The organism is Rhizobium tropici CIAT 899 (genome assembly GCF_000330885.1).
Classification (GTDB): Bacteria; Pseudomonadota; Alphaproteobacteria; order Rhizobiales; family Rhizobiaceae; genus Rhizobium; species Rhizobium tropici.
Window position 1 is genome coordinate 1,904,105 of record NC_020059.1, and the last position, 55,878, is coordinate 1,959,982.

The 55,878-nt window shown below is 59.5% G+C and carries 58 protein-coding genes, 1 tRNA gene, 1 pseudogene and 1 riboswitch (2 of these 61 only partly in view); of the genes and pseudogenes, 27 read left to right on the forward strand and 33 right to left on the reverse strand.

Annotation, left to right across the window (positions count from 1 at the left end; translation table 11 throughout):
- On the forward strand, positions 1-72 hold the final stretch of the coding sequence (locus tag RTCIAT899_RS09330) for a hypothetical protein (RefSeq protein ID WP_041677451.1). The gene continues 204 nt to the left of window position 1, outside the view; the window shows 72 of its 276 coding nt (coding positions 205-276); its start codon lies off the left edge, out of view; the stop codon is at positions 70-72.
- On the opposite strand, the gene RTCIAT899_RS09335 is transcribed toward RTCIAT899_RS09330, so the two are convergent.
- Both RTCIAT899_RS09335 and RTCIAT899_RS09340 read right to left on the reverse strand, forming a co-directional pair.
- A complete protein-coding gene (locus RTCIAT899_RS09335; protein WP_015339975.1) occupies positions 69-503 on the reverse strand; it encodes a DUF1489 family protein in 435 nt (144 codons plus the stop codon). The genes RTCIAT899_RS09330 and RTCIAT899_RS09335 overlap by 4 nt on opposite strands.
- 58 nt (positions 504-561) lie before the next feature.
- Entirely contained in the window at positions 562-1,971 is a 1,410-nt protein-coding gene (locus RTCIAT899_RS09340) for an L-serine ammonia-lyase (RefSeq protein ID WP_015339976.1), read from the reverse strand.
- 197 nt (positions 1,972-2,168) lie between these two features.
- Here RTCIAT899_RS09340 and RTCIAT899_RS09345 point away from each other — a divergent pair, with 197 nt between their 5' ends.
- The 3 genes from RTCIAT899_RS09345 (at position 2,169) to RTCIAT899_RS09355 (ending at position 4,398) form a co-directional block, all read left to right on the forward strand.
- On the forward strand, positions 2,169-2,861 hold the full coding sequence (locus tag RTCIAT899_RS09345) for a DUF599 domain-containing protein (protein WP_015339977.1): 693 nt from the start codon (positions 2,169-2,171) through the stop codon (positions 2,859-2,861).
- 61 nt (positions 2,862-2,922) lie between these two features.
- A complete protein-coding gene (locus tag RTCIAT899_RS09350) occupies positions 2,923-3,912 on the forward strand; it encodes a heparan-alpha-glucosaminide N-acetyltransferase (RefSeq protein WP_015339978.1) in 990 nt (329 codons plus the stop codon).
- Between the two features lie 12 nt (positions 3,913-3,924).
- Positions 3,925-4,398: a methyltransferase family protein gene (locus RTCIAT899_RS09355; protein ID WP_015339979.1), complete on the forward strand. Its 474-nt coding sequence runs from the start codon at positions 3,925-3,927 to the stop codon at positions 4,396-4,398.
- 46 nt (positions 4,399-4,444) lie between these two features.
- Here RTCIAT899_RS09355 and RTCIAT899_RS09360 read toward each other — a convergent pair whose 3' ends face one another.
- Together RTCIAT899_RS09360 and RTCIAT899_RS09365 are read right to left on the reverse strand one after the other, a co-directional pair.
- Complete coding sequence (locus tag RTCIAT899_RS09360) at positions 4,445-4,894, reverse strand: hypothetical protein (RefSeq protein WP_041677452.1); 450 nt, start codon at positions 4,892-4,894, stop codon at positions 4,445-4,447.
- 92 nt (positions 4,895-4,986) lie between these two features.
- Complete coding sequence (locus RTCIAT899_RS09365; protein ID WP_015339981.1) at positions 4,987-5,376, reverse strand: MerR family transcriptional regulator; 390 nt, start codon at positions 5,374-5,376, stop codon at positions 4,987-4,989.
- 452 nt (positions 5,377-5,828) lie between these two features.
- On the opposite strand from RTCIAT899_RS09365, the gene RTCIAT899_RS09370 reads away from it, so the two are divergent.
- Positions 5,829-6,323 carry a peptide deformylase gene (locus RTCIAT899_RS09370; protein WP_041677454.1) on the forward strand — a complete coding sequence of 165 codons (495 nt, stop codon included), beginning with the start codon at positions 5,829-5,831 and terminating at the stop codon, positions 6,321-6,323.
- Between the two features lie 60 nt (positions 6,324-6,383).
- Here the strand turns inward: RTCIAT899_RS09370 and RTCIAT899_RS09375 are convergent, their stop codons facing one another.
- Positions 6,384-6,920, reverse strand: coding sequence for a hypothetical protein (locus tag RTCIAT899_RS09375; protein ID WP_041677455.1), 537 nt, complete (start codon positions 6,918-6,920; stop codon positions 6,384-6,386).
- A gap of 584 nt (positions 6,921-7,504) precedes the next feature.
- Here RTCIAT899_RS09375 and RTCIAT899_RS33485 point away from each other — a divergent pair.
- Positions 7,505-7,672 carry a hypothetical protein gene (locus RTCIAT899_RS33485; protein WP_015339984.1) on the forward strand — a complete coding sequence of 56 codons (168 nt, stop codon included), beginning with the start codon at positions 7,505-7,507 and terminating at the stop codon, positions 7,670-7,672.
- Between the two features lie 102 nt (positions 7,673-7,774).
- On the opposite strand, the gene lipB is transcribed toward RTCIAT899_RS33485, so the two are convergent.
- The gene (gene lipB / locus RTCIAT899_RS09380; protein ID WP_015339985.1) at positions 7,775-8,491 is read right to left on the reverse strand and encodes a lipoyl(octanoyl) transferase LipB; all 717 of its coding nucleotides are present in this window, start codon (positions 8,489-8,491) and stop codon (positions 7,775-7,777) included.
- 237 nt (positions 8,492-8,728) lie between these two features.
- On the opposite strand from lipB, the gene RTCIAT899_RS09385 reads away from it, so the two are divergent.
- The 3 genes from RTCIAT899_RS09385 to RTCIAT899_RS09395 all read left to right on the forward strand — a co-directional run bounded on the left by RTCIAT899_RS09385 (position 8,729) and on the right by RTCIAT899_RS09395 (position 9,597).
- A tRNA-Leu gene (locus RTCIAT899_RS09385) sits at positions 8,729-8,813 on the forward strand.
- Between the two features lie 293 nt (positions 8,814-9,106).
- The gene (locus RTCIAT899_RS09390) at positions 9,107-9,322 is read left to right on the forward strand and encodes a hypothetical protein (protein WP_015339986.1); all 216 of its coding nucleotides are present in this window, start codon (positions 9,107-9,109) and stop codon (positions 9,320-9,322) included.
- 2 nt (positions 9,323-9,324) lie between these two features.
- Positions 9,325-9,597, forward strand: coding sequence for a hypothetical protein (locus RTCIAT899_RS09395; protein ID WP_135488155.1), 273 nt, complete (start codon positions 9,325-9,327; stop codon positions 9,595-9,597).
- 38 nt (positions 9,598-9,635) lie between these two features.
- Here RTCIAT899_RS09395 and RTCIAT899_RS09400 read toward each other — a convergent pair whose 3' ends face one another.
- On the reverse strand, positions 9,636-10,058 hold the full coding sequence (locus tag RTCIAT899_RS09400; RefSeq protein ID WP_041677456.1) for a helix-turn-helix domain-containing protein: 423 nt from the start codon (positions 10,056-10,058) through the stop codon (positions 9,636-9,638).
- 218 nt (positions 10,059-10,276) lie between these two features.
- Between RTCIAT899_RS09400 and RTCIAT899_RS09405 the strand changes: the two genes are divergently transcribed.
- The 6 genes from RTCIAT899_RS09405 to sugE all read left to right on the forward strand — a co-directional run bounded on the left by RTCIAT899_RS09405 (position 10,277) and on the right by sugE (position 16,515).
- Positions 10,277-11,212: a DMT family transporter gene (locus RTCIAT899_RS09405; RefSeq protein WP_015339989.1), complete on the forward strand. Its 936-nt coding sequence runs from the start codon at positions 10,277-10,279 to the stop codon at positions 11,210-11,212.
- Positions 11,213-11,293: 81 nt separating this feature from the next.
- On the forward strand, positions 11,294-13,303 hold the full coding sequence (locus RTCIAT899_RS09410; protein WP_015339990.1) for an acetyl-CoA carboxylase biotin carboxylase subunit: 2,010 nt from the start codon (positions 11,294-11,296) through the stop codon (positions 13,301-13,303).
- 162 nt (positions 13,304-13,465) lie between these two features.
- Entirely contained in the window at positions 13,466-14,593 is a 1,128-nt protein-coding gene (locus tag RTCIAT899_RS09415; protein ID WP_015339991.1) for an S-(hydroxymethyl)glutathione dehydrogenase/class III alcohol dehydrogenase, read from the forward strand.
- Positions 14,594-14,667: 74 nt separating this feature from the next.
- Entirely contained in the window at positions 14,668-15,108 is a 441-nt protein-coding gene (locus RTCIAT899_RS09420; RefSeq protein ID WP_015339992.1) for a YaiI/YqxD family protein, read from the forward strand.
- A gap of 121 nt (positions 15,109-15,229) precedes the next feature.
- Entirely contained in the window at positions 15,230-16,066 is an 837-nt protein-coding gene (gene fghA, locus RTCIAT899_RS09425) for an S-formylglutathione hydrolase (protein ID WP_015339993.1), read from the forward strand.
- 134 nt (positions 16,067-16,200) lie between these two features.
- Positions 16,201-16,515 carry a quaternary ammonium compound efflux SMR transporter SugE gene (gene sugE, locus RTCIAT899_RS09430; RefSeq protein WP_015339994.1) on the forward strand — a complete coding sequence of 105 codons (315 nt, stop codon included), beginning with the start codon at positions 16,201-16,203 and terminating at the stop codon, positions 16,513-16,515.
- Between the two features lie 10 nt (positions 16,516-16,525).
- Here sugE and RTCIAT899_RS09435 read toward each other — a convergent pair whose 3' ends face one another.
- The 8 genes from RTCIAT899_RS09435 to RTCIAT899_RS09470 form a co-directional block, all read right to left on the reverse strand.
- The gene (locus RTCIAT899_RS09435; protein ID WP_015339995.1) at positions 16,526-16,912 is read right to left on the reverse strand and encodes a DoxX family protein; all 387 of its coding nucleotides are present in this window, start codon (positions 16,910-16,912) and stop codon (positions 16,526-16,528) included.
- Positions 16,913-17,054: 142 nt separating this feature from the next.
- Positions 17,055-17,447: a DoxX family protein gene (locus RTCIAT899_RS09440; protein WP_015339996.1), complete on the reverse strand. Its 393-nt coding sequence runs from the start codon at positions 17,445-17,447 to the stop codon at positions 17,055-17,057.
- Between the two features lie 123 nt (positions 17,448-17,570).
- Positions 17,571-19,103 carry an acyl-CoA carboxylase subunit beta gene (locus RTCIAT899_RS09445; RefSeq protein WP_015339997.1) on the reverse strand — a complete coding sequence of 511 codons (1,533 nt, stop codon included), beginning with the start codon at positions 19,101-19,103 and terminating at the stop codon, positions 17,571-17,573.
- Positions 19,104-19,166: 63 nt separating this feature from the next.
- The gene (locus RTCIAT899_RS09450; RefSeq protein WP_015339998.1) at positions 19,167-19,562 is read right to left on the reverse strand and encodes a hypothetical protein; all 396 of its coding nucleotides are present in this window, start codon (positions 19,560-19,562) and stop codon (positions 19,167-19,169) included.
- Positions 19,563-19,706: 144 nt separating this feature from the next.
- Complete coding sequence (locus tag RTCIAT899_RS09455) at positions 19,707-20,492, reverse strand: ATP12 family chaperone protein (RefSeq protein ID WP_015339999.1); 786 nt, start codon at positions 20,490-20,492, stop codon at positions 19,707-19,709.
- Between the two features lie 9 nt (positions 20,493-20,501).
- Positions 20,502-21,155, reverse strand: coding sequence for an HAD-IA family hydrolase (locus tag RTCIAT899_RS09460; protein ID WP_015340000.1), 654 nt, complete (start codon positions 21,153-21,155; stop codon positions 20,502-20,504).
- A complete protein-coding gene (locus RTCIAT899_RS09465) occupies positions 21,152-22,150 on the reverse strand; it encodes an RluA family pseudouridine synthase (protein WP_015340001.1) in 999 nt (332 codons plus the stop codon). The genes RTCIAT899_RS09460 and RTCIAT899_RS09465 overlap by 4 nt, the downstream gene beginning before the upstream one ends.
- 185 nt (positions 22,151-22,335) lie before the next feature.
- The gene (locus RTCIAT899_RS09470) at positions 22,336-22,869 is read right to left on the reverse strand and encodes a copper chaperone PCu(A)C (protein WP_015340002.1); all 534 of its coding nucleotides are present in this window, start codon (positions 22,867-22,869) and stop codon (positions 22,336-22,338) included.
- 168 nt (positions 22,870-23,037) lie between these two features.
- A riboswitch (glycine riboswitch) is annotated at positions 23,038-23,125 on the forward strand.
- Positions 23,126-23,273: 148 nt separating this feature from the next.
- Between RTCIAT899_RS09470 and gcvT the strand changes: the two genes are divergently transcribed.
- The 4 genes from gcvT (at position 23,274) to RTCIAT899_RS09490 (ending at position 28,072) form a co-directional block, all read left to right on the forward strand.
- Entirely contained in the window at positions 23,274-24,410 is a 1,137-nt protein-coding gene (gene gcvT, locus RTCIAT899_RS09475) for a glycine cleavage system aminomethyltransferase GcvT (protein WP_015340004.1), read from the forward strand.
- A gap of 25 nt (positions 24,411-24,435) precedes the next feature.
- Positions 24,436-24,798, forward strand: a complete 363-nt coding sequence (gcvH, locus tag RTCIAT899_RS09480) for a glycine cleavage system protein GcvH (RefSeq protein ID WP_015340005.1) — start codon at positions 24,436-24,438, stop codon at positions 24,796-24,798.
- The gene (gcvP, locus tag RTCIAT899_RS09485; RefSeq protein WP_015340006.1) at positions 24,798-27,662 is read left to right on the forward strand and encodes an aminomethyl-transferring glycine dehydrogenase; all 2,865 of its coding nucleotides are present in this window, start codon (positions 24,798-24,800) and stop codon (positions 27,660-27,662) included. The genes gcvH and gcvP overlap by 1 nt, the downstream gene beginning before the upstream one ends.
- A 149-nt stretch (positions 27,663-27,811) precedes the next feature.
- Positions 27,812-28,072: an addiction module antidote protein gene (locus RTCIAT899_RS09490; protein WP_015340007.1), complete on the forward strand. Its 261-nt coding sequence runs from the start codon at positions 27,812-27,814 to the stop codon at positions 28,070-28,072.
- Between the two features lie 12 nt (positions 28,073-28,084).
- Here RTCIAT899_RS09490 and RTCIAT899_RS09495 read toward each other — a convergent pair whose 3' ends face one another.
- The 9 genes from RTCIAT899_RS09495 to RTCIAT899_RS09535 all read right to left on the reverse strand — a co-directional run bounded on the left by RTCIAT899_RS09495 (position 28,085) and on the right by RTCIAT899_RS09535 (position 36,188).
- A complete protein-coding gene (locus RTCIAT899_RS09495; protein ID WP_041677892.1) occupies positions 28,085-28,777 on the reverse strand; it encodes a ZIP family metal transporter in 693 nt (230 codons plus the stop codon).
- Between the two features lie 127 nt (positions 28,778-28,904).
- The gene (sufA, locus tag RTCIAT899_RS09500) at positions 28,905-29,294 is read right to left on the reverse strand and encodes a Fe-S cluster assembly scaffold SufA (protein WP_015340009.1); all 390 of its coding nucleotides are present in this window, start codon (positions 29,292-29,294) and stop codon (positions 28,905-28,907) included.
- 131 nt (positions 29,295-29,425) lie between these two features.
- Complete coding sequence (locus RTCIAT899_RS09505; protein WP_015340010.1) at positions 29,426-29,806, reverse strand: SUF system Fe-S cluster assembly protein; 381 nt, start codon at positions 29,804-29,806, stop codon at positions 29,426-29,428.
- An 11-nt stretch (positions 29,807-29,817) separates the two neighbouring features.
- Entirely contained in the window at positions 29,818-31,059 is a 1,242-nt protein-coding gene (locus RTCIAT899_RS09510) for a cysteine desulfurase (protein ID WP_015340011.1), read from the reverse strand.
- A gap of 15 nt (positions 31,060-31,074) precedes the next feature.
- The gene (gene sufD / locus RTCIAT899_RS09515) at positions 31,075-32,349 is read right to left on the reverse strand and encodes a Fe-S cluster assembly protein SufD (protein ID WP_015340012.1); all 1,275 of its coding nucleotides are present in this window, start codon (positions 32,347-32,349) and stop codon (positions 31,075-31,077) included.
- Between the two features lie 22 nt (positions 32,350-32,371).
- The gene (gene sufC / locus RTCIAT899_RS09520) at positions 32,372-33,127 is read right to left on the reverse strand and encodes a Fe-S cluster assembly ATPase SufC (protein ID WP_015340013.1); all 756 of its coding nucleotides are present in this window, start codon (positions 33,125-33,127) and stop codon (positions 32,372-32,374) included.
- Positions 33,128-33,139: 12 nt separating this feature from the next.
- On the reverse strand, positions 33,140-33,406 hold the full coding sequence (locus RTCIAT899_RS09525) for a hypothetical protein (RefSeq protein ID WP_041677459.1): 267 nt from the start codon (positions 33,404-33,406) through the stop codon (positions 33,140-33,142).
- Entirely contained in the window at positions 33,406-34,875 is a 1,470-nt protein-coding gene (gene sufB, locus RTCIAT899_RS09530) for a Fe-S cluster assembly protein SufB (RefSeq protein WP_015340014.1), read from the reverse strand. Before sufB ends, RTCIAT899_RS09525 begins: the two co-directional genes overlap by 1 nt.
- Before the next feature lie 146 nt (positions 34,876-35,021).
- Positions 35,022-36,188, reverse strand: a complete 1,167-nt coding sequence (locus tag RTCIAT899_RS09535; protein WP_015340015.1) for a cysteine desulfurase family protein — start codon at positions 36,186-36,188, stop codon at positions 35,022-35,024.
- A 233-nt stretch (positions 36,189-36,421) separates the two neighbouring features.
- On the opposite strand from RTCIAT899_RS09535, the gene RTCIAT899_RS09540 reads away from it, so the two are divergent.
- A complete protein-coding gene (locus RTCIAT899_RS09540; protein ID WP_004108794.1) occupies positions 36,422-37,099 on the forward strand; it encodes an alpha/beta hydrolase in 678 nt (225 codons plus the stop codon).
- Positions 37,100-37,215: 116 nt separating this feature from the next.
- Here RTCIAT899_RS09540 and RTCIAT899_RS09545 read toward each other — a convergent pair whose 3' ends face one another.
- A complete protein-coding gene (locus RTCIAT899_RS09545; protein WP_015340016.1) occupies positions 37,216-37,731 on the reverse strand; it encodes a GNAT family N-acetyltransferase in 516 nt (171 codons plus the stop codon).
- Between the two features lie 179 nt (positions 37,732-37,910).
- Complete coding sequence (locus RTCIAT899_RS09550) at positions 37,911-40,397, reverse strand: caspase family protein (RefSeq protein WP_015340017.1); 2,487 nt, start codon at positions 40,395-40,397, stop codon at positions 37,911-37,913.
- Between the two features lie 284 nt (positions 40,398-40,681).
- Here RTCIAT899_RS09550 and tyrS point away from each other — a divergent pair, with 284 nt between their 5' ends.
- Positions 40,682-41,938, forward strand: coding sequence for a tyrosine--tRNA ligase (gene tyrS, locus RTCIAT899_RS09555; RefSeq protein WP_015340018.1), 1,257 nt, complete (start codon positions 40,682-40,684; stop codon positions 41,936-41,938).
- A 174-nt stretch (positions 41,939-42,112) separates the two neighbouring features.
- On the forward strand, positions 42,113-42,439 hold the full coding sequence (locus RTCIAT899_RS09560) for a hypothetical protein (protein WP_015340019.1): 327 nt from the start codon (positions 42,113-42,115) through the stop codon (positions 42,437-42,439).
- 56 nt (positions 42,440-42,495) lie between these two features.
- On the opposite strand, the gene RTCIAT899_RS09565 is transcribed toward RTCIAT899_RS09560, so the two are convergent.
- The gene (locus RTCIAT899_RS09565; protein ID WP_015340020.1) at positions 42,496-45,915 is read right to left on the reverse strand and encodes a YhdP family protein; all 3,420 of its coding nucleotides are present in this window, start codon (positions 45,913-45,915) and stop codon (positions 42,496-42,498) included.
- Positions 45,916-46,044: 129 nt separating this feature from the next.
- Between RTCIAT899_RS09565 and RTCIAT899_RS09570 the strand changes: the two genes are divergently transcribed.
- From RTCIAT899_RS09570 to RTCIAT899_RS09590, 5 genes and pseudogenes are all read left to right on the forward strand, one after another.
- Complete coding sequence (locus RTCIAT899_RS09570) at positions 46,045-46,527, forward strand: peroxiredoxin (RefSeq protein ID WP_015340021.1); 483 nt, start codon at positions 46,045-46,047, stop codon at positions 46,525-46,527.
- A gap of 4 nt (positions 46,528-46,531) precedes the next feature.
- The gene (locus tag RTCIAT899_RS09575; protein ID WP_015340022.1) at positions 46,532-47,362 is read left to right on the forward strand and encodes a ferritin-like domain-containing protein; all 831 of its coding nucleotides are present in this window, start codon (positions 46,532-46,534) and stop codon (positions 47,360-47,362) included.
- A 115-nt stretch (positions 47,363-47,477) separates the two neighbouring features.
- Positions 47,478-48,795 (forward strand): annotated as a pseudogene (locus RTCIAT899_RS09580) (peptidoglycan DD-metalloendopeptidase family protein).
- Between the two features lie 197 nt (positions 48,796-48,992).
- Positions 48,993-50,510: a DEAD/DEAH box helicase gene (locus RTCIAT899_RS09585; RefSeq protein ID WP_015340023.1), complete on the forward strand. Its 1,518-nt coding sequence runs from the start codon at positions 48,993-48,995 to the stop codon at positions 50,508-50,510.
- Between the two features lie 67 nt (positions 50,511-50,577).
- Complete coding sequence (locus RTCIAT899_RS09590) at positions 50,578-51,000, forward strand: NUDIX domain-containing protein (RefSeq protein ID WP_015340024.1); 423 nt, start codon at positions 50,578-50,580, stop codon at positions 50,998-51,000.
- A gap of 3 nt (positions 51,001-51,003) precedes the next feature.
- On the opposite strand, the gene RTCIAT899_RS09595 is transcribed toward RTCIAT899_RS09590, so the two are convergent.
- The 6 genes in view from RTCIAT899_RS09595 to RTCIAT899_RS09620 are tightly spaced (at most 7 nt apart) and all read right to left on the reverse strand, a layout consistent with a single transcriptional unit that may run on beyond the window.
- The gene (locus RTCIAT899_RS09595) at positions 51,004-51,324 is read right to left on the reverse strand and encodes a TfoX/Sxy family protein (protein ID WP_015340025.1); all 321 of its coding nucleotides are present in this window, start codon (positions 51,322-51,324) and stop codon (positions 51,004-51,006) included.
- A 3-nt stretch (positions 51,325-51,327) separates the two neighbouring features.
- Entirely contained in the window at positions 51,328-52,962 is a 1,635-nt protein-coding gene (locus tag RTCIAT899_RS09600) for an NTP transferase domain-containing protein (protein ID WP_015340026.1), read from the reverse strand.
- Positions 52,959-53,666, reverse strand: coding sequence for an XdhC family protein (locus RTCIAT899_RS09605; protein ID WP_015340027.1), 708 nt, complete (start codon positions 53,664-53,666; stop codon positions 52,959-52,961). Before RTCIAT899_RS09605 ends, RTCIAT899_RS09600 begins: the two co-directional genes overlap by 4 nt.
- Positions 53,666-53,995 carry an XdhC family protein gene (locus tag RTCIAT899_RS09610; protein WP_015340028.1) on the reverse strand — a complete coding sequence of 110 codons (330 nt, stop codon included), beginning with the start codon at positions 53,993-53,995 and terminating at the stop codon, positions 53,666-53,668. The genes RTCIAT899_RS09605 and RTCIAT899_RS09610 overlap by 1 nt, the downstream gene beginning before the upstream one ends.
- A gap of 7 nt (positions 53,996-54,002) precedes the next feature.
- A complete protein-coding gene (locus tag RTCIAT899_RS09615) occupies positions 54,003-55,250 on the reverse strand; it encodes a vWA domain-containing protein (RefSeq protein WP_015340029.1) in 1,248 nt (415 codons plus the stop codon).
- Positions 55,251-55,253: 3 nt separating this feature from the next.
- Positions 55,254-55,878 carry the 3' portion of an AAA family ATPase gene (locus RTCIAT899_RS09620; RefSeq protein WP_015340030.1) on the reverse strand. The gene runs 305 nt beyond the window's last position, so only the last 625 of its 930 coding nucleotides appear in the window; its start codon lies off the right edge, out of view; its stop codon occupies positions 55,254-55,256.

Below are 55,878 nucleotides of genomic sequence, written 5' to 3' on the forward strand. Positions count from 1 at the left end.
CCGGACGCGCATATTCATCTGCATATCACCGCCCCGACCGGCCGTGCGCCGATCATGATGCGGCTGCGCTAAAGCAAACCAAGTTCGGAAAGTTCCCGCCGCAGATCGGCGGGCAATTCGGCTGCCGCGCCAAGACTGTCGAGATCGCGCGGCACGTCGTCCTGCGGCAGATACCTCCAGCCCTGAAATGGACGCTTTGGCTGCCCTGTCGTCTCGACGACGCTCGGGTCGAGAACAAGCCGGCAACGCTGAATACCATCAGCGTCGGTAAAGGTCTCGACACCTAGCAATTTCTGCCGTGCCTGCACCTGCCCCTTGATCACCCAATAGAGCGAGCCGCCGTCCAGCAGTTCCTCGATCCGCTTGGGCACCATGCGTGTCGTGTGGGTCGTGTGCGGCTCGAGCCCGGCAGCGATGGCGTTCATCGCCCGCTCGGAGACCCATTCGCGCAGATCATCAAGCGAATCCGCGCCGACGCACAATTTGATGAGATGCAAAGCCATAGTGCCGTTGAAATCCTTTTGACCGGCAGCGTCAAGCTTTTAGATCAAGCGTCCACATTCAGCATTCCACGACGTTGACCGCGAGGCCACCGGTAGAGGTTTCCTTGTATTTCTCGCTCATGTCGTGACCGGTCTGACGCATTGTTTCGATACAGGCGTCGAGCGGTACGAAATGTTGGCCGTCACCCTTTATGGCGAGCGAGGCAGCCGTGACCGCCTTGACCGCGCCGAGTGCGTTTCGTTCGATGCACGGCACCTGCACCAATCCGGCCACTGGATCGCAGGTCATGCCAAGATGATGTTCCAGCGCGATTTCCGCCGCATTTTCGATCTGTTCCGGCGTCGCGCCCATCACGGCGGCAAGTCCCGCCGCCGCCATCGCAGCCGCCGAACCCACCTCGCCCTGACAGCCGACTTCGGCGCCGGAAATCGAGGCATTATGCTTGATGATGCCGCCGACGGCGGCAGCCGTCAGAAGATAGTTGCGAATGCCGTCCTGATCCCAATCCTCATGGAAATGCTGATAGTAGCGGATCGTTGCGGGGATGACCCCCGCCGCGCCATTGGTCGGTGCGGTGACGACGCGGCCGCCGGCAGCATTCTCTTCATTGACGGCCATGGCGTAAACACTCAGCCAGTCATTGGCGAGGAGCGGATTGATGCGGTTGCTGCGCCATTCCTGCTGCAGCTTGTCGTGAATGGCGCGTGCACGCCGGCGGACCTTCAGGCCCCCCGGCATGATGCCGTCGACCTTGAGGCCGCGATCGATACAGCTGCTCATGGCCGCCCAGATGCGGTCAAGCCCGGCATCCAGCTCCTCGGCGCTCATGCGCGTCTCTTCGTTGGCGCGCTTCATCTGCGCGATGGAAAGGCCGGAGCGCTCGGACATTTCAAGCATCTGCTTCGCGGTGGCAAAGGGGAAAGGAACGCGTTCGCCCGCTGCAGCCGGCTTCTTCCGATCGGCCTTCATCTGCTCCAATTCGGTATCGGTGACAACGAATCCGCCGCCGACGGAATAATAGATGCGCTTCAGGAGCAGGCGGTCATCCCGATCGAAAGCAGAAAAACTCATACCGTTGGCATGGCCTGGGAGAGGCACCTTCTTGTCGAAGATCAGATCGGTCTTGGGCTGGAATTGATAGGTCGGATGACCTGGCGGCGCAATGCGCCCGCTGCGCTCGACCTCGTCGATAATGGCATCCATATGGTCGGGATCGACGCTGTCAGGCTTTTCGCCCATCAGGCCGAGGATGACGGCTCTGCCCGTGCCGTGGCCGATACCCGTATGCGCCAGCGAACCATGCAGGCTAACCTTGATCGACTCGACATGTACATTCGAAGACGGCCGAGGCCACTCGTTCGACAGCAAGAGGTCGAGGAAGCGATTCGCGGCCGACATCGGCCCCATCGTATGCGAACTGGACGGTCCCACACCGATCTTGAACACATCAAAAACTGAGAGAAACATGGACCTTTGGTGCCTCCAGGCAAATCGATTTCCGGCAAGGCTACGCTATCGCGGCAAGCTTGCACGGTGATTGGCCGACATCGGATTTCATGGCAGCGACATTACATATAGGCATTCGAGAAGCAAACAGAAGGCCATTGCACGCGGCTCGCGCTGAGCTACAGTCCACATGGTATTGATCTGGAGAACCTGCCTTTATGACGACTGCCGACTATGTCGCCCTCGCCCTTTTCATCTTTCTCTGGGTCGCACTGAACTGGATCACCAGCAGCGCCAGCTTCTTCAATCGCACCAGCCTGACTCGGGCAATGAACGAGCGCCGCCGCGAATGGATATACAACTCGCTGCGCCGCGACCTGAAGATGATCGACACGCAGATCCTCTCCGGCCTGCAGAACGGCACCGGCTTCTTTGCCTCCACATCGATTTTCGCCATCGGCAGCTGTTTTGCGCTTCTCGGCGCCACCGACAAGATCAACGCCTTCTTCTCGGACATGCCCTTCATTCTCAACGGTGGTCGCACGGCCTTCGAAATCAAGGTGGCCGGGCTTGCCTGCCTTTTCGGCTATGCCTTCTTCAAATTCGGCTGGGCTTACCGCCTGTTCAACTATTGCACCATTCTCTTCGGCTCCCTGCCGATGCGCGAGGATGCCATTCTCGATCCGTTGGCCGCGGAAAGAGCCGCCGAGCGCGTGGTGCGCATGAACATCATTGCAGCGCGCAATTTCAATGCCGGCCTCAGGGCAATCTTCCTGTCCATCGGTTATCTCGGCTGGTTCCTGAGCCCCTATGTCTTCATGGCGACGACGATTTTCATCATCGTGGTGCTGATCCGCCGTCAGTTTTTTTCCGACGCCCGTCTGGCCATCATGGATGGCGATATGCCATGACAAGGCCGCGTTGGCCGATGCCGACGCAAATACTTGAATTCATGCCTGGAAGGACTCCGTAATGGCCGCCATCGCCGCGAGCGCCGACGTTCCGCAAAAGACGCCTCGCATCGGCATTCTGGATACGGCGCGCGGTGCTGCCCTGCTCGCCATGGCGAGCTATCATGGCACCTGGGATTTCGAATTCTTCGGCTATCTTGATTCTGGTACGGCGGAAACCGGCTGGCTGAAGCTCTATGCCCGCGCCATTGCCAGCACCTTCCTGTTCCTGGCTGGCTTCAGTCTCGTGCTTGCCAATACGCCGGAAATTCGCTGGCGGTCCTACTGGCGACGGCTGGGCATGATTGTTGCTGCAGCTGCCGCAATCTCACTCGTCACCTTCATTGGTATGCAAGACGAATGGATCTTCTTCGGCATCCTCCACAGCATCGCGGCGGCGAGCCTTATCGGCCTCTTGTTCCTGCGCCTGCCCGCATTCCTCACGCTTCTGGTCGCGGCATTGCTCACCATCGGTATCGTGATCGACAACGTCATCGCGCCGTTGTCGCTGCATTCAACGTTCTTCGACACGCCGTGGCTATGGTGGGTAGGGCTTTCGGAAAATATCCAGCGCTCGAACGACTATGTGCCGCTCTTCCCGTGGCTAACGCCATTTCTGTTCGGTCTCGGCATCGCGCAATTGGCAATTTCTCTCGGCTGGCTGAAACATCTCGCAAAATTCGGGCCTGGCCGCAATCTCGTCGCGCGCGCCGGACGTCATAGCCTGATCTTCTATCTAGTCCATCAGCCCGTGCTATTCGGCCTGGTCTATCTGCTGTCCCTTGTCGCTCCTGCCCCGCCGCAGGACCCGACGGTCGGCTATATCAGGCAATGCGTGGCCTCCTGCACGCGATCGGGCAGCGAAGCCATGTGCCGCAGCTTCTGCCAATGCACGCTCGACAAGTTGCAGGCTCAGAATCTCTTCAAACCACTGCAATCCGGAGCGATCAAAGCAGATAGCGATGAACGCGTAAGCCGAATCGCGATACAATGCACGGATGAAGCGCAATGACAGGGTTATTCTATGAATGCCTATCGTTCGAAGTCGCTGAGTTTTCCGTGGCCGCCGCTGCTCTATAGCCTCGCCGTCATAGCAGCGCTGTCCCTGCAGCGATGGTATCCCTTGCCTTTGCCCTTCATCTGGGCGCTGGTTGCATGGGTGGTTGGAGCGCTCCTGACCGCCATCGCGGTGACATTGAATGTCTGGGCCGTCAAGACGCTCCTTGACCGCCGCACAACCGTTCTGACGCAGCGTTGCACAGCGCATTTGGTGACGTCAGGCCCCTTTCGTTTCACCCGCAACCCAACCTATCTCGGCTATACCTTGCTGACCGCAAGCTTCGGCCTTCTGATCGGCAATCTCTGGTTCCTGGTCATGGCAGCAGTGGCGGCCGCCTTGACGACCTTGCTCGTCATCCGCTGCGAGGAGATGCATCTCCTCTCGCGATTCGGCTGCGAATTCGAGTTTTATTGCAAACGGACACGCCGCTGGTTTTGAAAACGAAGGGAGGCGAAAGATAGCCCAACAAAATGGCTAGTTATTTTTACTGGTTTCCGAAACCAAAAAGAATCTGACCGATCTTCATCCTCTTGCGGTAAACCAGATGCGTCTCGACTGAGTCACCCTCGCCAGCATAGAGATCGAATTGGCGAAGTGATCTCGTGCCAGATGCTGCTTCCAGTCGAGCGAATTTTTTCGAGGTTGAGAAAGAGCAGCCGGTATTACCGCAATCCACGCGGACCTCGCCTGCCAAATATTGCTTTGATTCAATGGTTGCGCTCAGTCGAACGCTAGTTTCCGGGTTATCGATGAGCTGACAACGAATCCCAATTTCGCAAGTCGCCTGGCCATAGACTGGATCCTCGCCATCCAGTAAAAGCGCGTAAGCTATTGAAATACCCGGTTGTGTGACCTCGGTTGCAGTGCTGCTACCCACGCTCGGAAAAATGGCTGCGACGAACACAGCAAGAGCTGCCCCGATTCCCGCAATCATGCTACATCTCCTTGCGAACGCCTTCCGTTTAGAAAGCATTCTCGCCGGAACTATGGCAGCGAAATTGTTTGCTTAAATGACAACGAGCGCGATCACGTCCCAACGCCGATTTCGGCCAGGCGCCCGAGGCACGCTTCTTCGACATTGTCGAGTTCGCTCAGCGTGTCATCGATATCCTTACGCTTCTGACGCAGCTCGTCACGCTTCTCATCGACGCGCTTCATCAGCAGCTTCAGCTGGCCGATCTCGCCCGGAGGCTCCTTGTAGACCTGTATGATCTCGCGAATTTCGGCAATAGTGAAACCGATGCGGCGGCCGCGCAGAATTTCCATGATCAGACGCCGGTCGGCCGGGCGAAATAGGCGCGTGCGGCCTCTCCGCTCAGGTTGAATGAGGCCCTCGTCCTCATAGAACCTCAACGTTCGGGTCGAAACCCCGAATTCCCGAGTGAGCTCCGTTATGCTATAGTATCCGTCGACCAAGAATCCGCCCCTAATCTGCTGGCCATCATAATATTGACTTTTACGTAATAGTCAATTTTGACGGGTTGCGGTCAGCTCTTAATCCGCCAGTGCGGCACCAAATCATAGGCCCACAGGGTCTGAGAGGGCGAAATTTCCCGTAAATTCGATGGGAATAGTCATAGAGACAGCGGACACCTCGGCGATTCGAACGCCCGAATCAATGCGATGGGAAGTACGAAACGGTGGAATGCGGCGATTGTATCTTGAACAATGGCAGACGTCATTTAGCTGGAAGGCCTCCGGCTCGTCCGACGCCTCTAATTGGGTTCGCTTGAAATCTATATAAAAACAATTGGATGATGGAAAAGAGCTCATAGGGAAGCGCAGCCACCGAGGCGGTAGCATTGCCATCATCTTCCCCTTATCCTGACGGCCTCCTACCCATCTCCTCATTTCCGCTAGAGAGTGCCGTGTCTGTCCGCCCCATCATCCGCTTTCCCGATCCGCTATTGCGAACCCCCTCCGCTGCCGTGGCCGCTTTCGGCGACGATCTGCGGATGCTCGTCGATGATCTGCTGGACACCATGCGGGCCGCGCCTGGCGTCGGCATCACCGGCCCGCATATCGGCGTCCTCAAGCGGGTCGTCGTGATCGAACTCAGCCGCGAGGATGGCGTGCGCATCTATATCAATCCGGAAGTTCTGTGGTCATCGGCGGAAACCGTGCGGCATACGGAGGGTAGCGTTTCCATGCCCGGAGCGACAGAGGAGATCGTCAGACCGAAATCGATCCGCTTTCGTTATCGGGATATCGCCGGCGAAACCCATGAAGCGGAGGCGCATGACTTTCTGGCCATCTGCATTCAGCACGAGATCGACCAGCTTGACGGCATTTTCTGGCTGCAGCGGCTTTCCAAGCTCAAGCGCGACCGACTGGTGAAGAAATGGGAGAAGATGCAGGATTGATATAAGCAAACGGAAACGGGCGCCCGAGGGCGCCCGCTCTGCAAGAGGTTGGATCCGCGATCAGCCCTTGAGCTTGGTATTGCAGAGGCTGTAATAGCCGCCGCCCTTCTGGATCCACTTCAGGCCGCCGAGCGAATTGCTGGCCTTGGCGGCGTTGTAGGCGTCGACACAGGTGTGGAAGCGGCCCTTGCCGGGCGTCTCGGTAGCATATTTCGGGTCGACCTTTGCGGGGAAGGTTACGCCGGCCGGGGCAGCCGTGGTCGGCTTTGCCGGTTCTGCTGCCGGCGGCTTGGTAGCGTCGGGCTCATTGGCGTCGACCTTGGCTGCCGCGGTGGTCTTCGCCGGCTTGGCAGGCGTCGTAGCCGCCGGTGCAGTGGTTGCGGGAGCGGTGGTGGTGGTGGCGCTGGCGTCCGCGCTGCACTGCGTTGTGCGGAAGTCATTCCACTTCTGGCCGTTCAAGGTACCAGCAGTTTTGGCAGCCTGATATTTGGCGCTGCACTCTTTCATGGTTAGCGCAGAAGCCGAAGAAGCGAGGCCCATCGAGCCTACAACTGTGAGAGACGCAAAAGACATCAACAGAATGGCACGACTTGTCATTGGCATTTCCTCCGCTCTATGACGAATGTCGAAACTATTAATCGTATCGTCCCCATCGATTGTCAATCGACACGCGATCTGGAGGCGACGGAAGACACCATATGCGGACGAACATGAACGCAAACTGTACAAAAATAGCTATCGAAAAGAGTGACTTGACTGAAGCAGCAATCCTGGATGGCGGTTCATCCCTGTGCTGAGTTCAGCCGGAAACGGAAGAATCGATGGGCCGATTCACATTGCAATTTTACTTCCGTCATTCGCGGCCAGCGATACGCCTGGGCAAGGGCGATCCCAGATCAAATACAACCTATCATGAGCTTCGGTCTTGAAGTGCGGGCACCTCGCCCTAGTTTCCGTTATGCAGTTCCCCTCTCTATGCCCTGGATGCTCTCCCTTCCAGGGCATTTTTCTTTCAGACGTTTTTTCTGGAAGATAAGGCTGTCGAGAGACAATGCGCCAAAAGATTCGCCACAGCACTCAAATGAGTATAGGCTTATATCACCGTTGGCTACCGAACCCGTAGGCGCTAGCGGCTGAGAGAGGTGATTACTCTCGCCTGCGGAGGTCAAGGAGTTACCCGCATGACCTCGCATGATACTAGCGACAATATCCTAAGCGATCAGAAACTGCATGATCTTCTCAAGGCAGAAGACAGGATCGATCTTTTGGAGAAATCAAAACGCTTCGTTCCGAATGAATCGGAAGTACCGTTGGCAGAGGACGCTGAAGAGCGCTCCTGCGAGCTATAGCAGTTTTCGCCATCAAATCGGACAGGTCGTTTGACCTGTCCTGCCTAGCACTAAAATTCATCGCAACATCCAGCATCGTCTTCGGACGATCGCCGATCACCTTCACGCGTCATTGACAGTTTCGCCGAAGACCTGTTCAAACGCCTCACGCAGGCGGATATCGACATCCGCCATCATGACCGGCAAGCCGAGATCGACGAGGCTGGTGACACCATAGGCCGAAATTCCGCAAGGAATGATGCCGGTGAAATGCCCGAGATCGGGGTCGACGTTCAGCGAAAGGCCGTGAAACGTCACCCATTTGCGCACGCGGATGCCGAGCGCCGCAATCTTGTCTTCAGACACGGTGCCGTCAGCTAGAGTGGGCTTCTCCGGGCGCCTGACCCAAACGCCAACTCGATCCTCTCGCCGCTCGCCACGCACATTCATCGAATCAAGCGTGCGAATGATGACCTCCTCGAGCGCGCCGACGAAGGCGCGGATATCCTGCCGGCGACACTTGAGGTCCAGCATGACATAGGCGACGCGCTGACCTGGCCCGTGATAGGTATATTCGCCGCCGCGTCCGGTCGCAAAGACCGGGAATCGATCCGGCTCGATCAGATCGGCGGCATCGGCGCTGGTGCCCGCCGTATAGAGCGGAGGATGTTCGACCAGCCAGACGAGCTCCGGCGCTTGCCCTTCGGCAATCGCGGCCACCTCTGCCTCCATGGTGGCAACCGCCTCCTCATAAGGCACGAGACCGTCGCTGATCCGCCAGCGGACGGGCGGCGTACCTTGAACGGGAAACATCTGGTGAGAAAGTTCGGTGCGAAGCATATGGCAGTCCTTTGCGCGCCGCAGGCCGCATGTGTGGAAATCCTGCGCGCCGACGGGTTGTCCACATATGGCGCCATTCGGGCGGGAATTCAAACATGTAAGGCGTTTCGGCAGTATTCGCACATGTCAGATCGGAGGAGCTGTGAAGGAATTTAAAAAAACTGACATATCGCTCTTGTGCCCCCCGAATGCTTTTGCTACATGCAGCCGCGCCGGAGCAATCCGGCCTACCACGATGCGGTCGTGGCGGAATTGGTAGACGCGCAGCGTTGAGGTCGCTGTGGGGCAACCCGTGGAAGTTCGAGTCTTCTCGACCGCACCAAGAACCCGGCTTTGGCCGGGTTTTTTGTTTTTAAATCAATGCGTACCTAACGCTTTCTTCAGCACCACATTATCCCGCACGCCATCCCCCGCCCGCTGACGACACGCGAACCGATCAAAGCGTCGGGAATATTGCGATGCGGCCCCCGTTACCCACACAAGTTCCTCGCGAAATTCATGCCGAGAGATAGTTCGCCTACCCTGATGGCCCGGAACAGCCGTCGTATTTCCCTGGTCACTTGACTTCGCGCCCCTCTCTGGCACCGTGAACTTCTTCAGACAGGGGGAAGATGCATGACGCCGGAACGCTTTTCAGAATGCCTTTTGCATATACGCTGGACGCCCATCAATCTGGCGAGCGCTCTGCAATGTGACCTGTCATGGGTGGAGGCGCTGGAAGCTGGAAATGCCAAAGTCCCGGAAGGGTTGGCGGAATGGCTGGAAACCCTCGCGCAATGTCATGAGAAAGCCGGCGTTCCTACCACCTATCGCGGCCGTGGACACGACTGAGATTGAAGGAGACGAGCAGAGCTGGGGAACGATGGCAGTCCGGAAATGGCGACACTTCATTCCAAACGGAGGGATTGGAAATGAATGATGATTTTCGCTTGAAGCTTATCAAAATCAGAGGCGAAAAGATCGCCCATCGCAACGAACTGCTGGCGATGAAGATGCAGGGCATTGACGCGAAACAGATCGGAGAGGTCATCGATCTTGACGACATGATCGCCCGTGAACAACTCGCGATCGACACCCTCGACGATACGATTGCCCGATTAAGCTAGAAGTACTTAGGCCCGCGCCACGTCGAGGGAAGCCGCGCTCAATGCGCCACATCCTTGCTCAGATTGCGCAGCCTGATCTGATGGTCGAGGCGTTCGAGCTGCTTTGTTGTCGTCTCTATCAGCCGACCGACCTCCTGATAGGCGGTGCGCAGCCGCGATAGCTCGTTCCTGACGGCTTCCAGGGCGCGCTCATCGCTATCCTCTCCGGGTCCGTCACCCGATCCGGTCATCAACCATGCCGGTGAAACATCGAAAAGAGCCGACATCTTGGCCAGCGCGGAGGGATTGGGTTCGGCGCGATCTGATTCCCACGCAAGCATTGTCTCCTCGCTGACGCCAAGCTGTCCGGCCAGCGTTTCGAGGCTGATTCCCGCGGCATCGCGAGCCATGGACAGGCGTCCGCCAAGCGTGTCGCCGCCTTCATCCGAAAAAACGGTCGTCTCTTGTTCTGGTTTGAACATCGGTGCGATCCCTTTCCTGGTCGCGCCGGCAATTTTGTGCCGCGCAGTCATGTTTTAACCGGTTCCAAAGCTCCAGATAGGTCTAAGGGCGTCATCTCACCATGGCGATCTGTCCCATTTGGAAAAGTACGGCATTTGCGGATGGCTGCCACCGCATCTTGCAACCTGCCTTCAAGCGCGCCTTGATTGCATGTTTGCACTGTGTTTGAAGTTGACGCATGCTCGTCTCTTCCGCCGTTTCCACGCAGCAGAACCCACATCGAGGTATGACGATCATGGCAAGCGCCATGATCCTGCTGCCGACGATGGATGCAATCGCCAAATACATGGCGAGCTTCGAAGGCATGTCGCCGGGCCAGGTGACATTCTATCGCTTCTTCTTCCAGCTTGTGTGCATGCTGCCGCTTCTTACGACCGCAACCGGGAGGTCGGCCTTTTCGGCGAAGCGCCCATGGATGAACCTCTTACGTGGTGCACTGCATGGCGCTGCGAGCCTACTCTTTTTCGCCGCGGTCAAATACATGCCGCTTGCCGATGTCTTCGCGATCCATTTTGTCGAACCCTTCATGCTGACGGCCCTTTCTGCCCTGTTTCTCGGCGATAAGGTCGGCTGGAGACGGTGGCTGGCAATCGCCGTCGGCTTCGTTGGCGCGATGATCGTCATCCAGCCGAGTTTCGAGATTTTCGGATTGAAGGCACTGCTGCCCGTTGCCTGCGCCTTCCTCTTTGCTCTCTATCTGTTCATGAACCGAGCCGTCGGCGAAGCGGATTCGCCGATTACGATGCAGATCATGGCCGGTGTTGGTGGCACGCTGTTCATGTCAGTCACCCTGTTGGTCGGAGCATCCGCTGGCATCGCTGACTTCGAGCCATCTCTACCCGCATCGACGTTTGGACTGGTGCTTCTGCTGATTCTCGGTTCGATTTCAGGCTACGCCCATATGCTCGTCGTCAGAGCCTTCCGACTGGCGCCACTGTCGCTGCTTGCTCCATTCCAGTATTTCGAGATCATTTCCGCCACCGTTCTCGGCTATGCGATCTTCGGCGATTTTCCTAATCTTTCCAAATGGATCGGCATTGCCATCATCGTCGGCTCCGGCCTCTTCATCATCTGGCGGGAGCGTATGCAGTCGAGTTTGGAAAAAACGACGTAAGCGCGGATATGTTGCGCATGGACCAGGCAAGCAATTTATGGCTAAAACACTGACTGAATAGAGTATTTGGGCGGAGATTGCATGTTCAAGAAAATCCTCATCGCAAATCGCGGCGAGATTGCCTGCCGCGTGATCAAGACTGCGCGCCGCATGGGCATTCTCACGGTCGCCGTCTATTCCGATGCTGATCGGGATGCTCTTCATGTCGAAATGGCGGATGAATCAGTCCATATCGGCCCCGCTCCCGCTGCCGAAAGCTATCTCGTCGCCGACAAGATCATCGCTGCCTGCAAGGAGACGGGCGCCGAGGCGGTTCATCCGGGCTACGGCTTTCTGTCCGAGCGCGCCTCCTTTTGTGCGGCGCTAGAAAAGGAAGGCATCGTCTTCATCGGCCCGAAGCCGAAGGCGATCGAAGCCATGGGCGACAAGATCGAATCGAAGAAATTCGCCAATGCGGCCAAGGTTTCCACCGTTCCGGGCCATCTCGGCATCATCGATGATGCCGATCATGCCGAAAGAATCGCCGCCGAGATCGGCTATCCTGTCATGATCAAGGCGTCCGCCGGCGGCGGCGGCAAGGGCATGCGCATCGCCTGGAGCAAGGACGAAGTGCGCGACGGTTTCGAGCGCGCCCGTTCGGAGGCGAAAAGCTCGTTCGGCGACGACCGCGTCTTCATCGAAAAATTCGTGGTCGACCCCCGACATATTGAAATCCAGGTATTGGCCGACGCTCACGGAAATGTCGTCTATCTCGGCGAGCGTGAATGCTCCATCCAGCGCCGGAACCAGAAGGTCGTCGAAGAAGCGCCCTCGCCTTTCCTGGACGAAGCGACGCGCAAGGCCATGGGCGAGCAGTCCGTGGCGCTCGCCAAGGCCGTCGATTACCAAAGTGCCGGCACGGTCGAATTCATCGTCGATCGCGACCGGAATTTCTATTTCCTCGAAATGAACACCCGCCTGCAGGTCGAGCATCCGGTCACGGAGCTTGTCACCGGCATCGATCTCGTCGAGCAGATGATCCGTGTTGCAGCCGGCGAGAAACTGCCGTTCAAGCAGGCGGACATCGGGCTCCATGGCTGGGCCATCGAAAGCCGCCTTTATGCGGAAGATCCCTATCGCAACTTCCTGCCCTCGATCGGCCGCTTGACGCGCTATCGTCCGCCGCGTGAAGGCAAGACCGAGACATCGGTCGTGCGCAACGACACTGGCGTCTTCGAAGGCGCCGAAATCTCCATGTATTACGATCCGATGATCGCCAAGCTCTGCACCTGGGCTCCGACGAGGTTGGAGGCAATCGAAGCGATGGGCGAAGCCCTGGATGGTTTTGTGGTCGATGGCATCGAGCATAATATGCCGTTCCTCTCGGCTCTGATGAAGCATCCGCGCTGGCGCGAAGGCCGCCTCTCCACGGGCTTCATTGCCGAGGAATATCCTGATGGCTTCGCGCCGGTGACGCCGGACGAAGACCAAACCGCTCTGCTGTCGACAATCGCCCTTTCCTGCAGCCTGATCGAATCCAACCGCCGCGAGCGCTATGCCGACCGGCTGCGTCCAGCCGCCGCGCCGCTGCGGGAGAGCTGGATCGTCAAGCTTGGTGCCGACTATCTGCCTGTGACGTTGCTTGAAGGCGTGGTGACCATTCCCTTCGAGATGGACATACAGATCGGCACCCAAACCGTAACTGTCGCGACCGACTGGCGTCCCGGCGATTCGGTATGGGCCGGCACCGTCGGCGACCGCAAGCTGACAGCCCAGATCCGTACCGTGCTCAATGGTCTGCGCATCGATTGGCAGGGCATTTCCGTCCGGACGAGGGTGTTTACGCCGCGTCAGGCCGAACTCGACAAGCTGATGCCGGTCAAATTGCCGCCGGATACGTCGAAGCTCCTGCTCTGCCCCATGCCGGGCTTGGTCGTCGCGATTGCCGTCGCGGAGGGACAGGAGGTCAAGGCAGGCGAAACGCTGGCCATTGTTGAGGCAATGAAGATGGAAAATGTCCTGCGAGCCGAACGCGATCTGGTCATCGGCAAGATCAACGCCAAGCCGGGCGAAAGCCTCGCCGTTGACGCCGTGATCATGGAATTCACCTGATCGAGAAGCTTCGCCATCGCAGCCATGTGGAAAAAGCCGCGCGGCGATTGCTCGGCTAAAACATGATAATTGCGACGCTAAGTGTCTGATTTTGGCTTGAGCCGCCCCATATGCCCATGCCAATGTCGCGCGGACCAAATCATAGCAGGAAGGGACGAGATCATGGACGTAAGAGCAGCGGTTGCGGTTGCGGCTGGCAAGCCGCTTGAGGTGATGACGGTTCAGCTGGAGGGGCCGAGAGCCGGCGAAGTGCTGATCGAGGTCAAGGCGACCGGCATCTGCCACACCGATGATTTCACACTCTCGGGCGCCGATCCGGAAGGCCTGTTTCCGGCCATCCTCGGCCATGAGGGTGCCGGCATCGTCGTCGATGTCGGTCCGGGGGTGACTTCGGTGAAGAAGGGCGATCACGTCATTCCGCTCTACACCCCCGAATGCCGCGAATGCCCCTCCTGCCTCTCGCGCAAGACCAATCTCTGCACGGCGATCCGCTCGACGCAAGGGCAAGGCCTGATGCCGGACGGCACCTCGCGCTTCTCGATCGGCAAGGACAAGATCCATCACTATATGGGCTGCTCGACCTTCGCCAATTACACCGTGCTGCCGGAGATTGCCGTTGCCAAGGTCAACCCGGACGCCCCCTTCGACAAGATCTGCTACATCGGCTGCGGCGTGACGACAGGCATCGGTGCGGTCATCAACACCGCCAAGGTGGAGATGGGCGCAACCGCCATCGTCTTCGGCCTCGGCGGCATCGGCCTCAATGTCATCCAGGGCCTGAAGCTTGCCGGTGCCGACATGATCATCGGTGTCGATCTCAACAATGACAAGAAGGCCTGGGGTGAGCGCTTCGGCATGACGCATTTCGTCAATCCGAAGGAAGTCGGTGACGACATCGTGCCTTATCTCGTCAACATGACGAAGCGCGGGGCCGACCAGATCGGCGGCGCCGACTATACCTTCGACTGCACCGGCAACACCAAGGTGATGCGCCAGGCGCTGGAAGCAAGCCATCGCGGCTGGGGCAAGTCGGTGGTCATCGGCGTTGCCGGCGCCGGCCAGGAGATCTCGACGCGCCCGTTCCAGCTGGTGACGGGCCGCTCGTGGATGGGAACGGCCTTCGGCGGCGCGCGTGGCCGCACCGATGTGCCGAAGATCGTCGACTGGTACATGGAGGGCAAGATCCAGATCGATCCGATGATCACCCACACCATGCCGCTTGAGGACATCAACAAGGGCTTCGAGCTCATGCACTCCGGCGAAAGCATCCGAAGCGTCGTGCTGTATTGAGGTTCAAAGTCACGGAAAGAAACGTATGCGGCGCGTGAGGAATGCGCCGCATATAGCTGAAAAGATTTGATATCATGATTTATGTCGACGCCGACGCCTGCCCGGTTAAGCCGGAAATCCTGAAGGTTGCCGAACGCCACGGCATCGAGGTGACCTTCGTCGCCAATTCGGGACTACGGCCGTCGCGAGACCCGATGGTGCACAACGTCATCGTCTCCAACGCCTTCGACGCTGCCGACAACTGGATCGCCGAGCATGCCGGCGCCGGCGACATCGTCGTCACCGCCGATGTGCCGCTTGCCGGCCGTTGCGTCGCGACCGGAGCGTTGGTGACGGGGCCGACCGGCCGGATCTTCGACAAGACGAATATCGGCATGGCAACGGCCATGCGCGATCTCGGCGCGCACCTTCGCGAAACCGGCGAGAGCAAGGGCTACAATGCCGCCTTCTCGCCGCGCGACCGCTCCGCCTTTCTCGAAACCTTCGACCGGCTCTGCCGGCGTGCCAAAGCATGATCCCAAAAAGTGCGCAGCGGTTTTTGGATAAGATCATGCAAAATCAAAATCCCAGGGCTTGATGGCGTTTCGAAGAAAAGCAATCAAGCTCTGAAACCAACCAAACGCCTGGAGACCAGCCGTGAACATTATTTCCCAGAACACCGCCTTCGGCGGCATGCAGGGCGTCTTCTCGCATGAATCCGAAGCCTGCAAATGCGAGATGACCTTTGCGGTCTTCGTACCGCCGCAGGCGATCAAGGAGCCCCGCCCGGTCCTCTGGTATCTTTCCGGCCTCACCTGCACGCACGCCAATGTCATGGAAAAGGGCGAGTATCGCCGCATGGCCGCCGAGCTTGGCCTGATCATCGTCTGCCCCGATACCAGCCCGCGCGGCAATGACGTGCCGGATGAGCTGACCAACTGGCAGATGGGCAAGGGCGCCGGCTTCTATCTCGACGCCACCGAGACGCCCTGGGCCGAAAACTATCAGATGTACACCTACATCACCGAGGAACTGCCCGCGCTCATATCAAAGCAATTCCGCGCCGACATGAGCCGTCAGAGCATCTTCGGCCATTCCATGGGCGGCCATGGCGCCATGACGATTGCGTTGAAGAACCCGGACCGCTTCAAGAGCTGCTCCGCTTTTGCTCCCATCGTGCAGCCGTCGACAGCCGATTGGTCCGCCCCTGCGCTGGAGAAATATTTGGGCAGCGACAAGACCGCTTGGCGCCGCTACGACGCCTGTGCGCTTGTCGAAGACGGCGCCCGATTCCCCGAATTCCTGATCGACCAGGGCAAGGCCGACAGCTTCCTCGAAAACGGCCTGCGTCCCTGGCTCTTCGAAGACGCGATCAAGGGCACGGATATCAGCCTGACGCTGCGTATGCACGAGCGCTACGACCACTCCTACTATTTCATCTCCAGCTTTATGGAGGATCACCTGAAGTGGCATGCCGAACGGCTGGAAAAGTAAAGGTAGTGCGATCGCCTTGAAATAGGCAGTCGGCAAAGGCATATAGAAAGCACGCAGACGACTGCGGCGGCCAACATCCAAAATTGGCCGTAGACATCGCGGGGACGGCCTCGCTCTTACCAAAGGAGCGTAAAATGGCTTGGTTTCTGCTTTTCCTCGCAGGCTTGTTTGAAATCGGCTGGGCCGTCGGCCTGAAATATACCGACGGGTTCACCCGGCTGGTGCCGACTGTTCTCACCGTCATTTCCATGGTCATCAGTGTCGTGCTTCTCGGTCTGGCCGTAAAGACCCTCCCCATGGGCACGGCCTATGCGGTCTGGACCGGCATCGGCACCGTCGGCACGGTTCTGCTTGGCATATGGTTGCTCGGCGATCCCGCGACCTTTGTGCGGCTGCTCTGCATTGGCCTCATCGTGGCCGGCATAGCCGGCCTGAAGCTTGCTGCTTAAGATGCGGCGGTCATCGGCGCTGGCGATTATCCAGCGCCCAGCTTCCCGGCCCGGCAAACACCAGAAACAGGAAGATGAAGCAGAACAGGATCGCCCCGTCTCCCTGATTGTTGGCCGGGAAGAAGTCGATCTGCATATGCACCATGAAATAGGCTATCGCCATTTCACCGCCCAGGAGAAAGGCGATCGGCCGGGTGAAAAGCCCAAGCAGCACAAGGATGCCGCCGACAAGTTCAATAACTCCCGCCACGAAGAAAAGCGTCGTGATTGCGTAAGGCGCCGGCGGAAAGCCGAAGACCTTTTGCGTACCGTGCTCGATGAACAGTAGCGCAGTTATGATTCGCAAGATGGCAAGGGCGGCGGGCTGATAAGGCGACAAGCGCTCGGATGGAAACATGAGGATCTCCGTTCGATAGGGGATGCGAAGGAGATCCTGTCAGAAGTGCTCTCGCTTCGCTGATAACGGAGTAAACACGCGAGAGACGAATTTATTCGCCGGACCCGGCAATTTAACCGAGCCCGACGAAGAGACCGGTTACTTACTTCTTGTTGTTGTCGATCGCCAGCAGGCCCGGGCCTGCGAAGATCAGGAACAGGAAGACGAAGCAGTAGAGGATCGCCGCGTCACCGCCGTTGTTGGCCGGGAAGAAATTCTTCGGATAATGCGCCATGAAATAGGCGACCGCCATGTTGCCGCACAGAATGAACGCGACCGGACGGGTAAAGAAGCCCACGATCGTTGCCAATCCACCGACAACTTCAAGGATACCCTGAACCAGAAGCAAGGTCGGCAGCGGGCTTGGGAACTGACCGCCGAGCGGAAAGCCAAACAGCTTCTGCAAGCCGTGTTCGATAAACAACGCGCCAGTGACGACGCGCAAGACAGTAAGAGCATAGGGCTGATATTGATTCAGCCGATCGGAAAGCGCCATGTTAAACTCCAGTTTTAACTCCCCCACGAGGAAGCAATAGAGCGCACGACTGAGAACGTGAAAACACGGCTTCTGACACCAGATCAATTTTCCGTGTGATATCCGTGACTTGTTGTCACGGACTCAAAGCGGGATGTTGTCGTGCTTCTTCCAGGGATTGGTCAGATCCTTGTTGCGCAACATTCTGAGACCCTGTGCCAGCCGCCGCCGGGTCGAGCGCGGCATGATCACTTCGTCGATATAGCCGCGCTCCGCGGCAACGAAGGGCGACAGGAAACGGTCTTCGTACATCTTCGTATGCGCTGCAATCTTCTCCGGATCGGCAATATCCTTGCGGAAGATAATCTCCACGGCGCCCTTGGCGCCCATGACGGCGATCTGTGCTGTCGGCCAGGCATAGTTGAGATCGCCGCGCAGATGCTTCGAGGCCATGACGTCATAGGCGCCGCCGAACGCTTTGCGGGTGATAACCGTCAGCTTCGGCACAGTCGCTTCGGCATAGGCGAAGAGCAGCTTGGCGCCGTGCTTGATCAGGCCGCCATATTCCTGTGCCGTTCCCGGCAGGAAGCCCGGCACGTCGACGAAGGTGACGATCGGGATATTGAAGCAATCGCAGAAGCGCACGAAGCGCGCCGCCTTTCGCGACGCGTCACTGTCGAGAACGCCGGCAAGCACCATCGGCTGATTGGCGACGAAGCCGATGGTGGCGCCCTCGATGCGACCGAAACCGCAGACGATATTCTTGGCGAAACTTTCCTGGATCTCGAAGAAATCGCCCTCGTCCGCAACCTTCAGGATCAGTTCCTTGATGTCATAGGGTTTGTTGGCATTCGCCGGGATCAGCGTATCGAGCGAATTATCCGGTTCAGTCACCGACTGATAGCATTCGATTTCCGGCACCGCGGCCGTGTTCGATTGCGGCAGGAAATCGACGAGACGGCGCACCTGCAGGAGCGTGTCGACATCATTGTCGTAGGCGGCGTCGGCAATCGAAGATTTCGTCGTGTGCACCGAGGCGCCGCCGAGCTGTTCGGATGTCACGGTCTCATTGGTGACGGTCTTCACCACATCCGGCCCGGTGACGAACATGTAGGATGTGTCGCGCACCATGAAGATGAAGTCGGTCATGGCTGGGGAATAGACGTCGCCGCCGGCGCAGGGGCCCATGATGACGGAAATCTGCGGAATGACGCCGGAGGCCAGTACGTTACGCTGGAATACCTCAGCATAACCGCCGAGTGCGGCCACGCCTTCCTGAATGCGGGCGCCGCCGGCATCGTAGATCCCAATAATCGGCGCCCGGTTCTTTAGCGCCATATCTTGCACTTTGGTGATCTTTTCCGCATGTGCCTCTGAAAGAGACCCACCGAAGACTGTGAAATCCTTGGCAAAAATGAAGACAGTTCGTCCGTTGACCGTGCCCCAACCGGTCACGACGCCGTCGCCGGCAATCTTGCTCTTGTCCATGCCGAAATCGGTTGAGCGATGCTCGACGAACATATCGAACTCTTCGAAAGAGCCCTCATCGAGAAAGATATCGATGCGCTCACGAGCCGTCAGCTTGCCGCGGGCGTGCTGTGCGTCGATGCGCACCTGCCCGCCGCCGAGCCTTGCAATCTCGCGACGGCGTTCCAGTTCCTGCAGGATTTCCTTCATGCGGCCCTCTCTCCATCATCGCTCGGGCTTAGCATGGCGCGAGCCTTGTTTGAAGCTGTCGGCTTAGTTTGCGAGCCGTGGTGTGTTCAGCGAAAAGATGGAACGAACCCGCGCGGCGATGTCTTCCGCCATCAGCTCATCTGCGGTGGCAGGATCAGGAGCGACAGTTCTGGTCTCGAACGATGCCATGGCAATCACAGCGCCGCCATCGGCTGCCGCAGCGTCGATATTGATCTTGGCGCTGCTGCGGTCACGATTGAAGCCGCGCGCCTTGCGGACGTCGCTCAATCGGACTGTGATGGCAACCGCTGGCAGTTGCGGACCGAAGCTCGTAGCGGCGATCGCGGCGTTGACGCGATCATTGACGGCTGCAACCAATGCCGGCGACACCGGCGGCAGTGCCTGATCGGCTATGACGGTTGCGCTGCGCACGGCATAGGTTGGAGGCGGAGGATCCACGGACCAGCTCGAGCAAGCGGCCAATGCCAGACTTCCCACGAGCGCCGGTATGGCTCTCGGCCTCCACAACAACATGATCCCTGCCCCGACTTTCGAATTTGCAAGATATGCAGATCGATATAAAGGACTGGAAATCAACAATATTCAACTGCGAAGCGCGGAAAAAACCGCGGCCGCGGCCTGAAATTCTTCAAAACGTTGTGCACGACGCTGCTCGGCTTCTTCGTCGCCGCCCCAATGCTCAATTGTCCAATCCTCGTCGAGATGAGCGAGCGCCCAGACCTCGGCAAGCGGCAGAAAACCTTTCGCAAAGGCCAGCGCCAGGATCGCCGAACCAGTCAGTGTGGTGATCGTGTGCAAGCTCGCGATCTCCATCGGTGTGTCAAACTCGCGCAAAGCAGCGGCGAAGGCCGCAATAGCCTCTTTAGGCTGCTCCTGGTGCATGACGCCTTCGGCCAGGATGAAGCGAGCGCCTAGGTCGCGCGCTGCCCATTCGATCACCGGATTCCAGCGCTCTGATTGCCGCTCGACGAGCCGCTCGGGACCGTCGGCGCGGTAGCAAAGCAGATCGCTGCCGGAGAAGCGGACGATTTCGTCGAATACAGCCTGGCTCTCCGTCGCAACGCCATCGATGGCGGTATTGACGAGGCGCGTCACAGGCATGCTCGCGGGATCGATCACGTCAACCTGACGTGCCCATTCTGCAGCCACCAGTCTGGCAAGCGCTTCCGTCGGCAAGGCCAGGGAATGCCGCGCCGGCGTCTTCACCACCTTGCCATCCAGAGCGATGGCGTGACCGCCCTCGTCCGCGCTGATCGTCACATCCTTGTAGAAGCGCTTCGGCAACGGCTTCTTCATCTGGATCTGAGCGCGGCGGATCGGATCGGGATGGCTGAGACCTTCGGAAAGATCGTTCAACAGGTCGCGCATGGCGTCACCTCAGAGAATATGGCTCAACAAATCGTTCGGATGGTGGGCAATGGCATCGGCGCCTGCCGCCAGCAGCTCCTCGACGGAAGCATAGCCCCAGGCAACGCCGATGGCAGTCGCACCCGCCGACTTCGCCATCTGCATGTCGTAGATGGCGTCGCCGATCACGATCGTGTCGTGCGGATCCATGCCAGTCTCGTCGCAGCATTCCGTGACCATCGCCGGATGCGGCTTGGACGGGCAGTCGTCGGCGGTGCGCGAGACAATGAAATAGGGCGCGAAGTCGTTGACCTCAAGGATATGGGTCAAGCCGCGGCGGGATTTACCCGTGACGGCACCGATCAGCAGTTCGTCGCGGGCAGCAAGCGTCTCGATCAGCGGCTTGATGCCGTCGAAAAGCGGCGTCTGCATGTCGGCCTCGTCTCGCACCTCCGGAAAGATCGACTTGTAATGCGCCGTCATCGCGATCGCTTCGTCGTCGACATGCGGCTTGCCCTGCAGGCGGGCGATGGCGATATCGAGCGTCAAGCCGATGATCGATTTCGTCGCAGAAACATCGGGGCGCTTATAGCCGAAGGCCACGAAGGTGCGCGCCATAACCTCATGGATCAGCCGCGCGCTGTCGACCAGCGTGCCGTCACAATCAAATAGGACCAGCTTCATTCGTCGTCCGGCTCCCCTGCCGATTCCATATCGAAACCGAGAAGGTTCCAGGTCTGAACCATATGCGGCGGCAAAGGCGCGGTGACGCGCAGGCGTCCGCCGCTCGGATGCGGGATATCGATATGGCGCGCATGCAGATGCAGGCGCTTCTGGACACCGCCCGGAAAATCCCAATTCGGATCGTCGTCGAAATATTTAGGGTCGCCGATGATCGGATGGCCCATATGCAGCGCATGGACACGCAGCTGATGGGTACGACCGGTATAGGGCTCCATTTCCAGCCAGGCGAGGCTCTGCGCCGCGGTCTCGAGCACGCGATAGTAGGAGATGGCGTGATCGGCGCCCTCTTCTCCATGCTTGGCGATGCGCATGCGGTCGCCATCGGCCGTCGCTTCCTTCACCAGCCAAGTGGAGATCTTGTCCTCATGCTTACGCGGCACGCCCTTGACCAGCGACCAATAGGTCTTCTTGGTGTCGCGCTCGCGGAACGCCGCCGTCAGCTTCTGCGCCGCACCGCGCGTGCGGGCAACGACTAGGACACCTGACGTGTCGCGGTCGAGACGATGTACTAGGCGCGGCTTCTCGCCCTTCTTGCTCGTCCATGCCTCGAGCATCTTGTCGATATGACGTGTCAGGCCGGAGCCGCCCTGTACCGCGAGGCCGGCCGGCTTGTTCAGCACATAGACCTTGTCGTCTTCATGCAGCAGCATGCGTGCTAGAAGCTCGCCGTCGCCGGCATGTTTGAGGTCGTTGCTGGCGATGGGGCCGCTCTTCGGGCCCTTGGCATCGACGTCGAGAGGCGGCACGCGCACCACCTGCCCCGGCTGCACGCGCGCATCCGTCTTGACGCGGCCGCCATCGACGCGCACTTGACCGGACCGCAGCAGCTTCTGCAACTGACCAAAGCCAAGTCCTGGGAAATGCACCTTGAACCAGCGGTCGAGGCGCATGCCGGCTTCATCAGGCTCGACCTGTATATGTTCAATCCCGGCCATTCTTCTTCTTTCAAACACCGCGGCATGTCCCGGGAAATGCCAAACGCGCGTTGGACGGGATCATGCCTATTCAAACCATGGGACATCGGCCCCGCAGCCGGAGATTTCCCGGCCTTTTGACGTGGCTTTAGAGCATTTCGAGCAAAAGTGGAAACCGGAATTGTACGGTCGAATGATTTTCTGGCTCAGTTTCCCTTGGCCGAGACGACAGGCAGATTGATGTCGACCATACCCGCCTTGTCGAACATCAGCATCACGGGCACCGCACCGCCCTGCTCGAAAGGCGTCTTTACCTGTTTGAACATCATGTGCATCGTATTCGGCGCGAGCGTCACCGTCGCGCCGGCGGGAATGGCGATGCCGCCTTTCACCTCGCGCATCTTCATGATCTCGCCTTCCATTTTCATCTCGTGCAGCTCCACCTTGCCAGCCGCTGAAGAGGTGACAGAAGTGAGTTTGTCGTCGGCCTTGCCGGTGTTGTGGATGATAATATAGCCGCCGCCCACCGGCTGGCCGGGAAGCATGGCGCGAACATAGCCGCCGCTGATATCGAGATCGCCAAGTTTGGCAGTCGCGGAGCCGGAAGGTGCCGCACCCGCATCCATGTGCATACCGGGCATGGATTTCATCGTGCCGCTATCCTCAGCCATTGCTCCACTGGAAGGAAGCGAAAATGCGCCAATGGACATCAGCAATGCGGCTGCGTAGTTGCGGTTCATGTTCATCTCCTGCCCGGCTCCTCGATCGAGCAGAAGGGATAGCCTCTCCCATCGCTGTTGCAAAGGCCCGTATTCATTAGGAAACGCAGGATTGATCGGCGCGACAAAAATTTGTTCAGCGACGACATTTGCCCCTTGCCATCTTTCGCCGAGACCGGATAATGGCTGTCAACCTTGTTGGGAGAATCCGGCGCAAGCCGGTGCCGAAGGAGCAACCGCCCCGGAAACTCTCAGGCCAAAGGACCAGCAAGGGGCAGACGGAACTCTGGAGAGAAGCGCGCAAGCGTTCGCCGAAGGGATAACAATCTCAGGCAAACAGACAGAGGGGGCTCATCGTCAGGCGCCACCGCGCCGAAATTGTGAGCTCTGCGCTTCGAAACAAGCGCAAAACCCGGAGGCGTCATTTGGACGAGACCGCTGCCCTCAAGACCACCCCCCTTCATGCCCTGCATGTGTCCCTCGGCGCCCGCATGGTGCCGTTCGCAGGCTACGACATGCCCGTGCAATATGCGCCCGGCGTGCTGAAGGAACATCTTTGGACCAGATCCTCTGCCGGTCTGTTCGACGTGTCGCATATGGGTCAGGTGACGATCCGCGCACGCTCAGGCAAATATGAGGATGCGGCGCTGGCACTGGAAAGCCTGGTGCCGGTCGATATTCTCGGCCTTGCCGAAAATCGCCAGCGCTATGGCTTCTTCACCGACGACAAGGGTGGCATCCTCGACGATCTGATGATTGCCCATATGGACGACTATCTTTTCGTCGTCGTCAACGCTGCCTGCAAAGAGCAGGATTTCAAGCATCTTCAAGATCATATCGGCGATAGCTGCGAAGTTACATTACTCGATCGCGCCCTCATCGCCCTGCAGGGACCGCGCGCCGTCGACGTGCTCGCAGAGCTCTGGGCCGATATCGCCTACATGAAGTTCATGGACGTGCGCCATTGTCGCCTCCACGATGTCTCCTGCCTCGTCTCACGCTCCGGCTATAGCGGCGAAGACGGTTTCGAAATCTCCGTGCCGGCTGATAAGGCCGAGGATATCGCCAAGCGGCTGCTGGAGCATCCGGACGTCCAGCCGATCGGCCTCGGCGCCCGTGACTCGTTGCGCCTGGAGGCCGGCCTCTGCCTTTATGGCAACGATATCGACCAGACGACGACGCCGATCGAAGGCGCACTCGAATGGGCGATCCAGAAGGCCCGCAAGACGGGCGGTGTCCGCGCCGGCGGCTTCCCTGGCGCAACCCGCATCCTCGGCGAACTCGATGGCGGCACCACGCGGCGCCGCGTCGGCCTGAAGCCGGAGGGCAAGGCACCAGTGCGCGGCCACTCAAAGCTTTATGCCGAAGCCGAAGGCAAGACCGAAATTGGCGAAGTCACCTCGGGTGGTTTCGGTCCGAGCGTCGAATCCCCAGTCGCCATGGGCTACGTGCCGACCGATTTCGCGGCACCCGGTACCACCGTTTACGCTGAAGTACGCGGCAAATATCTGCCCGTCGTCGTCAGTACGCTGCCTTTCATCAAACCCACCTACAAACGCTGAACGTCTTTTCCAGAGAGGATTATCCATGCTGAAATTCACCGAAGAACACGAGTGGCTGAAGGTCGAAGGCGATGTCGCAATCGTGGGCATCACGGCCCATGCAGCCGAACAGCTCGGCGATCTCGTTTTCGTTGAGTTGCCCGAGGTCGGTGCCAGCTTCTCCAAGGGAGCCGACGCGGCAACCGTCGAATCCGTCAAGGCAGCCTCCGAAGTCTATTGTCCGCTCGACGGGGAAATCACGGAAATCAACGAAGCCATCACTGCCGATCCGGCCCTCGTCAACTCCGACCCAATGGGCGCCGGCTGGTTCTTCAAGCTGAAGCTGAGGAACGTCGGCGATCTCGATGGTCTCCTTGATGAATCCGGTTACAAGGAGCTGATCGGATAATGACGACGCCTACGGAATTCACCTTCACCGATTACCAGCCATACGATTTTGCCAACCGCCGCCATATCGGCCCGTCTCCGTCGGAGATGGCCGATATGCTCAAGGTGATCGGCTATAAGAGTCTCGATGGCCTGATCGACGCAACGTTGCCGCCGGCGATCCGCCAGAAGGCGCCGCTCGCCTGGGGCGCAGCGATGACGGAGCGCGAGGCGCTCGACCGCCTGCGCGAGACCGCTAACAAGAACAAGGTTTTGGTTTCGCTTATCGGCCAGGGCTATTACGGCACGATCACGCCGCCGGTCATCCAGCGCAACATCCTGGAAAACCCGGCCTGGTACACGGCCTACACGCCCTACCAGCCCGAGATCAGCCAAGGCCGCCTCGAGGCTCTGCTGAACTACCAGACGATGATCAGCGACTTGACCGGTCTCGATGTCGCCAACGCCTCCCTGCTTGATGAAGCGACGGCTGCGGCCGAAGGCATGGCGATGGCGGAACGTGTCGCCAAATCGAAGGCGAAGGCCTTCTTCGTCGATGCCGGCTGCCATCCCCAGACCATCGCGCTGATCAGGACGCGCGCCGAACCGCTCGGCTGGACCGTCATCGTCGGCAATCCCTTCTCGGATCTCGATCCGGTCGACGTCTTCGGTGCGATCTTCCAGTATCCGGGCACGCATGGTCACATCAACGACTTCTCCGGCCTGATTGCTCGCCTGCATCAGACCGGCGCCATCGCCATCATGGCGACCGATCTTCTGGCATTGACCCTGCTGAAATCCCCCGGTGAAATGGGTGCGGATATCGCCATCGGCTCCTCGCAGCGCTTCGGCGTTCCGGTTGGCTATGGCGGGCCGCATGCCGCGTTTATGGCCGTCAAGGACGATTACAAGCGCTCCATGCCCGGTCGTCTTGTCGGCGTCTCGGTCGATGCGCGCGGCAATCGCGCCTATCGCCTCTCGCTGCAGACCCGCGAGCAGCATATCCGCCGCGAAAAGGCGACGTCGAACATCTGCACCGCCCAGGTGTTGCTCGCCGTCATGGCCTCCATGTATGCGGTCTTCCACGGTCCGCAGGGCCTGAAGGCGATCGCACAGCAGGTCCACCAGAAGGCTGTGCTGACGGCCAAGGGCCTGGAAAAGCTGGGCTACATTGTTGAGCCTGAAACCTTCTTCGACACGATCACCGTCGAAGTCGGCCACATGCAGGGTCTGATCCTGCGAGCAGCCGTCGCCGAAGGCGTCAACCTGCGCAAGGTCGGTGAAACCAAGATCGGCATCAGCCTGGACGAACGCACGCGCCCAGCAACGGTGGAAGCCGTCTGGCGCGCTTTCGGCGGCAATTTCCGCATCGCCGATTTCGAGCCGTCCTATCGCCTGCCGAAGACCCTGCTGCGCACCAGCGAATACCTCACACATCCGATCTTCCACATGAACCGCGCCGAAAGCGAGATGACGCGTTACATTCGTCGTCTTTCGGACCGCGACCTGGCGCTCGACCGCTCGATGATCCCGCTCGGCTCCTGCACCATGAAGCTCAATGCGACGGCGGAAATGCTGCCGATCACCTGGCCGGAATTCTCGGACATCCATCCTTTCGTGCCGGCCGACCAGGCGCTTGGCTACCGCGAAATGATCGATGACCTGACGGACAAGCTCTGCGCCGTGACCGGCTATGACGCCTTCTCCATGCAGCCGAATTCCGGCGCGCAGGGCGAATATGCCGGCCTGCTGACCATCCGCAACTATCACATTGCCAATGGCCAGGGTCACCGCGACATCTGCCTCATCCCGACCTCCGCGCACGGCACCAACCCCGCCTCGGCACAAATGGCGGGCATGAAGGTCGTGGTCGTCAAGGTCAGCGACGACGGCGATATCGACATGGCCGATTTCCGCGCCAAGACCGAGCAATATGCCGACAGCCTGTCCTGCTGCATGATCACCTACCCTTCGACGCACGGCGTGTTCGAAGAAACGGTGAAGGAGATCTGCGATCTCGTGCACAAGCATGGCGGTCAGGTCTATCTCGATGGCGCGAACATGAACGCCATGGTCGGCCTCTCGCGTCCAGGCGATATCGGCTCCGACGTCAGCCATCTGAACCTGCACAAGACCTTCTGCATCCCGCATGGCGGCGGCGGTCCCGGCATGGGTCCGATCGGCGTCAAGGCGCATCTGGCGCCTCACCTGCCCGGCCACCCTGAAACGGACGGCCGCAGCGGTGCGGTATCGGCGGCAGCCTTCGGTTCGGCCTCCATCCTGCCGATCTCCTGGAGCTATTGCCTGATGATGGGCGGCGAAGGCCTGACGCAGGCGACGAAGGTGGCGATCCTCAACGCCAACTACATCGCGGCTCGGCTGAAAGGCGCCTATGACGTGCTCTACAAATCCAAGGACGGACGCGTGGCGCACGAATGCATCATCGACACCCGCCCATTGGCCGCAAGCGCCGGCGTGACGGTCGACGATGTCGCCAAGCGCCTCATCGATTGCGGCTTCCACGCTCCCACAATGAGCTGGCCTGTTGCCGGCACGCTGATGATCGAGCCGACCGAATCGGAAACCAAAGCCGAAATTGATCGCTTCTGCGAGGCGATGCTGGCGATCCGCGAAGAAGCCCGCGCCATCGAAGACGGCCGGATGGACAAGACCGACAATCCGCTGAAGAACGCTCCGCACACGGTGGAAGACCTTGTCGGCGAATGGGATCGCCCCTATTCGCGCGAACAGGCCTGCTTCCCGCCCGGCGCATTCCGCGTCGACAAATACTGGTCGCCGGTCAACCGCATCGACAATGTCTATGGCGACCGCAACCTGATCTGCACCTGCCCGCCGCTGGAATCCTATGCGGAGGCCGCAGAATAGGATTTTTGCAAAAAAAGCGAAACGGTTCAGTCGCTTCGCTGGAAACAGACATAAATCTATTGTGAAACTTGTCTATGAAAGCGCCGCGTGTCCGAAAGGATGCGCGGCGTTTTTGGTGACGCCACGGTGGGACCTTGGAATTCAGATTTATGCCGGACCGATTCGACGTGGACAATCCCGACAGCTACATCGCCGCCGCCTTCGAAACCGACGATCCGGCCTCGATCGCCAAGGCGTTGGGTGAAGTGGCGCGCACGCGCAACATGAGCAAGCTCGCCAAGGATGTCGGCATGAACCGCTCGGCGCTTTATCGCGCGCTCAGCGGCGACGGCAATCCCGAATTTGCAACGATCTTGAAAGTCGTCAGGGCGCTTGGCCTCAAGCTGACGCCTGTTTCGGCAGCTAACTGAAACTTTCAGTCGCTAGCCGATCGCCTCCTCAAGCAGAAGCAACACGAGAAAGCCCGCAAAGAACATAGCGGTCACCCAGGGACGATCGGGTGTTTCATGGGCTTCGACCAACAGCTCCTCGGTGACGAGATAGAGGAGCGCAATCAGCCCGAACGCGAAGAATCCGGTCAAAATCGGATCGGGCAACGAAGCGATCGGTGTTCCCAGCAAAGCGCCGATCGGCAGAAGCAGCGCAAGAGCAGCCGTGCTGGCGACGATCCTTGCTCGAGAGCGAACACTCTCACCGAGCTCGTTTGCGACTGTCAGGCCCAGGAACAGCACCTCGATCGTCAGGGCAATGGTCAGCAGCAAGCCGACTTTCGGCCCCGCTGCAAAACCGATGCCCAGCACGAGCCCGTCGATCAGGATGTCGATGCCGATGGCAGCCAGAAGGCCGACCGGCCCTTTGGCCCAGTTTTCCAACTGCTTGACCAGCAGCATCACACCGACGCCGATCGCTCCGCCAATCACGGTTGCCAAAGGATAGCCGCGATGCATGACATCAGGCAGAATTTCGCCGGCTGCGGCCGCAAAGACAACACCGGCGGCAAAATGCTGGATTGCGCTGACAAGATTACGCCCCGGCCGCGTATTCACCGCAACCGCGGCGCCTGCTATGGCTGCTGCCGCCGGGATCAATGTGTAAACCCATGCCGATGCCGCCATAAGATCCCCCTTGCGCGCCCCGACCTCATCCGGCTCGAAGCCGCTGGTCAGCCGAGGGCAACGGAAGACCCTCAGCATCCATCGATCAAAGCACGAAATGCAGCAAGGTGAAATATCGCAGGTGTATTTAGGCGGGTTGCGCAGCCTGTCGTTGCGCCGCCAGGGCAGCCAGATCGGCAGGCTTCAATTCGACTGATTCGCCGCAGCCGCAGGCCGATGTCTGGTTCGGATTGGTGAAGATGAAGCCCGAGCGCAACGTCGTCGTCTCGAAGCCCATTTCCGTGCCGAGGAGATAAAGTACGGCCGATGGCTCGACCCAGACCCTCACGCCATCGCGCTCGATCAGGTCGTCCTTCGGGTTCGGCTCGGTCACCAGGTCGATGGTATATTCCATGCCGGCGCAGCCGCCCTTCTTGATGCCGACACGAACGCCTTTGGCATCAGGGCCGGAATTCTCGACGATCGCCTTGACGCGGGCTGCTGCCGCATCCGTCATGCTCATGACTGCAAAGCCCATGGGCTCATTCTCCTCTGGCATCGGCCCGAAAAGTGGATCCGGTTTTCAGATCCAGCCGATGCCCGCTTAAATGCAACCGGGGTCAAGATCCGGCGCTTCGAGTCTTAATGTAAAGCCGGCGGCTTCAAGCTTCAATACCAGCCGACGGCAACCTGCGCTTCTTCCGACATGCGATCCGGCGTCCACGGCGGATCGAAGGTCATGCTGACGTCGACACCGGAAACGCCTTCGACGGCGCCGACGGCATTTTCGACCCAGCCCGGCATTTCGCCGGCAACCGGGCAACCCGGTGCAGTCAGCGTCATGACGATCTTCACCATGCGGTCGTCTTCGATATCGATCTTGTAGACCAGGCCAAGTTCGAAGATATCGGCGGGAATTTCCGGATCGTAGACCGTTTTCAGCGCAGAGATGATGTCGTCGCTGAGGCGCGCCAGTTCATCTGCGGGGATGCTGGAATGCACGATCCCTTCGCGTACGTCGATCTTCTGTTCGCTTTCGTCGAGTGACATCGCTTGCCTCCTCAGGCAAAGAATTTCCGTGCATATTCCAGTGCATCGGCCAAGGCATCCACCTCGGCGCGGGTATTGTACATGCCGAACGATGCACGGCATGTGGAGGTGACGCCAAAGCGTTTCAAGAGCGGCTGGGCGCAATGCGTGCCCGCGCGAACTGCTACACCCTGGCGATCGATCACCATCGAGACGTCGTGGGAGTGTATTCCCGCCAGCTCGAAGGAGAAGATGCCACCCTTGCCGGGCGCCGTGCCGATGACGCGCAGCGAATTGATATCCCGCAGCCGTTCCGCTGCATAGGCAGCCAGATCAGCCTCATGGCGAGCAATCGCTTCACGACCGATACTGTCCATATAATCAAGTGCATAGCCAAGGCCGATCGCTTGAACGATCGGCGGCGTTCCCGCTTCGAAGCGATGCGGCGGCTCGTTATAGGTGACGTTTTCCTCGGTGACATCGAAGATCATCTCGCCGCCGCCCTGGAACGGCCGCATCTCGGCAAGCCGCTCCTTCTTGCCGTAGAGAACGCCGATGCCCGATGGCCCATAAAGCTTGTGACCGGTCATGACATACCAGTCGCAATCGATATCCTGCACGTCGACAGGCATGTGCACCGCGCCCTGCGAGCCGTCGATCAGGACTGGAATGCCGCGCTCATGGGCGATGCGGCACACTTCCTTCACAGGAACGACAGTTCCAAGCGCATTCGACATATGCGTGATGGCGACGAGCTTCGTGCGCTCCGTCAGGCTCTTTTCGAAATCCTCGATATGGAAGGCGCCCTCGTCGTCGACAGGCACCCACACCAGCTTCGCACCCTGACGCTCGCGAATGAAATGCCAGGGAACGATATTGGAGTGATGCTCCATGATGGAGACGACAATCTCGTCGCCCTCGCCGATCTTAGGCATGCCCCAGCCGTAGGCGACCGTGTTGATCGCCTCCGTCGAGTTCTTGGTGAAGACGATATCGTCAACCGACGGCGCATTCAGGAAGCGGCGCACCTTTTCGCGAGCCGCTTCATAGGCTTCGGTCGCAGCATTGGACAGAAAGTGCAGGCCGCGATGCACATTCGCATATTCGTTGGAATAGGCATGCGAGATGGCATCGATGACGACCTGCGGCTTCTGTGCGGAGGCGCCATTGTCGAGATAGACGAGCGGCTTGCCATGCACCGTCTTTGCCAGGATCGGGAAATCCCGGCGAATGGCTTCGACATCATAGGCCGTTGCCGGCACGATCTTGTCCACGGGCTTTGCCTCCAATCAGGCGTGCTTTTCCAGCCAGGCCGAGATAACGCCTTCCAGCGCCTCTACCAGGGCTTCGTCTTCCAGTTCCTCGACGATCTCGGCCACAAAGGCGTTGACGAGCATGGCCCGCGCCTTTTTCTCCGGAATGCCGCGCGCCATCAGGTAGTAGAGATGGTTGCCGTCGATATCCGCGACAGTGGCGCCATGGCCGCACTGTACGTCATCGGCGAAGATTTCAAGCTCGGGCTTCACCGAGAACTCGGCATCGTCGGACATCAGCAGCGTGTTGCAGGCCATCTTGGCATCGGTCTTCTGCGCATCCGGTGCGACCCGGATCATGCCCTGGAAGACGCCGCGAGCGCGGTCGAACACGACATTACGGATAACTTCGGTGGAACCGGTGTTCGGAACATCATGACCGAGCACCATCGTCACGTCTGTATGCGTATCGCCGCCGAGCAGGTTGATACCGCGCAGCGTCAGATCGGCGCCCTCGCCCGCTACCTTGATATACAGTTCCTGGCGCACCAGCTTGCCGCCGGCGTTGATGACGAACAGCTTCAGCTTGGCATCTTCTCCGAGATCGATTCGGAGCTGGCCGAGATGGGTATCTTCGCTGCCCTGTTCCTGCAGGATAATCCAGGTGATCTCAGAACCCTTGCCGATCTTGACTTCGCTCACCGAGGAAACCAGCGCGGCAGCGCCTTCGACCGCCTGATGACGCTCGATAAAGGTCGCCTTGACTTCGGCGCCGAAAGTAACCGGCAGACGGCTGTGGATCTGGCCGCCGGCATGGATGAACTGCACTTCGAGCGGCGCATCGAGTTCGGTGCCATCAGGAAAATCGATGACATAACCGTCACGCACGAAGCTCGCATTGATGCGGCCGATAGCGTCATCCTTGCCAAGGGCCTCGAGGCCGACGGCGGCCGCGCCGTTGATCAAGCTGTCGGCGTAGCGCGCAACGGTCAAATTCTTCACCGAAGCCTTATCACTTGCCTTGCCCTGCAGAACCGCAATGACAGGCGATCCTTCGACCGTTGCCGGCAACGCTTCGGCAAGGCCCTTGCCGATATTGCTGGGAACCAGACGCAGCAGGTTCTTGAAATCGGTATAATGCCATGCCTCGATCCGGCGTGTCGGCAGGCCGGCGGTCTTCAGCTCGTCCAGCAGGCGGTCGCGGACGGCAAAAACCTCGCCGTCGCCGGGCAGATCGCCCATCTGGTCGTTATACGCCTCGATCAACGCCGTTTCGGCTGACGTCAGGCGGTTCGTCGTCTGAATGTTCATCGACGTGTCCTTTCCGCCTCGATCAGGCTGCAGCACCGATGATGTCGGCATAGCCGTTGGCTTCGAGCTCATGCGCCAGCGTCTTGTCGCCGGACTTGATCACCTGGCCCTTGTAGAGAACGTGGACGGTGTCCGGAACGATGTAGTCGAGCAGGCGCTGATAGTGGGTGATAACGATCACGGCGCGATCGGGCGAACGCAGCGCGTTGACGCCATCGGCGACGATCTTCAGCGCATCGATGTCGAGGCCGGAATCGGTTTCGTCGAGCACGCAAAGCTGCGGCTCCAGCAGCGCCATCTGCAGGATTTCGGCGCGCTTCTTTTCACCGCCGGAGAAGCCAACGTTGAGCGGGCGCTTCAGCATGTCCATGTTGATCTGCAGCTTGCCGGCAGCATCCTTGACGCGGCGGATGAAATCCGGTGTCGTCAGTTCGTCTTCGCCGCGTGCCTTGCGCTGCTCGTTCAGAGCAACCTTGAGGAACTGCATGGTGGCGACGCCGGGGATTTCCACGGGATACTGGAAGGCCAGGAAGATGCCCTTGGCGGCGCGCTCGGCAGCGTCGAGCTCCAGGATGCTCTCGCCGTTATAAAGGATGTCACCCTCGGTGACTTCATAATCCTCGCGGCCGGCGAGGATATAGGAGAGCGTCGACTTGCCGGAGCCGTTCGGGCCCATGATGGCGGCAACTTCGCCTGCCTTCACGGTCAGGTTCAGGCCGCGGATGATCTCGGTGCCGTCTTCGGCGATACGGGCATGCAGGTTCTTGATTTCAAGCATAGTCTCGATCTTTCACTTGGGGCTTTTCCATCCAGGGAAAATGCGTTCCACCAATTCTAATAATTCTTCGACGAATTCGACCGCCCTACCGAGCAGCAACAAAACGGCACATACGCCAAGGGACGAAAGTACGATCAGTTTGCCGATATGCCAGTTTGCAAAAGCTACGAGCATTCCCACGATGACACCGGCTAATGCCGAGGAGAACAAGAAAATTGCAGCCTTTGCGACCCAATACTTCCGTTCACCGGTCTGCCAAAGTGGCGGCCGATCGTCCATCACCCAACACTGCCTTCGAGCGAGATGCCGATCAGCTTCTGCGCTTCGACGGCGAATTCCATCGGCAGCTCCTGCAGCACTTCCTTGACGAAGCCGTTGACGATCAGCGCGATCGCCGCTTCGGTCGGGATGCCGCGCTGCAGGCAGTAGAACAGCTGGTCTTCGGAAATCTTCGACGTCGTGGCTTCATGCTCGAACTGCGCCGTCGAGTTCTTCGCCTCGATGTATGGCACCGTATGCGCGCCGCACTTGTCGCCGATCAGCAATGAATCGCACTGCGTGAAGTTACGCGCGTTCGATGCCTTGCGGTGAGCCGAAACCTGACCGCGATAGGTGTTCTGCGAGACGCCGGCGGCGATGCCCTTCGAGACGATACGGCTCGAGGTGTTCTTGCCGAGGTGGATCATCTTGGTGCCGCTATCGACCTGCTGATGGCCGTTCGAAACAGCGATCGAGTAGAACTCGCCACGGCTGTCATCGCCGCGCAGGATGCAGGACGGATACTTCCAGGTGATGGCAGAGCCGGTCTCGACCTGCGTCCAGGAGATCTTGGAGCGATGACCGCGGCAATCGCCACGCTTGGTGACGAAGTTGTAGATGCCGCCCTTGCCGTTCTTGTCGCCCGGATACCAGTTCTGGACGGTCGAATACTTGATCTCGGCGTCGTCAAGCGCAACGAGCTCGACGACGGCAGCATGCAGCTGGTTTTCATCGCGCTGCGGCGCTGTGCAGCCTTCGAGATAGGAGACGTAGGCACCTTCTTCGGCGATGATCAGCGTGCGCTCGAACTGGCCGGTGTTCTTCTCGTTGATGCGGAAGTAGGTCGACAATTCCATCGGGCAACGAACGCCCTTCGGCACGAAGACGAAGGAACCGTCGGTGAAGACGGCCGAATTCAGCGTCGCATAGAAATTGTCCGAGGTCGGCACGACGGAGCCGAGATACTTGCGCACGAGATCCGGATGTTCGCGAATGGCTTCCGAGATCGACATGAAGATCACGCCGGCCTTCTTCAGCTCTTCCTTGAAGGTGGTGACGACCGAAACGGAATCGAACACCGCATCGACGGCGATCTTCGGCTTCTCGACGCCGGCAAGAATCTCCTGCTCGCGCAGTGGAATGCCAAGCTTCTCATAGGTCTTCAGGAGCTCCGGGTCGACTTCGTCGAGCGACTTCGGACCGGCGAACTTCTTCGGCGCGGCGTAGTAGTAGATGTCGTTAAAGTCGATCTTCGGATAGTCGACGCGTGCCCATGTCGGCTCTTCCAGCGTCAGCCAGCGGCGATAGGCTTCCAGACGCCATTCCAGCATCCATTCCGGCTCTTGCTTCTTGGCGGAAATAAAACGGACAATGTCTTCGGACAGACCCTTGGGAGCCTTGTCCATTTCGATGATGGTCTCAAAACCATACTTGTATTGGTCCACGTCAATCAGGCGAACCTGATCGACCGTTTCCTGGACTGCAGGCATTTCGTTCTCCAATCTCGCCGGATCCAAGGTCCGGCAGCTTGTCAACGTTGCGGCAGACTTATGTCTGCCCCCTATGTAGTCGGCCAAAAGGGACTTTTCACCCCGCTTGGCAAGCGGAAATTTCGGTTTCCGCAAAATTGTGGCCGTCAGGCCGCCGCACCCGCCAGCTTGCGTCTTCCCGCGATACGGGTAAACGCGGCAATTGCGCGATCGATATCCGCTTCGGTCGTGGTCGGCCCCAGCGAAATGCGCAACGCTCCAAGCTTGGGATCACATCCCATCGCCGCTAGCACATGGCTCTCGCCGACCTTGCCCGACGAGCAGGCTGAGCCGGCCGATATAGCAACCCCTTCAAGATCGAAGGCGATCTGGCCGGTTTCGGATTTCAGCCCCGGCAGCGTGAAAAAGCACGTGTTGGGAACGCGCGGGCCATCCTTCCCATGAATGATGACATCCGGCGCCACCAGCTCCATCCCTGCTTCCAGCCGGTCGCGCAATGAAGCGATCGCAGCATTGCGAGCATCGAGGTCCAAGGCAGTGACCTCGGCGGCGGCACCGAAGCCGATGATGGCAAGCGTATTTTCCGTGCCCGAGCGATGGCCTTTTTCCTGCCCGCCACCATGGATCAGCGGCATCGGCATCAGGATTTCACCGCGCGAGACGAGCGCGCCAACACCCTTCGGGCCGCCGATCTTGTGCGAGGACACGATCAGAAAATCCGCGCCGATCGCATGGATATCGAGCGGAATCCGGCCGGCTGCTTGAACCGCATCAACGACTAACAAGCCACCCGCCGCCTGAACGAGCTTCGCCGCTTCGGTGACTGGTTGCAGAATTCCGGTCTCATTATTGGCAAGCATGATCGCGACCATCGGCAGGCCACTCGCCTTGTCATGGGCTGATAGCATCGCTTCCAGCGCAGCGAGATCGATCGTACCGTCTGAGGTCACCGGTATTTCGCTGACATTGTCCTTGGCAAACCGGCCGCCTTCGCGCACGGCCGGATGCTCGACGGCCGATATATAAAGGTGGCTAACCACAAGCGGCGTCCGCCCCATGCGGAATTCCGGCGTCAGCACCATATTGGCGGCCTCAGTGGCGCCGCTGGTGAAAACCACATGGGCAGCTTCCGCGCCCGTAAGAGCCGCAACCTGCCGGCGTGCGGCCTCGACAGCCGCGCGCGCTGCCCTACCTTCGCCGTGAACGGAATTGGGGTTGCCTTGAATATCCATCGCACGCAGCATGGCTTCGCGGGCCGCCGGATGGAGCGGCGCGGTAGCATTCCAATCGAGATAAAGGCGTGTTGCAGCCATAATCTTCTTCCTGCGCGACTTTGCTTTGCTGCGACCGGCTCATTTTCCTTGAAATTTCAGCCGGGCATGCCTTATGACACGTTCCACAAACCGTTGCACAGACAACGCGCGGACCACCGCATCAAGTTTCGAATTGTTCTAAACTGCGTTCTAGAAAAGATGAGCGCATTCGTCAAGTCAACTTGCTGCGTGCCGCAGGGTTTGAACGCAGAAAAAGAAGAGCCGGAGTATCGATGCCCGAAGTAATTTTCAACGGCCCCGCGGGTCGCCTTGAAGGCCGCTATCAGCCCTCCAAGGAAAAGAGCGCCCCGATCGCGATTATCCTTCATCCTCATCCGCAGTTCGGCGGTACGATGAACAATCAGGTGGTCTACCAGCTCTTCTATATGTTCCAGAAGCGCGGCTTCACCACGCTCCGCTTCAACTTCCGCGGTATCGGCCGCAGCCAGGGCGAGTTCGACCACGGCGCCGGCGAGCTTTCCGATGCTGCCTCTGCACTCGACTGGGTGCAGAGCCTTCATCCTGATTCGAAGAGCTGCTGGGTTGCCGGCTACTCCTTCGGCGCCTGGATCGGCATGCAGCTGCTGATGCGCCGTCCGGAAATCGAAGGCTTCATGTCGATCGCGCCGCAGCCGAATATCTACGACTTCTCCTTCCTCGCACCCTGCCCCTCGTCCGGCCTGATCATCAACGGCGATGCCGACAAGGTTGCTCCGGAAAAGGACGTCAACGGCCTCGTCGAGAAGCTGAAGACCCAGAAGGGCATCCTGATCACGCACAAGGTGGTTCCGGGCGCCAACCACTTCTTCAACGGTCAGGTCGAAACGCTGCTCGGCGAATGCGAGGATTATCTCGATCGTCGCCTGAATGGCGAATTGGTGCCGGAACCGGCTGCCAAGCGCATTCGCTAAGAAGCGGCGCCCCTCTCAGAGCGTTTCCGCCGTTCTTTGAAACACGGAAACGCTCAATCTTGCTGTTTTACGCATTCCGGTCGAAAATCCGCTGCGTATTTTTGCCGGAACTGCTGCTAGCGTGACATCCTGAAGCAAAGGCCTGGAGTGCCGCTGACAACGATCGGCGCTTCGTACTGCATGCCGATTTTTTGTAGAACCCGCTGCGAAGCAACGTTTTCCGGATGCGTGAATGCGATGAACCGATCGGCGAAGCCTCGGCGGAAAAACCACTGTGCCAGCGCGCCGGCTATCTCCGTGGCGTAACCGTTGCCCCACGCGTCCTGCCGAAGCGAATAGCCGAGTTCGAACTCACCTCGTCCGCGCTCCTGGAAGCGCGAAAAGCCGGCACGACCGATGAAGCGTCCATTCTCGCGCCGCAGTATCTTGTATTTCGTCACGCCGTCGCGCGCCTGCTCGCCAAACCAGCTTTTCAGCCGCTCCTCGGCCTTCTCCAGCGTCCAAGGAGTCGCGCCCGAGAGATAGCGCGTGGTCTCGATCGTCGAATGCAATTGCCGAATCGCTTCGGCATCAGCCTTATCCCACATCGTCAGAACGAGGCGTGGGGTTTCGAGTATGATGGTATTACTCATCTGCCTGCCTGTTTTCGTGATGAATCTCCAGCCTGCCGTAACATGTATGACAGCGCCGATTGACAACCCGGCGGTCAGTGCTAACCGCTCGGCCTGATTTCAACAAGCCGATCAAGCGACATCTCGCATGCGAAGGCCCGCCGAAGCGGGTCTTCCAGATTATCGCTTGATATCATCCATCAGTGACATGCCGGCAGACCGGGAGCGCCGCACTTCTTCTTTTCCGGAGGCTTCTGCGGCGGAGGCGGAGGTGGTCTCTTCACCTGCTGCTGCACGACCTTCGGCTGCGGCTGCGGCTGAGGCTTGGGCTGAGCCTGCGGCTTCGGCGCTGGCGCCCTCGCCTGTGCCACCACATGCGGCGCGGGTTTGGGCTGTGCAGGAGCCGGATTGGCTTGCCGGGGCGGCGTGGCAGCGACATGAGGCTGACTGCTGACACGAGGTGGATTGTTGGGGATGGCCTTGGGCTTCGCCGGAATTCTGGCGGCAACAGCCGGCGCCGCCGGAGCATGCCCATCGGGTTTCGGTGCAGCGGCGACCGGATTCGGTTTGCCGCCCGGCATTGCTTGCGGTGCCGGGGTCTTGGCAATCTGGTTTTGCCCCTTCACGGCAGGCGCATTGCCAACGGCCGGCAGCGGTTGTCCCTTGGAACCGGGAAGCGCATGTGTATTGGCGTTCGGCGTAGCCTGAGGCTGTTGAGCCTGTTTCGTCTGCGCTGCGCCAGGATTGGCTGGCAGCTTGCCCGTGGTTGGCAAAGGTTGACCGTTCGCGCCCGGAAGCGTGTGCGCATTGGCATTTGTGCCTTGCTGGGCGGGTTGAGTGGCGACAGCCGGACTATGCACCGCATTCGGCGCAGCTTGCGGCGATTGCCCCTCCTTCGTCCGAGCCGTTCCCTGATTGACGGGCGGCTTGCCACCAGCCGGCAGCGGCTGACCATTCGCGCCGGGAAGAACGTGGGCAGCGGCGTTTCCGCCTTGCGGCTGCGCCAACGGCGCCGCCGCAGGAGCAACTCCAGGCACCGTCTTGGCGGGATTCTGCCGTTGTATAACCGCCGCCTTCTTCTGTACCGATGGCGGCAGGGCAACATGCAGTGCTGCAGCCCCTGCTCCGGCGATAACGGCCGCACCGGCGAGTTTCTGCCCTGTCGTCAACCCAGGTGCAGCGGGTGCCGCCACGTTCTCGTTGACCACAGTGTTGTTGTTGATGACCGTCGTGTTGTTCACGACCGTATTGTGGATGTTATTGAAGATGACATTGTTCTCGGGCGGCGCGATATCGCGTGGCGGCTCGACCCATGCAGGGACCGGAACGAAGACCGGTGCCGGCAACACGTAGAGATCGACCGCGGGCTGCGGTGGCGCCAACTCGACGAAATCCGGTGGCGGCGGTGCCAGGAAGACGACGGGCGGCGGCGGTGCGTAGCCGAAATCCGCATCATCGAAATAAAGCACGGGACGGTCGACATAGACCACCTCCGGCGGTGGGGGCGGCGGCACGTCATACTCGATCACGGTGAAAGATGGCGGCGGCTCGAGGGCTGCCTCGAAATGCTCGAGACGGCGGCGGGCATCCCAGACGTGGGGACCGCGCGGATAACGCCTCAGATAAGACCAATAGGCCTCGGGCGTGTCGGCAACCCAGGTCTCGCGCCAGGTTATCGCCTCGCGGCGGGCGGCGACAATGGCGCGGACACGCCTGACCATGGAATCGTTCGGATAGGCGGCGAGAAAATCCTCATAGCCCTGCAGCGTGTCGCGATCGAGCGCCGCGAAATAGGCATCGCGCTCATCGAAATCGCGAATGGGCTTCGTCCGGTTTGCCACATCGTCGGTGCTCGGCACCGCAGCGGCCGGCGCGTTCGGACCGCGATCGAAGAAGGTGAAGGCATTCTTGAATTTGGAAGCATCCCAGGAAATCTCGGCGCCCTTGGTCAAGTCGCCGACCCGCAACCGTGTGCGATCGAAGACGTCATCAAGCGAAAGGCCGCCGACGCGGATCATCTCCGCCAGCGCATGCGCGTAGGAACCATAGGGACCGGCCTCCTGCGGTGCGACCGTGCCGGGCGCCGCATTGAAGGCAATTAGCTGATTGGCATCGGGATCGACCAGCGCCAGACCACCCGCCAGCGGCTGACTGGACTGCACGAACGGATTGGCTCTCGCCGCGTCGAGCACGACGATGCTGCCACGATTGTTGATGGCCGACAGCGATTTGGTGAAGTCGCCCACGCGGATCGCCTGGACGGGGACATCCGTGGCATTGGCGATCTGCGCATCCACAGGCACGAAGTAATTGTCGCCCTGATACTGCACACCGTAGCCCGCCAGATAGACGAAGACGACGGTGTTGGGGCCTGACGCGTTGGCTTTCGTCAGAAAGTCGCGCATAGCATCGCGCAAGCTATTTTGATCGAGATCGCGCGCGCCTATCACGTCGAAGCCCGCAGCCTGCAGCGTTTGCGCGATCAGGCCGGCATCATTGGCCGGCGTCGGAAGCGCGCCCACCGTGTAGGCGGCGTTACCAACGACAAGCGCTATTCTCTTTTCAGGGGAACCCTGAGCTTCGGCCGGATTCGCAGCAGCAATACCGACCAAAGCCAACATCATGGCAAAAAATGCCCAGATCGTCTTTTTGGATGACAATCCCATCTTCGAAAGCAGAGGTGACATACCGGTTTCTTTCACGAAACATGAGGTGCGTGCGGGATCAATAGGAAAATGCCTAGGATTCGATTCGGGCGAATGCGGGACTTATTCCAGGCAGATTCGCGGCCATGTTACGGTCTATTGACGTTCACAAGTGCTCGGTTACACACGCTGCCCACGCCGAAACTTGTCGTCTGTTCCAGCAAAATGATGACGCGTCGCCAAATCGGTGCTAAACGCGCGCCCAACGTCAAACAATAGCGACTTCGCCGCGCTTTCCAGCAATGCGGCATCGAGAGACCAAGATCATGGCTGAGTTCAAATCCGATTTCCTGCACACCCTGCAAGAGCGCGGCTTCATTCATCAGATTTCCGATGAAGCCGGCCTAGACGACCTCTTCGCCAAGGAAACCGTGACGGCCTATATCGGCTATGATCCGACGGCATCGAGTCTCCATGTCGGCCATCTCACCCAGATCATGATGCTGCATTGGCTGCAGGCGACTGGCCATCGGCCGATCTCCCTGATGGGCGGCGGCACCGGCATGGTCGGTGATCCCTCCTTCAAGGAGGAAGCCCGCAAATTGATGACCATCGACATGATCGAGGACAATATTGCCTCAATCAAACGCTGCTTCTCGAACTATCTCGACTACAACAAGCCCGGCAACGCGGCCTTGATGATCAACAACGCAGAATGGCTGCGCTCGCTGAATTATCTCGAATTCCTGCGCGACGTCGGCCGCCACTTCTCGGTCAACCGCATGCTGTCCTTCGACAGCGTCAAGACGAGGCTTGACCGCGAACAGTCGCTGTCGTTCCTCGAATTCAACTACATGATCCTGCAGGCCTACGATTTCGTCGAATTGGCCAAGCGTTACGATTGCCGCCTGCAGATGGGCGGTTCGGATCAGTGGGGCAATATCGTCAACGGTATCGATCTAGGTCACCGCATGGGGACCAAGCAGCTCTTTGCTTTGACCTCGCCGCTGCTGACGACCTCTTCCGGTGCCAAGATGGGCAAGTCGGCTTCCGGCGCCGTCTGGCTGAATGCCGACCTGCTGCCGGTCTATGATTTCTGGCAATACTGGCGCAACACCGAGGATGCCGACGTTCCGCGCTTCCTCAAGCTGTTCACGACATTGCCGATGGACGAGATTGAACGGCTTTCCGCCATCGCGGGCTCCGAACTCAACGAGGTCAAGAAGATCCTCGCGACCGAAGTGACCGCGATCCTTCACGGCCGCGCGGCAGCCGAGCAGGCCGCCGAGACCGCCCGCAAGACCTTCGAGGAAGGCGGATTGTCGGAAAACCTGCCGTCGATCGATGTTCCCTCCTCCGAACTCGACGCTGGCATCGGCCTTCTGGCTCTGATCGTGCGCGCCGGCCTTGCCGCCTCTAACGGCGAAGCTCGTCGCCATGTCCAGGGCGGCGCAGTGCGCATCAATGATCAGCCCATCAGCGACGAGCGCAAGATCATCGGCAGCAGCGAAGTCACCGCCGATGGCGTCATCAAGCTGTCGCTCGGCAAGAAGAAGCATATCCTGATCCGCCCGGCCACCTGAGCGTCTAAGTAGCAGGAGAACGATGAGCCGGCGCCTTCGCGCCGGCTTTATCATTTTGGGGCAGCGCAAATGCAGAGCACTATCGATGCTGACTGCATGATTCTTTGCATCCTCATGTCGGATCGCGACCTGCCCACTCGTCCTCTGTTAAGGTTCCAACCCTGGAGGCGGATTATGGATGAACTGCCGGTGATCAAGACAAGGCGCAAGGGCCGAAGCTCTACACAAAGCATGTTGATTCCCAATGAGGAGATGGTCGCTCGCGCGCTCTGGGCGGCACCTCCGGGCCGATTGTCCGATATTACGGACGTGAGAAAGGCACTTGCCAGGCAGTATGGCGCGGATGCCTGCTGCCCTGTCACCGTTCAGCGACATCTCGTGCAGATCAGCCAAAGCGGCGCGGCTCCATTCTGGCGTATCGTGGACCCCGATCGACCATTCGCCCGGCGCATGAGCGGTGGCGCCGAACGCATACGTGAGCGGCTGGCGGACGAAAAATGATCCACCCTGCCTCAGTTACCGAAAGACGGAGGCCTTAGCACCATCCGCCTCAATATTCAAAATTCAAATATCTGCCTGAAAACGCCCGGTGCGATGATCGAGAGAGGATTGATCTGCAGGTTCGATTTCTCGATCGTACCAGTCAGCCTGAAGGTGATGCCGATCAGACCGCGATCGCTGCCATTGCCCAGGATGAAGCCGACGATCGGAACTTCCGCGAACAGCCGGTTCAGGCCGTAGGCGGGCATGAAGGTTCCCGTCATGTCCATCTTGCCACTGGCGTCCTTCAATACGCCCTGGAACGTCGCTCCGACCTGCACACCACGCACCACGCCGTTCTCGACGGAGAGCACCCCATCGCGCATTACCAAACGCGCAAAGCCGCGCTCGAAGCTCTGCGAACGCGTATCGATATTCTGTTTCACCGCCGAATTCAGGCTCTTGCCGTTCTTCCCGCTTGGCGTCGACACGATGGTCGAGAGTTTCTTGTCATCGATGATGGAGAAGTTGCGGATATCGAGCGAGCCGTCCCAGTCATCCTGCCCGATCGAGCGCAGCGACAGATTGAGCAGCCCACCCTGCAAATGCTTGTAGAGGTCGGTGAAGCGCGCAACGGCGCCTGCATCGCCGCTCGTGATACGGATGACGCCGTTGGCCCCTTTGCTCATCTGGGTGACGAGCGCTTCGCCGCTACGGGTCAAACCCGAAAAATCAGCAGCCGTCGTCTTGCCGCCCGAGATCGAATAAACGCCTTTGACATTGCCGATCGTCTCGTCATTGAAGCCTATGACCTTGTCGAGATTGGCGCGAACCGTCGCGCTCGCCGAACCATCCCCGTTTGAACTCTGCTGTCCGCCCGATGTGGATGCCTTCAAGCGCGCGAGGATCGGTCTTATGTCAGCGGAATTTCCCGATACGGCGACGTCATAACCGCCGCTTTTGCTCCGCTTGAGCGAAAGCGCGAAATCGTCGAGCGCCGAAAGTTTCACGCTCGTGAAACTCGCCGATGTAAGGCTCCCCTTGCTGATCAGAAGATCGCCGCTGGCGCCGAAGCCATCACCCTTGAGCGTGAAATTCTTGAGCGCCGTCTGGCTGTCCGGGCCGGATGCTTCGAACTGTGCAGTCGCCGCAATGCCGCTGCCCTTTGACCAGCCGATCCAGGGAACGGTCAGCGCCGCCTTGCCGAGATCGACCTTCACGCCCTGACGATCGTCATCAATGCGCGTCAATTCCACTTTGACAGGCCCGTCGATCATATCGCGAAGTCCAGGCAGAACGGTGTTGCGCTGCGCATCGGTCAGCGTTGCCGTGATCACCCGGGCGCGCTTGACGGTCGACTTGCTGTCGGTCGGCTCGACCATGTCGATCTGGGCGGGAATGCCATCGATCTGAGCCTGGGCTTGCAGATGCACGGATTGCGGATCGGCCGAAATCACGCCAGTCAGATTGTCGATCTTGCGATTGTTCATCGGCTTCAGCAGATCGACATTGTCGAGATCAAGCGTCGCCCGCCACTCCGGCGGAGGCGGCTGCTGATCCTTGATCAGCCCGATCCTGGCATCGACCTTGGCGACGATCTTGCCATTGAAATCCTCCGGCTTGAATTCGGTCCGCTGCAGGACCTCCAGAGGCTTGTAGCTCAGAAGTTCGCCGATGGCGTCGCCGGAGCCTGAAATCGTCAAATCGAGATCGGCCATCAGCGGCTTATCGTAGGTCGCCGGGATCGAAAAGCTGCTGTCGCTCAGCGTGATCGTGCGCCCGGTGGAGAAGTAGGAGGTCGCCGAGGCGATATCGACCACCATATTCGGACCGGTCAGATCGAAATGGGCCTTGGTGTCGCGCAATGGCGGGATTTCGCCCGGGACATTCATCCGCGCGCCATCGATGTCGAAGGCGATATGCAGCTCATTCTTGCCAAGCTGCAGCTTACCGGTCTGTGATGCTTCACGCAGCCGGCCAGCCGGAATGAAAACGGATATGACGGCGTTGGTCACCGATCCGCCGAAGAGATTGCCCTCGACCCAGGTTCGAGGTTTCGAGGCCATCCAGAACGGCCATAGCTGCTTGACGGCAGCCGTGTCGAGCTTGTCCGCGCGGCCGCCGAAACTGATCTCAGGCGAACTGTCGCCGAGCTTCATGTGCAGGGAGCCGAAAAGCGCGCCTTGTGGTGTCGATATGCCGAGATTATCGAACTGGAATTCCTTGGTCGCCGAAAAGAACCGGCCGGTAGCACGACCGTCGAAGCTGATTGGCTTCTCCCCTGACAGAGACGAGGCGGCTACCCCATCCTTGATCACGAAGTCGATGCCAAAACCCTTCCCTGCATTGGCGTCGACGCGGTCGAGATCGATCAGCGCGCCGGAGAACGGCACGGTCGTCCCGAGGAACTGTGCATTGGAGGGAGCAATCTCCAGGGTCTGGTGATCGAAATTGTAGGCCAGGTTGATATTGGCCTGCGTCAGCTCCTGCGGATCATGGTCCATATAGAGGGTGCCGGGCTGAACTTTGACGGTGGCACTCAGCTTCGGATCTACACCCGCCTCTCCTTTGACCGCCGAAAGCGTAATGTCCCCGAAGGTCGTGAAGCCCTGTCGGGGCGTACCATTCGGATCATAGGCCATCGTGAGCGGCTTGAGGTCGAGATTGGATATCCTGGCCGCGAGCGAAGAGCTGCGACCGGCCTCCTTTTGATCCGCACGCACATCCAGAAGCGCTACGGAACCATTGATCGCCACCTCGCCGTAGAGATGCAGAGAATTCGGTGCAGTGCGCTCGAAGGTCAGATTATCGACGACAAGCGAGATCGGTTCGCCTTCCTGCCGCGCCAGCTTCATGGAGAAGCCGGAAATACGCACGGAATTCGTGCCGCCTCGCTGGACGAAATGTTCGAGAAAGTCGAGATTGTCGAAAGCCGCATTCAAGGCCTTGGGCAAGGCATCAACGCGCAGGGCAGTCAAATCCACCGGGTCGCCTTGCGGCAGCAGCGAGGTATCGAGCGCGATCCCCTCTGCCGCGACACTTGCCACTTCCACCCGGCCTTCGATGAGGGCCAGGGGGTCAAGCTCCATGTTGACGGCCGACATCGTCGACAGATGCTTGCCGCTCTCCTGGTCGACGACGTTGACGTCACGTGCCTCCAACGCCAGGCGGAGATCGGAGGTAAATCGGACCACGGTCGCGCCCACCTCTGCCTTGTAACGTGGGCCGATGGCATGATCGAGCGCCGTCTGCGCCTTCTGCGACAACGGCGCATCGAAGATGCCGCTTTCGATGGTCGCTATGACAGCACCGAGAATGATGGCGAGAAAAGCAAAGAAAACCAGTGTGATACGGCAAACATGCCAGACATGCGAGCGGCGGCGGCGAACGCGCTCCGGCACATGCACGATCAACGGATCTTCGGCTTGGGCGGACGGCAGATTGTCGAGCGGCACGAGATCCTTTTTGCGGAATGTTATCTTTTCGCCTCGGATCACTCCTGCGCGTGCCTTTCGCTCTCTACAATTTTGTTGGTGACGCTGCGTCCCATTGGACGGCACACGCGAGCAGTATATATGCCTTCCCTCAAGTGTCATCTAAAAAACCGGCAAAAGAAAGGTTTTCCCGTGGCGGAAGTTTTTCCAGTTCAACTCGGCATAGGCGACAAGGCACCGGATTTCGATCTTCCACGCGACGGCGGCGATCGCGTTCGCCTTGCCGATTTTGCCGGAAAGCCGTTGGTAATTTATTTCTATCCCAAGGATGACACCACCGCCTGCACGACCGAATCGATTACCTTCACGGCGTTTGCTGCCGATTTCGCAAGACTCGGCGTCGCCCTCCTCGGCGTCTCGCCTGACACGGTGAAAAGCCATGAAAAATTCGTCAAGAAACATGCGCTTTCCGTGCCGCTTGCCTCAGACGAGGAAAAGACCATGGCAATGGCCTACGGCGTCTGGCGCGAAAAGAGCATGTATGGCCGCACCTATATGGGTGTGGTGCGCTCGACCTTCCTGATTGGCGCCGATGGGCGCGTCGCTGCAATATGGGACAAGGTCAAGGTTGCTGGACACGCCGAAACCGTTCTGGCCGCGGCCAAGGAACTCTGAAGGCATGTCCGGCAGTCCCGAAACCATCACGTCGCTGCGCGGCGGCGCCATCGCCGCGATCCGCTCGGCCGATCTCGATCGCAAGACCGAGCTCGCCCAGGAATCGGCAAACCGCTGGTTTGCGCGCACCCTGTCGCTGCGTTCGCCGCTCGACCCGCCGCTCGCCGATCGACCTGGACGGCCGGAAAAGCCGCTGCTGGTGCCGCCGAAAAACATGGAGAAGCGCTCGCTGCATACGCTGAAAGGCCGCATTGCGCTCCTGCATGCCATTGCCCATATCGAGCTGAATGCCGTCGATCTGGCGCTCGATATCGTCGCGCGTTTTGCGACAGGACCGGTCCCCAACTCCTTCTTCGACGGCTGGATGCAGGTCGCCTTCGAGGAAGCCAAGCATTTTCGCATGGTGCGGGCTCGCCTGCGCGAACTCGGCGCGGATTATGGCGATCTGCCCGCCCATGACGGCCTCTGGCAGGCTGCCCATGCGACCCGCACCGATCTCACAGCCCGCTTGGCCGTGGTACCACTGATTCTCGAAGCCAGGGGCCTTGACGTGACGCCGGCGCTGCAGGCCAAGATGCGCGAAACCGGCGATCTGGAGAGCGCCGCCGTACTCGACGTCATCTACAATGACGAGAAAGGCCATGTCGCCGTCGGCGCCAAATGGTTCCGCTTCCTGTGCGCGCGGGAAAAGCGCGATCCGGCCCGAACCTTCCAGGAGCTGGTGCGCGCCAATTTCCGTGGTTCGCTGAAAGCTCCCTTCAATGACATCGCGCGGGCGGAAGCCGGGTTGACGCCATCCTTCTACCGTTCCCTGACGTCTACAAGCAATGCTTGATATACTGATAACAAGCAGCTTTTCCAGCATCTAATACTGCAAAAGAAAGCATTCGTTAACCATAATGCCGTGTACTTCCCTTGGGTGCCAATACGCACCGATTGGGAGATTCTCGGTGACAGCCAAGCCTCAAAACCGGGTTTTCGGCAAGCAACAGCGACATCACACCATTATTCTGGCGAGCGGCGATACCGTGCGCCATATGACCGTGCGCCCGTGGATGGCTGCCGTTGCCGTCTGCATGGTCGGGGTCTTCTCGATCGGCTATCTGCTTGCAACCTCCTACCTTGTACTTCGCGACGATCTCATCGGCGCGACGATGGCTCGCCAGGCGCGCATGCAATATGACTATGAAGATCGCATCGCCGCGCTGCGGGCGCAGGTCGACCGTGTTACCTCGCGTCAACTCCTGGATCAGCAGGTCGTGGAGGAGAAGGTCGACAAGCTGATCGAACAGCAGCAGCAACTCTCCTCACGCAACGGCAAGCTCAGCACTCTTCTCGACCGGGCAGAGAACTCCGGCCTGACCGACAAGAACGCGCATACGGATGCCAACTCTGCCGCGCCCAAAAATGAACATGCCCAGCTGACGTCACCCAAGGCGATCGAAAAGCTTCTCATGAGCGGCAAGCCGGCTGACGCCACGCCCGACAACTCCACGCTTGCCTACGTCCCCGCCCCCCGAAACTGTCGCCGACCGCGCCGATCGGGTTTTCTCCAAGGTGACCCTCTCGCTGAAGCATATCGAACAGGATCAATTGTCCCGCATCCGCAATCTCACTGCCGATGCATCCGAAACCGCCACTTCGATCCAGTCGATCATGCAGAATGTCGGCATCAAGGTGCCGAACGAGATCGCGGGCATCGCGCGTGAAGATATGGATAGCGGTGTGGGCGGCCCTTATGTGCCGCCTGAGAATATCGACCAGTTCGAGCGATCCATGGCGGAGCTCGATACCGCCTTGACACATCTGGAATCAGTGCGAGGCGCAGCCGAAAGCCTGCCTTTCCGCAACCCGGCGCCGGGCAAGCTTATCACCAGCCCTTTCGGTAACCGCAAGGATCCCTTCTTTGGTACGCTGGCCCTCCACACCGGCACGGATTTCCATTTCAGTCCCGGTGAGAAGATCAAGGCCACCGCCCCCGGCAAGGTGGTTTCGGCGGGCTGGACTGGCGGCTACGGCAACATGGTAGAGATCGACCACGGCGACGGCATCTCTACCCGTTATGGGCATATGGAACAGGTGCTCGTCAAAGTGGGCGACAAGGTCGGCGCCGGCGATGCGATCGGTCTTGCCGGCAGCACCGGGCGCTCGACAGGAACGCATCTGCATTATGAAGTGCGCGAGAACGGACATGCCATAGACCCGATGTATTTCATTGGTGCCGGCACGAAACTTGCAAGTTACATCAGCGGATTGGGCGCAATTTAGCTGCCGGAATTGTGACAAACGCGCAACAAAGATGGCACTAATCCAAAAATTGCGTTATGAATGAACTTCGAGGCTGTTGAAGCGCCTGCTTTCCTTGACTTCACGGGTATTTGGTTCTATGTCGCGCTGCATTGCGGCACGCTCCTGTGTGTCGACTCATGGTGTTCGACTGAACCAAGACGGAATTAGATTTCCCTTTGACAACATTTGCTGACCTTGGCCTGAGCCAAAAAGTCCTTTCCGCGGTGACTGACGCGGGCTACACCACACCGACTCCTATCCAGGCCGGTGCAATTCCCTTTGCGCTTCAGCGCCGCGACATCTGCGGCATTGCCCAGACGGGGACCGGCAAGACCGCGTCCTTCGTGCTGCCGATGCTGACGCTGCTCGAAAAGGGACGCGCTCGCGCTCGTATGCCGCGCACGCTCATTCTGGAGCCGACGCGCGAGCTCGCCGCGCAGGTCGCCGAAAACTTCGAGAAATACGGCAAGAACCACCGCCTGAACATCGCCCTTCTGATCGGCGGCGTTTCCTTCGAAGAGCAGGACCGCAAGCTTGAGCGTGGTGCGGATGTGCTGATCTGCACGCCCGGCCGCCTGCTGGATCATTTCGAACGGGGCAAGCTGCTGATGAGCGCCGTCGAGATTTTCGTCATCGACGAAGCCGACCGCATGCTCGACATGGGTTTCATCCCCGACATCGAGCGCATCGCCAAGCTCATCCCATTTACGCGCCAGACGCTGTTCTTCTCGGCAACCATGCCGCCGGAAATTCAGAAGCTGGCCGACCGCTTCCTGCAGAACCCGGAGCGCGTCGAAGTCGCCAAGCCGGCATCGACCGCCAAGACCGTGACGCAGCGCTTCGTTGCCTCGCATGGCAAGGATTACGAGAAGCGCGCCACGCTGCGCGATCTTGTCCGCGCCCAGACGGATCTGAAGAACGCGATCATCTTCTGCAATCGCAAGAAGGATGTGGCCGATCTCTTCCGCTCGCTCGAACGCCACGGCTTTTCTGTTGGCGCGTTGCACGGCGACATGGATCAGCGTTCGCGCACGACGATGTTGCAGAACTTCCGGGACGGACAGATCCAGCTTCTCGTCGCCTCCGACGTCGCAGCTCGGGGTCTCGATCTTCCCGATGTCGGTCACGTCTTCAATTTCGATGTTCCGATCCATTCGGAAGACTATGTCCATCGTATCGGCCGCACCGGTCGCGCCGGTCGCTCCGGCGCTGCATTCACTATCGTGACGAAGCGCGACACCAAGCATGTCGACGCCATTGAGAAGCTGATCGGCGAAGATGTCCAGTGGCTGAATGGCGACCTTTCGGCACTTCCGCCAGCGGAGGAGAGCGGGGATGACAATCGTTCCTCCCGCCGCCGGGACCCGAAGAGCAAGGGCCGCGATCGGGATCGCAGCCGCGGAGGCCGGAGCGCCTCGAGTCATAAATCTGATATCGACGTCGAAGATAATGGCGTCGTAGCGATCGAAGCAGCACCAGCAAAGGCCGAAAGCGTGAGAAACGAGCGCAAATCTGAGAACAACAACAGGTCCCACAACGGTTCTCGCAATAACAACCGGCCGTTCCCCGCTGCAAACGACGACAATCGCGAACGCCGCAACCGCTATCGTGACCACGATGACGGTCCGACACCGGTCGGCTTCGGCGACGATATCCCGGCTTTCATGCTCATCGTGGCAAACGCCAAGGCCTGATATATCCAGTTCAGATACGCAGCGAATCGGCTAGCGAGATGCTGCGTCCAACTTCGGGATCTGAATATTGGGCAAGCCCGGCATCGATTTCCCAGGACTGGGAACCGGTCTCGCAATCTTGCGGGACGGCAAGCTATTGCTCTACCGACGCCTCAAGGCACCGGAAGCCGGATGCTGGAGTATCGTCGGTGGCAAGGTGGATTATATGGAGCCGGCGGCCAGCGCCGCCGTTCGCGAAGCCGAAGAGGAAAGCGGCCTCTCCATCGGTGAAATCGATTATCTCTGCACTGAGGAAGTCATCATCGAGGCCGATCGGCAGCACTGGATCTCGCTCATCTACATCTGCCGCGACTTTTCCGGCGAACCACGGCTGATGGAACCCGACAAGCTCTCCGATTTCGGCTGGTTTGGCCGAAACGAATTGCCGGCTCAGCTTTCCGAGTTCGCCAAGGCAACCATCGCCCATTTGAGCGAAGAAGACTTTCGCTGACGCCTACTTGTCGGCGCGAAGTGCAGCCTCATAGGCAAGCCGCACCCAACGCGCCATTTCATCCGGGTTATCGAACGCATCGTCGGGTATCGACCAATAGGGCATATTGACGGCTTTACCTTTCTTGCCCTCGTAAGCCCAGCGCCGAGCGCCTGCCGCTTCGAATTCGGAAGCGCTGGCATCGTCTGCCTTCAGAAGAATTTCGTCATCCACTTCGAGCGCCAGGATCCGACCCATATGGTAGATGCCCTTGCCGCCGAACATCCGTTTGATGGTGATCGGCCCGAGCGACTGAAACATCTCCTCGATATCGATATTGTCCATTCTCTACCCCTTCAAAATCCCACCGGCCGCGACAACGGCTTCGGGCGTATCGACGTCGAGATGTGCCGCCTCGCCGATCTCGACATCAATGACCGGAAGCCCCGATGTCTCGATAATATGCCGGGCGCCGACATCACCCTCCAGCCGCATCACGGCGTTCAACACGGAGCGCGGCAGGATAACGGGATTGCCACGCTTGCCGCCCGATACCGCCCGCACGATCGCCTGGCCGTTCGCCCCACGGAAGGCTGATATCAAGGCTTTCAGATCGCTGCTGGTGACACCGGGCATGTCGGCGAGCATGACAAGGACGCCATCGGCCTTTTGAGCCGCCCGCGTACCGACACCGGCGACCAGCGAACTCGCCATCCCCGAGGCGTAATCCGGATTGAGTACGACCTCGACGGCGAGACTACTTAGTGCGGTTTCGATCTCATCGCGCCGGTGCCCTGTGACGACAACGATATCCGATGCGCCGCTTGCGATGGCGATGGATGCCGAACGGCGTACCAGCGGCACGCCTTCGAATTCCGCCAGAAGCTTGTGCGAGCCACCCTCGCCCATGCGGCTTGCCTTTCCTGCAGCCAGTAGGACGATGGCAACCGATATCGCCGACGGCGGTTTGTTGACGATGTCACGCGGCCGTGGGCGTGATTGAATTTCCATGAGCAGCCCACCAACGCCCATGCCGCTGATATCCTGCGGCGCTGGTCGTTCGCCGGCTAATATACGATCCAGCACCCAGTCGAAGCCATTCTCCTTCGGGCTGCGCGCGCATCCCGGCGCCCCGACGACATAAACGTCGCCCACTCTGCCCAGCACCAGTAGATTGCCCGGATCGACGGGCATGCCGACCTGAATGACCTCGCCGCCGGCAAGCCGGATCGCCGCCGGAATGACATCGCCGGCATCGATGACCGCCGAAGCCCCGAAAACGATTACCAGTTTCGCAAGCCGATCCTGGGCCGCGAGAGCGCGACGGATCGCGCCGGAAACATCGGCCGCTCTATGGGCAACACGCTCTTCCCGCTGCAGCACGCTGCCCGAAGGCTGCAGCCGCTGCGAAAGGATACGTGCAGTCTTGTCCATGACCGAGGCCTTCAGCGATGGCAGTTCCGTGGCGACAAGCGAAACGGCATGCGGCATGAAGGGCTTGACCTCGAAAACCGGCATCCGCCGGAGAATTTCAATACCAGCAGCGATTTTGGCTCCGGAAACGGCAAGCGGAATGATCTTGAAGGTCGCCACCATGTCGCCGGCTCGCACAGGTACATGGTCTGCAAGACAGGCAAGGGTGATCGCCGGGTCGAGACTGTTGATCCGATCGACCGCCATGCGATCCGCAACGAACAGACCGTCAACGGCACTGTAAACATTCACCCGCCCTGTCGCTGCTTCAGAGAACCTCAGATGATCGGGCGCGACAGCTCGGGCCAATTGCTCGGCCGCCTCGTCTTCCATGAGATCGCCCGGTTCGATGCGCACAGCGATAACACGGTCAATTCCGGCAGCGGCGAGTTGCTTTATATCTTCGCCGCCAAGCCGATGTCCCTTGGAAAAACTGCCATTGGTCAGCCGGATTGAATGCGCGAGAACCGCGCCCTCCGCCTCCGCCGTCAAGAACTCACCGAAGATCATGGCGCAACGCCCTTTGGCGACGAGACATCGCGTCCACGAAGCGAGGCGATAATCTCTGCCAGAATGGCGACGGCAATTTCGGCCGGGCTTGCGGCGCCGATCGCGAGCCCTATCGGCGCGTGGATGCTGGCAAGCTCGGCTTCGCTCAAGCCTTCCCGCCTCAAGCGCTCCAGGCGGCCGGCATGCGTCTTGCGACTGCCGAGGGCGCCGACGTAGAAACAGCCCGTCTTTAGCGCCTGAATAATCGGCTCATCGTCGATCTTGGGATCATGGGTCACCGCAACTAGCGCCATATAGCTATCGAGCGGCCGCTCTTTCAGCGCATCGACGGGCCAGTCGGCGATGAGATCGATGCCTTCGAAGCGTTCCGGCGTGGCAAAGGCGGTGCGCGGATCGATAATCGTCACATCGAAGCCGGCAAGGGCCGCCATCCGCGCCAGAACCTGGCTGATATGCACAGCGCCGATGATAACGATGCGCGGCGGTGGCAGATGCACGTTGAAGAACAGGTTCTGCCCATCGATATCAAGCGCTGTGGACTTGCCCGAACGAAATGCCGCTGAAGTGGCATCCGCAAGTGCACCTTCCAGCGCATCGCCTTCGACGATAAGCCGATCCGGGCCTCCGGAGAGATCGGTAACAAGGATCGCCGCCTGCCGCTTGCGCCGCATCTCGTTCAGCCGCGCCAGTATCTGCCGGTCCATCAGCCGAGCCTTTCGACATAGACGCGGATGCGGCCGCCGCAGGAAAGACCGACCCGCCATGCGGTCTCATCGGCGACGCCAAATTCCAGCATGCGCGACTTGCCCGTTTCGATGACGTCAAGTGCCTCGGTGATGACGGCACCTTCGACGCAGCCGCCAGAAACCGACCCATGAAAATTGCCCTCACCATCGATAACGAGATGGCTACCGGACGGGCGTGGCGCCGAACCCCAGGTATCGACAACGGTCGCCATGGCCACGTTGCGGCCTGCCGACACCCATTCCTCCGCGATCACGAGCGGATCCAGACTTTCGGATATATCAGACATCGGAGCCTCATTGCTTGCCGAGAAACCGCCTGGGATCATAAGTCTCCGAGCGGTCGGCGGTGAGAGCCGATACGAGATCGGCCAGAGATAATAGATTGTGAACGGGACGGAATTCGTCAACATGCGGCAGCATTGCTTTTACACCACGGGGCCGAGCCTCGAAACCCTCGAAGCGCAGGAGCGGATTGAGCCAGATCAGCCGCCGACAGGAGCGATGCAGGCGATCCATCTCCGCACTGAGCAATTCCACGCCTTCGCGCTCCAACCCATCGGTGATCAACAGCACGATCGCGCCCTGCCCGAGCACCCGGCGCGCCCATAGCCTGTTGAACTCTTTCAGCGTCTCGCCGATCCGCGTTCCACCCGACCAGTCGCGCACAACAGCCGCACATTCGTCCAGCGCCTGATCGGGGTCCTTGTGGCGCATTGCCCTGGTCACGTTGGTAAGGCGCGTTCCGAACAGAAATGTATGAACACGCCGCCGCCGCTCGGTCAGCACGTGCAGGAAATGCAGGAAGATGCGCGTGTACTGGCTCATCGAGCCGGAGATATCGGCCAGCACGACCAGCGGCGGCTGAATTTCCTTCGGCCTTCGAAAGCGTGGCAGGATCAACGCTCCGCCCGTCCGCAGCGCCAAGCGCATCGTTGCGCGTGGATCGACCTTGGCCGCTGCGCGTGAAGGTGCGAAACGGCGCGTGCGCACGCGGTCCAGCGGCAGTTGCAGCTTCTCCAGCTCCTTCTTGGCGACGGCAATCTCCGCCGCCGACATCTGGGCGAAATCCAGATGGCGCAGTACTTCACTGCCGGAACTGGTAAATCGCGAATCTATTTCGATATCAGGCGCCTCGCGCTGCGGACGTCGTTCGTCACGGTCACTGAGCAAGGCATCGCTTGCCCGGCTCTCGCCCGGCTTCGGTTTTTCCTTCTCGCGATGGTCGGGTGCGACCGGCGACATCATCGCAATCATCTTGGCGACGAGATCGCGCGAGCGCCAGAACAGCCGGAACGCCTCGTCGAAGACCGCCAAATCCTCATGCCGTTTGACGAACACGGAACAGAGCGCGGCGTGAAACTCCTCGCGAGAGCCGATACCGATGGCTTCGACCGCCTCGATAGCGTCGGCAATCGCGCCGGGTCCGATCTTCAGCCCGGCCTTGCGCAGCGCCCGGCCGAACAGCACGATATTATCGGCAAGACGCCCGTCACCGAGTGGTGACGGCGCAACAATGATGCCGTCCTGCGCGCCCGGCTCCATGGCTCACCCCGCCGCCAGCAGTTCGGATTTCACTTCATCCAACACACGCTTGCCTTCGGCTCCTTGGATACGGGCTATATCGTCCTGATATTTCAGCAAGGTGCCGAGCGTATCCGAAACCGTCTCCGGATCGAGCGCCAGCCGGTCAAGTTCCGTCAGTGCAGTCGCCCAGTCGATCGTTTCGGCGACGCCCGGGTTCTTGAAAAGGTCGAGCGTGCGCAGCCTCTGCACATAGGCGACGATCAGACGCGAGAGCGCTTCGTTGCAGCCGGGCGCCTTGCGGCGAATGATTTCCAACTCCTGCTCGGCCTTAGGATAATCGACCCAATGATAGAGACAGCGCCGTTTCAAGGCGTCATGAACCTCGCGCGTTCTGTTGGTGGTAATGATAACGATGGGCGGTTCGGTGGCCCGGATGGTTCCGAGTTCCGGCACCGTCACCTGAAAATCGGACAGCACTTCCAGCAGAAATGCCTCGAAAGCCTCGTCGGTGCGATCCAGTTCATCGATCAGGAAGACCGGCGCCCGACCGCCAACGGTCGACAACGCCTGCAGCACCGGCCGGCGGATCAGATAGCGCTCGGAAAAGATATCGGCCTCGATACGGTCCCGGTCCGTGAGGCCGGAC

Coding starts and splice junctions, on each gene's coding strand:
- RTCIAT899_RS09335 (WP_015339975.1), bottom strand. CDS start 503: ATGGCTTTGCATCTCATCAAATTGTGCGTCGGCGCGGATTCGCTTGAT.
- RTCIAT899_RS09340 (WP_015339976.1), bottom strand. CDS start 1,971: ATGTTTCTCTCAGTTTTTGATGTGTTCAAGATCGGTGTGGGACCGTCC.
- RTCIAT899_RS09345 (WP_015339977.1), top strand. CDS start 2,169: ATGACGACTGCCGACTATGTCGCCCTCGCCCTTTTCATCTTTCTCTGG.
- RTCIAT899_RS09350 (WP_015339978.1), top strand. CDS start 2,923: ATGGCCGCCATCGCCGCGAGCGCCGACGTTCCGCAAAAGACGCCTCGC.
- RTCIAT899_RS09355 (WP_015339979.1), top strand. CDS start 3,925: ATGAATGCCTATCGTTCGAAGTCGCTGAGTTTTCCGTGGCCGCCGCTG.
- RTCIAT899_RS09360 (WP_041677452.1), bottom strand. CDS start 4,894: ATGATTGCGGGAATCGGGGCAGCTCTTGCTGTGTTCGTCGCAGCCATT.
- RTCIAT899_RS09375 (WP_041677455.1), bottom strand. CDS start 6,920: ATGACAAGTCGTGCCATTCTGTTGATGTCTTTTGCGTCTCTCACAGTT.
- RTCIAT899_RS33485 (WP_015339984.1), top strand. CDS start 7,505: ATGACCTCGCATGATACTAGCGACAATATCCTAAGCGATCAGAAACTG.
- lipB (WP_015339985.1), bottom strand. CDS start 8,491: ATGCTTCGCACCGAACTTTCTCACCAGATGTTTCCCGTTCAAGGTACG.
- RTCIAT899_RS09390 (WP_015339986.1), top strand. CDS start 9,107: ATGACGCCGGAACGCTTTTCAGAATGCCTTTTGCATATACGCTGGACG.
- RTCIAT899_RS09400 (WP_041677456.1), bottom strand. CDS start 10,058: ATGTTCAAACCAGAACAAGAGACGACCGTTTTTTCGGATGAAGGCGGC.
- RTCIAT899_RS09405 (WP_015339989.1), top strand. CDS start 10,277: ATGCTCGTCTCTTCCGCCGTTTCCACGCAGCAGAACCCACATCGAGGT.
- RTCIAT899_RS09410 (WP_015339990.1), top strand. CDS start 11,294: ATGTTCAAGAAAATCCTCATCGCAAATCGCGGCGAGATTGCCTGCCGC.
- RTCIAT899_RS09415 (WP_015339991.1), top strand. CDS start 13,466: ATGGACGTAAGAGCAGCGGTTGCGGTTGCGGCTGGCAAGCCGCTTGAG.
- RTCIAT899_RS09420 (WP_015339992.1), top strand. CDS start 14,668: ATGATTTATGTCGACGCCGACGCCTGCCCGGTTAAGCCGGAAATCCTG.
- sugE (WP_015339994.1), top strand. CDS start 16,201: ATGGCTTGGTTTCTGCTTTTCCTCGCAGGCTTGTTTGAAATCGGCTGG.
- RTCIAT899_RS09435 (WP_015339995.1), bottom strand. CDS start 16,912: ATGTTTCCATCCGAGCGCTTGTCGCCTTATCAGCCCGCCGCCCTTGCC.
- RTCIAT899_RS09440 (WP_015339996.1), bottom strand. CDS start 17,447: ATGGCGCTTTCCGATCGGCTGAATCAATATCAGCCCTATGCTCTTACT.
- RTCIAT899_RS09445 (WP_015339997.1), bottom strand. CDS start 19,103: ATGAAGGAAATCCTGCAGGAACTGGAACGCCGTCGCGAGATTGCAAGG.
- RTCIAT899_RS09455 (WP_015339999.1), bottom strand. CDS start 20,492: ATGCGCGACCTGTTGAACGATCTTTCCGAAGGTCTCAGCCATCCCGAT.
- RTCIAT899_RS09460 (WP_015340000.1), bottom strand. CDS start 21,155: ATGAAGCTGGTCCTATTTGATTGTGACGGCACGCTGGTCGACAGCGCG.
- RTCIAT899_RS09465 (WP_015340001.1), bottom strand. CDS start 22,150: ATGGCCGGGATTGAACATATACAGGTCGAGCCTGATGAAGCCGGCATG.
- RTCIAT899_RS09470 (WP_015340002.1), bottom strand. CDS start 22,869: ATGAACCGCAACTACGCAGCCGCATTGCTGATGTCCATTGGCGCATTT.
- gcvH (WP_015340005.1), top strand. CDS start 24,436: ATGCTGAAATTCACCGAAGAACACGAGTGGCTGAAGGTCGAAGGCGAT.
- gcvP (WP_015340006.1), top strand. CDS start 24,798: ATGACGACGCCTACGGAATTCACCTTCACCGATTACCAGCCATACGAT.
- RTCIAT899_RS09490 (WP_015340007.1), top strand. CDS start 27,812: ATGCCGGACCGATTCGACGTGGACAATCCCGACAGCTACATCGCCGCC.
- RTCIAT899_RS09495 (WP_041677892.1), bottom strand. CDS start 28,777: ATGGCGGCATCGGCATGGGTTTACACATTGATCCCGGCGGCAGCAGCC.
- sufA (WP_015340009.1), bottom strand. CDS start 29,294: ATGGGCTTTGCAGTCATGAGCATGACGGATGCGGCAGCAGCCCGCGTC.
- RTCIAT899_RS09505 (WP_015340010.1), bottom strand. CDS start 29,806: ATGTCACTCGACGAAAGCGAACAGAAGATCGACGTACGCGAAGGGATC.
- sufD (WP_015340012.1), bottom strand. CDS start 32,349: ATGAACATTCAGACGACGAACCGCCTGACGTCAGCCGAAACGGCGTTG.
- sufC (WP_015340013.1), bottom strand. CDS start 33,127: ATGCTTGAAATCAAGAACCTGCATGCCCGTATCGCCGAAGACGGCACC.
- RTCIAT899_RS09525 (WP_041677459.1), bottom strand. CDS start 33,406: ATGGACGATCGGCCGCCACTTTGGCAGACCGGTGAACGGAAGTATTGG.
- sufB (WP_015340014.1), bottom strand. CDS start 34,875: ATGCCTGCAGTCCAGGAAACGGTCGATCAGGTTCGCCTGATTGACGTG.
- RTCIAT899_RS09535 (WP_015340015.1), bottom strand. CDS start 36,188: ATGGCTGCAACACGCCTTTATCTCGATTGGAATGCTACCGCGCCGCTC.
- RTCIAT899_RS09540 (WP_004108794.1), top strand. CDS start 36,422: ATGCCCGAAGTAATTTTCAACGGCCCCGCGGGTCGCCTTGAAGGCCGC.
- RTCIAT899_RS09545 (WP_015340016.1), bottom strand. CDS start 37,731: ATGAGTAATACCATCATACTCGAAACCCCACGCCTCGTTCTGACGATG.
- RTCIAT899_RS09550 (WP_015340017.1), bottom strand. CDS start 40,397: ATGTCACCTCTGCTTTCGAAGATGGGATTGTCATCCAAAAAGACGATC.
- tyrS (WP_015340018.1), top strand. CDS start 40,682: ATGGCTGAGTTCAAATCCGATTTCCTGCACACCCTGCAAGAGCGCGGC.
- RTCIAT899_RS09560 (WP_015340019.1), top strand. CDS start 42,113: ATGGATGAACTGCCGGTGATCAAGACAAGGCGCAAGGGCCGAAGCTCT.
- RTCIAT899_RS09575 (WP_015340022.1), top strand. CDS start 46,532: ATGTCCGGCAGTCCCGAAACCATCACGTCGCTGCGCGGCGGCGCCATC.
- RTCIAT899_RS09595 (WP_015340025.1), bottom strand. CDS start 51,324: ATGGACAATATCGATATCGAGGAGATGTTTCAGTCGCTCGGGCCGATC.
- RTCIAT899_RS09600 (WP_015340026.1), bottom strand. CDS start 52,962: ATGATCTTCGGTGAGTTCTTGACGGCGGAGGCGGAGGGCGCGGTTCTC.
- RTCIAT899_RS09605 (WP_015340027.1), bottom strand. CDS start 53,666: ATGGACCGGCAGATACTGGCGCGGCTGAACGAGATGCGGCGCAAGCGG.
- RTCIAT899_RS09610 (WP_015340028.1), bottom strand. CDS start 53,995: ATGTCTGATATATCCGAAAGTCTGGATCCGCTCGTGATCGCGGAGGAA.
- RTCIAT899_RS09615 (WP_015340029.1), bottom strand. CDS start 55,250: ATGGAGCCGGGCGCGCAGGACGGCATCATTGTTGCGCCGTCACCACTC.